The sequence below is a fragment of the Pseudomonas cichorii genome, assembly GCF_003700275.1.
Lineage (GTDB): Bacteria > Pseudomonadota > Gammaproteobacteria > Pseudomonadales > Pseudomonadaceae > Aquipseudomonas > Aquipseudomonas cichorii_B.
The window spans coordinates 1-57,671 of record NZ_RBRE01000014.1; the positions used below are offsets into that span (position 1 = coordinate 1).

The window sequence follows — 57,671 nt, forward strand, 5'->3', positions numbered from 1 at the left end:
GGGTCATTAGACCAGCTCATTCCAGGCGGCCAATAAACAGGGGGCATTCGCGGATAAATCCGTTCCTGGCCGGTGGGTTTGGTTGTGCTTGTTGGTGTTGAGTGTTACAGATTGTTTCTAGTCGCCTAATCTGGATGGGGAAACAATGACAACGACAAACACGACTGAAACGCCTTACACAGCGGAAGAGCGTGGCAAACGAATCTTTGCCATCGTAGGCGCCTCTTCGGGCAATCTTGTCGAATGGTTCGACTTCTATATCTACGCCTTCTGCGCCATTTACTTCGCTCCGGCGTTCTTTCCTTCCGATGATCCGACCGTCCAGTTGCTCAATACCGCCGGGGTGTTTGCGGCAGGGTTTCTGATGCGTCCGATCGGTGGCTGGCTGTTTGGACGAGTGGCCGACAAGCATGGCCGCAAGAACTCCATGCTGATCTCGGTGACCATGATGTGCGCCGGATCGCTGATCATTGCCTGCCTGCCGACCTATGCCTCGATTGGCGCATGGGCCCCGGCATTACTGCTGATGGCGCGGCTGCTGCAGGGATTGTCGGTAGGCGGCGAGTACGGCACTACAGCCACTTACATGAGTGAAGTCGCACTGCGCGGCAAGCGCGGTTTCTATGCATCCTTCCAGTATGTGACGCTGATTGGCGGGCAGTTGCTGGCGGTGCTGACCGTGGTGATCCTGCAGCAATTCCTCACTACTGAAGAACTGCGTGATTACGGCTGGCGCATTCCGTTCGTGATCGGTGCCGCAGCGGCAGTCATCGCCTTGCTGCTGCGTCGCACGCTCAATGAAACCACCACCGCCGAAAGTCGCCAGGACAAGGACGCCGGCAGCATCGCGGCGCTGTTCAAGCATCACAAGGCCGCGTTTATCACCGTGCTGGGTTACACCGCAGGCGGTTCGCTGATTTTCTATACGTTCACCACGTATATGCAGAAGTATCTGGTCAACACCGGCGGCATGCAGCCCAAGACCGCCAGTTACATCATGACCGGCGCGTTGTTTCTGTATATGTGCATGCAGCCGTTGTTCGGCATGCTGGCGGACAGGATCGGTCGACGTAACTCGATGCTCTGGTTCGGCGCACTGGGTGCAATCTGTACCGTGCCGATCCTGATGACTCTGAAAAGCAACACCAATCCGTTCTTTGCATTCGTGCTGATTACCCTGGCGCTGGCCATCGTCAGTTTCTATACCTCGATCAGCGGCCTGGTAAAAGCCGAAATGTTTCCGCCACAGGTGCGTGCGCTGGGGGTTGGTCTTGCCTATGCAGTGGCCAACGCGATATTTGGCGGTTCGGCCGAATACGTTGCCCTGAGCTTCAAGAGCAATGGCATGGAAAATACGTTCTACTGGTACGTGACGGTGATGATGGTGGTGGCTTTCCTGTTTAGCCTGCGCCTGCCGAAACAGCCGGCATATCTGCATCACGATCACTGATCGCTGTTTTGCGGGCACAAAAAAACCACCTGTCAAGGTGGTTTTTTTGTGGAGGTCAATCAGAACAATTGAACTGAAGGCTTCTCTTTGGCGATCGGTTGCGCGTCGCCGGTCTGCTCGTACCAGCCGCCGCCGAGGGCCTTGTACAGGTTGACCTCGCTGGTGAGCTGCGCCAGACGGTCAGTGATCAGCGTCTGTTGCGCGCTGAACAGGGTACGTTGTGCATCGAGGAAAGCCAGGTTGCTGTCGATGCCGATGCGGTAGCGACGTTCGGAAAGACGGTAGGAGTCCTGGTTGGCGGTGACGAAGTCACGCTGAGCCTGGAGCTGTTCGTCATACGTCTTGCGCGACGCGAGGCCGTCGGAGACTTCCTGGAATGCAGTCTGGATCGCCTTCTCGTAGTTGGCGACGTTGATTTCCTTCTGGATCTTGGCGTAGTCCAGGCTGGCACGCAGGCTGCCGGCGTTGAAGATCGGCAGGTTGATGCTCGGCTGGAACGACCAGGCACCCGAACCGCCCTTGAACAGACCGGACAGGTCCGGGCTGGCAGAGCCAGCGCTGGCCGTCAGGGTGATGCTCGGGAAGAACGCCGCACGTGCCGCACCAATGTTGGCGTTGGCAGCCATGAGGTTATGTTCGGCCTCCAGGATATCCGGACGACGTTGCAGCAAGTCGGACGGCAGGCCGACCGGCATTTCGGTCAGCAGGTCGGCAGACAGCGGCTGGCCCTCAGGAAGGTTTTCAGGCAGGGCAGAGCCCAGCAGCAGGGTCAGGTTGTTCTGATCCTGTGCGACCTGACGCTGGAACTGGGCCAGTCTGGCCCGGGCACTTTCGACCGAACTGCGCGACTGGCTCAGATCCAGTGCCGAAGCGACACCGACTTCATTGCTGCGCGAGGTCAGGCGATAGCTTTCCTCGAAGGTCTTGAGGGTGTCCTGAGTCAGCTTGAGCAGTTCCTTGTCGGCCTGCCAGGTCATATAAGCAGTGGCAACGTTGGCCACCAGACTGATCTGGGTGCTGCGACGCGCTTCTTCACTTGAGAAGTAGGTCTGCAATGCCTGCTCGCTGAGGCTGCGCACGCGACCGAACAGGTCCAGTTCATAGGAACTGATGCCGAGGTTGGCCGAGTAGGTGCTGGTGATGCCTGGCTCGCCGGTGGTCGACAGGCTGCCCGGTACGCGCTGGCGTGTGCCGCTGGCATTGGCCGATATTGCAGGGATCAGGTCCGCGCGCTGGATACGGTATTGCGCACGGAAAGCGTCGATGTTCAGTGCCGCGACCCGAAGGTCGCGGTTGTTGACCAGCGCAGCCTGGATCAGCTGTTGCAATGCCGGGTCGCGGAAGAACTGGCGCCAGCCTTGTTCGGCTGCTGCTCGTTCTGCGGTTTCTGCCGGCAGGTAGGCAGGCCCTTGCGGGTACTGCGCGGCCACCGGCGATTGCGGTTGCTTGTACTCAGGAATCAGAGAGCAGCCGCCGAGTATGAACGCGGTAACTGCCAGAGAAATCAGGGACTTGCTCATTGGCCAGCCTCATCGTGAGAGATAGGTTTCTGCTTGCTCTTGAAGAGCGCCGAGATCGATACGAAGAACAGTGGTACCCAGAAGATAGCCAGGACGACAGCGGTGATCATACCGCCAATTACGCCTGTACCGATCGAATGTTGGCTACCCGAACCTGCACCTGTGGAGATGGTCAGCGGGACCACACCGAGGATGAAGGCCATGGAAGTCATGATGATCGGGCGCAGACGCATCCGGCAGGCTTCGATTGCGGCATCGGCCAGACTCTTGCCCTGTTCGTGCAATTCCTTGGCAAATTCGACGATCAGAATGGCGTTTTTCGCAGCCAGACCTACAGTCACCAGCAATCCTACCTGGAAGAACACATCGTTGGACAGACCGCGCAGGCTGGTTGCCATCAATGCACCGATGACGCCCAGTGGCACGACCAGCATGACTGCGATCGGAATCGACCAGCTTTCATAAAGGGCCGCCAGACAGAGGAACACCACCAGCAGCGACAGTGCATACAGCGCAGGTGCCTGGGAGCCGGACAGACGTTCCTCATAGGACAGACCGGTCCAGGAGATGCCGATGCCAGCTGGCAGTTTCTTGGCCAGAGCTTCTACTTCGGCCATGGCCTCGCCAGTACTGTAGCCCGGTGCCGGAGTACCCAGAACTTCCTCTGCCGCCACGCCGTTGTAGCGCGACAGTTTCGGCGAGCCGAACACCCACTTGCCGGTGGCGAATGCCGAGAACGGCACCATCTCGCCAGCGCTGTTGCGGATGTACCACTTGTTCAGGTCTTCCGGGGTCATTCGTGCGCCTGAGTCACCCTGCAGGTACACCTTCTTGACTCGACCACGGTCGATGAAGTCGTTGACGTAGCTACCACCCAGGGCAATCGACAGCGTGCTGTTGATGTCCGAAAGGGTGATGCCCAGAGCACTGGCGCGCTCGTCGTCGATCAGCAACTGGTACTGCGGTTCATCATTCAGACCGTTCGGACGTACGCCTGCCAGAACCTTGCTCTGGGATGCCATGCCGAGGAACTGGTTACGCGCTTCCATCAGTTTTTCATGGCCTACGCCGCCCTGGTCTTGCAGGTAAACGTCAAAACCGGTGGCGTTACCCAGTTCCAGAACCGACGGCGGAACAACGGCGAACACCATTGCATCGCGGAAGCTGAAGAAGTGTGCCTGAGCACGCTTGGCCAGCTCGAATACGCTGTTTTCAGCCGAACGCTCGTCCCATGGCTTGAGCATCACGAAGGCGATGGCCGAACTCTGGCCACGACCTGCAAAGTTGAAGCCGTTGACCGAGAATACCGATTTGACCGCACCGCTTTCCTTGGTCAGCAGGTGGTCGCGCATCTTGTCGATGACCTGCTGGGTACGCTCCGACGAGGAACCGGCAGGTGTCTGGATCTGGGCGAAGATAACGCCCTGGTCTTCTTCGGGCAGGAATGCTGCGGGAATCCGGGTGAACATCCAGATCATGCCAACGCAGATCAGGACATAACCCAGATAAGCCGGGACTTTATGCTTGAGCATATTGCCCACGCCGCGCTCGTAGCTCTGCACACTGCGGTCAAAGTTGCGGTTGAACCAGCCGAAGAAGCCACGCTTGGGTTGGCCATGCTTCTCGTGGTCAATGGGTTTGAGCATCGTGGCGCACAGCGCCGGGGTAAAGATCAGGGCTACCACGACCGAGAGCGCCATCGCCGAAACGATGGTGATCGAGAACTGTTTGTAGATCACCCCGGTGGAACCACCGAAGAACGCCATGGGTAGCAGAACCGCCGACAGCACCAGCGCGATACCCACCAGTGCGCCCTGGATCTGTTCCATGGACTTGATGGTCGCCTCTCGGGGGGAGAGTTTCTCCTCTGCCATTACCCGTTCGACGTTTTCCACCACGACGATGGCATCGTCCACCAGCAAGCCGATGGCCAGGATCATGCCGAACATGGTCAGGGTGTTGATGGTGAAACCGAAGGCCGCGAGGATGCCGAATGTGCCCAGCAATACTACCGGTACAGTCAGCGTGGTGATGACAGTGGCACGGAAGTTCTGCAGGAACAGGTACATCACCAGGAACACCAGGACAATCGCTTCGCCCAGGGTATGCACAACCCCGGAAATCGATTCGCTGACCACTGGCGTGGTGTCATACGGGTAAACGACTTTCATGCCCGGCGGGAAGAACGGTTCGAGCGAGGAAACCGTCTCGCGGATCGCCTTGGCGGTGTCCAGGGCGTTGGCGCCGGTTGCCAGCTTGATTGCCAGACCGGAAGCCGGTTTGCCGTCGAATTGCGAGTCGACGCTGTAGTTTTCTGCACCGAGGCCTACGGTGGCGACATCCTTGATGCGAACCTGGGAACCGTCGCTGTTGACCTTCAGCAGGATATTGCCGAACTGCTCTGCGGTTTGCAGGCGGGTCTTGCCGATGATGGTCGCGTTCAGTTGCTGGCCGCCAATGGCTGGCAGCCCACCCAGTTGGCCGGAGGAAACCTGGACGTTCTGGGCCTGGATGGCGCTGCTGACATCGACCGGCGTCAACTGGAAGTTGTTCAGCTTGGCCGGATCGAGCCAGATACGCATGGCGTACTGGGCACCGAACACCTGGAAGTCACCTACGCCGGAGGTCCGGGATATAGGATCCTGCATGTTCGATACGATGTAGTTGGCCAGGTCTTCCTTGCCCATGCTGCCATCTTCTGAAACCAGACCGATCACCATCAGGAAGTTTTTCACTGCCTTGGTGACACGAATACCCTGTTGCTGCACTTCCTGCGGCAACAGTGGCGTGGCCAGGTTCAGCTTGTTCTGGACCTGAACCTGCGCGGTATCCGGGTTGGTACCCTGGTTGAAGGTTGCGGTGATGGTCATGCTGCCGTCGGAGTTACTTTCCGAACTGACATAACGCAGGTTGTCGATACCGTTGAGCTGTTGCTCGATGACCTGTACGACGGTGTCCTGCACGGTCTGTGCAGAAGCACCCGGGTAAGTCACCTGAATCGCGATGGCGGGCGGCGCGATGCTCGGGTACTGGTTGATAGGCAGTTTGAGAATCGCCAGAGAGCCGATCAGCATGATCACCAGGGAAATTACCCAGGCGAAGATCGGGCGATCAATAAAGAACTTCGACATGGGTTACTCCCCTTTGCTGCCTGCGGCTTTTTCAGTGGCCGGGGCAGGCGCCGGGTTTGCTCCTTTGACGTTGGTCGCCTCGGCGACTTTCACTTCCGCGCCCGGTTTGACGTACTGCAAGCCTTCAGTGATGACACGATCACCGGCGTTCAGGCCTTCTTCGATCAGCCATTCGTTACCCACGGTGCGGTTGGCGACCAGAGTGCGCAATTCGACCTTGTTGTCCTTGTTCACGATCAGGGCAGTCGGCGTGCCTTTCTGATCGCGGGTGATGCCTTGTTGTGGCGCGAGGATCGCCTGGGCACTGACGCCGGCCTGCAACTGGGCGTGGACGAACATGCCTGGCAGCAGGCGATGTTCAGGGTTCGGGAATACCGCACGCAGGGTCACGGAACCGGTGCCCTGATCGACCGAGACTTCCGAGAACTCCAGTTTGCCTTCCAGCGGATAGGCGCTGGAGTCTTCCAGGGTCAGCTTGACCTTGGCGGCGTTGTCGCCGGCTTTCTGCAGCTTGCCGCTGTCGAGGTCGGCACGCAGCTTGAGCATGTTGGCCGAAGACTGCACGACGTCGACATAGATCGGGTCGAGCTGCTGGATGGTTGCCATGGCTTCGGTCTGGGAACTGCTGACCAGCGCGCCTTCAGTGACCACGGAACGACCGATGCGGCCGGAAATCGGCGCCAGCACTTTGGTGTAGCGCAGGTTGATCTGGGCGGTCTGCAAGGTCGCCAGTGCTTCCTGGCTGGAGGCTACGGCGGTGTCGTATTCCTGGCGGCTCACGGCCTGCTCGTTGACCAGTTGCTTGTAGCGGTCAGCCAGAGACTTGGCCGACTGCAAGGTCGCCTGGGCACTGTTGGCGGTGGCTTCATAAAGCGCAGGGTCGATTTGATACAGCTGCTGGCCGGCTTTGACATCGCCGCCTTCAGTGAACAGGCGCTTGAGAATGATGCCGTTGACCTGTGGGCGAACTTCGGCAACCCGGAAGGCGGTGGTCCTGCCTGGCAGTTCGGTGGTCAGCGCATAAGGCTGGGCTTTGAGCGTGACGACGCCTACCTGAGGAATCTGGGCGGGCGGTGCCGCCTCTTCTTTTTTACTACAGCCACTGAGCAGTGTTGCCAGGGCGATGGCAGTGACCAGGACGGTAACAGCTGGCTTGAATTGCATGAAGATCCTCGGGGGCAGGAGCCTGTTTGCGCAAGGGAGTTGGAAGTGTAAAAAAATATTTCGGCTAGATAAGTAGCATGCTAAGGAATATACTTACATTCACGGTTGTTTGTAAACATCTTCTCACCCGGCGAGCAGCCTTATTTAGAGAAGGTTTTTGCAAGTTCGGGCCAAGGCCACACAAAAGCCGCCCGACCACGTTTTCAGGTCTTGATCGACAGGCCTGAAGCATTTTTTGAGGTTTATTGCCATGGTCCGTCGCACCAAAGAGGAAGCTCAGGTTACTCGCAGTCAGATTCTGCAGGCCGCCGAACAAGCGTTTTATGAGCGGGGCGTTGCCCGCACGACGCTTGCCGATATCGCGACGCTTGCCGGTGTGACGCGGGGTGCTATCTATTGGCACTTCACCAACAAGGCCGAGCTGGTGCAGGCCATGCTCGACAGCCTCAAGGAGCCGCTCGAGGACATGGCCCAGGCCAGCGAAAATGAAGAGGAAGCCGATCCGCTGGGCTGGATGAGAAAACTGCTGGTGCGTGTGTTTCATGATGTTGCACTTGATCCGAAAATACGGCGCATCAATGAAATCCTTTTACACAAATGCGAGTTCACGGATGAGATGTGTGATTTCCGGCGTCAGCGTCAAGCCAACGCTTATCTGTGTCATGAGCGAATCGGCCTGGCATTGAGCAACGCCGTGCGCCAGGGACAACTACCTGCCTCACTGGACATAACACGCGCCGCTGTCTGCCTTTTTTCCTACATCAACGGCGTCATGTATCAATGGCTGCTGGTACCTGACAGTTTCTCGCTACCGGATCAGGCTGAAAAGCTTGTCGACAGTTGCATGGACATGTTGCGGTTCAGTCCGGCACTGCGGGCCTGAGACGGCTCCGAAAAGGTGCTGGCTAATATAGTCCCGGGCGGCCTGCCATGAATAGGCTGTTTACCCACTGTTTACCTTTGCAATTACCCGTACAGCCTCTCTGGCCTGATGGAGGGGCTTCAGGATGACAATTGTCTTGTAGGAATCAGGTAGGACATTTCTTGATGCATGTAGCTGATTTCCCAAACTGATTTCCGCGTATTGCTCCGCTGTCAAACTCCCTTCAATCTTCGTCCCTTCACCAACAAACGGGAGGGAGGTTGCATGTTCTCAGGGAATCTTGCGCCCATATGCTCTGAAGTCAGCGTTAACTTCAGCAGTATTGAAATAACCCGATTTGGCTGTGAAAGGCAGGCGGCAGCTCCGGTCACGGCAGGTCCTTGCATGCCCGGCAGGGACGCCGCGCTGATCCGCAGGATCATCGGGAGGACAGGTGATGTCAGAAACTGTATCTGACCCTGTGAGGTTATTGGCCAGGCTTGCAGCTCAATCTGAACATCTGGCAGTGGATTGTTCCGAAGGTGTCCCGGTTGTCCGGCTGGGGCTGATTACCACGCTGTATTTCAAACAGGGCCATACCCAGGACGCCAAGCGTCGGGTCGAAGCCTGTTTTTCGCGTTTCTACGACACCTTCCGGCCGATGCTCAAATGGCAGCTTTACAACCGCATGCGGCGCCTGACGGCCTCGGGATTTGCCTCATGTCGGCGTCAGATCCTGCACAGCTCGCCGGATGCCCAGTTTGTCTGGTCGATTGCCAGCGCGACCCAGGCCGAAGTCGCCACTTACAGCCTGTTTGTGATGAACACCTCGCAAGGGCAGGCCGACAATGATCGTTCCTGTCTGAAAATGGTCCTGCCCTGGTCATACCTGGCCGAGCCCGATGGCTTGAAGAATTACGAGGCCTGGATCAGATACCTGTGCAGCGAGGTTCGCGCCGAGCACGGTTTTGGCGGTCTGGCCTGTGTGCTGCCGGGTGACGGGCATCATTATCTGCCGCTGGAATATCAGTTCGCTCAGGAATACACCGGGTTGATGGTCGATCCTGGCCCGCATATAGAAAGCCTGCGGCTGCTTGAGCACATCAAGGGTGTCAGCTGGTACACGGTGTTGGGCGAGTCGTTTGTGAAGCGGCTTGGCGGCAGTGATGTATTGCGGGGCAAGTTGAGTGTCTGCAGCGATATCGTTTTTCATACCTACAGCAATGGTTTGATGATTCGTGCCGGTGTTGTTCCACAACTGGGAAGCCGCGGAGAGGCGCCCGCAGTCTATGTGGCGGTCAACAAGATCATCAAGCCGATCCGCCTGCAGGACACCGGCTGCCTGCATCCCTATCTGGTGCCGGGAGTGGGCTTTACCAAGGAAACCACGGCGCAGTGGTACGCCCGTTTCGACGAAAAACCCGTTCCGCCGGTCAATGCCGGCGATGCCTGCCCCAGATCCGGCTATTGGTTCAGCAGTGCCAAGGTGGGTTCCCGGCGCTTTTTCAACCAGGGTGAAATCATGCCGGCATTTGCGCATATCAAGGCCGGACGAACCCAGTGGTTCTGGGCACAACAGGAAGACTGAGCGCTATTTCTGCTCCGCGCCGCGCAGCAAGTTGTTGGGCATCATCAGTGCCGTCGCCAGCCCCAGCAGCGAGACAGCCGCGCTGATCAGCAACAAGTGCCGGAAGGTCAATGCCAGTTCGGCCCGCAAGGCTTCAAGAGCCGGACCGCTGGCGCTGTTCAGACTGTCGATCAGGACATTGCCGGCACTGCCTTCGCCACCTATTGAGCCCGCCCCGAGCTGACCGACGCCAGTGCCTTGCAACATGGCCAGCAGCAGAGCCGACATCATCGCTACGCCCACAGCGCCGCCCAATGAGCGGAACAGGTTGGCGGTGCTGGTGGCTACCCCAATGTCCTTGATCGCGACGGCGTTTTGCGTACCGACCAGCGAGGTCGGGAACTGCATACCGCTGGAGATTCCGGTCAGGACCATGAACAGGCTGGTCAGCAGGACTGACTGTGCGGGACTGAACGCCATGCCCAGAATGGCGACGGGCATGAGCAGGGCGCCACAAAGTATCAGCGGTTGATAACGACCTGTCACGGCAGTCCTTCGGCCCGCGAAATAAGCGCCGATGGGGATCCCCATTGCCAGTGGCAGCAGGTGCAGGGCTGCGCTGTCGGCGCCGCCACCGGTGACGGTCTGGTAGCGCATCGGCATCAGGACGATCAGGGAAATGGCCTGGAAACTGGTAAAGAACACTGCGCTCCAGCACAGCACCGCGTTGCGATTGGCAAACAGGTGCATGGGCAGCAACGGTTCCTGAACCTTGCGTTCGTACCAGGCGAAAAGCGTCAGGGTGAACAGCGCAATTCCCAGGAGCAGCAGAACTCGCGGATTGCCCGGCCCGTGCCCCTGACCGATTTCAGTGATGCCCAGCAGCAGGCTGGTCAGGCCGATGATCATCAACACCGTGCCCAGATAATCGATGACCGGTTTACGTTGCGGCACCGGCAGGCCCTTCAGGGTGCGGCAAGCCACGACCCAGGCCACGATACCCAGAGGCAGATTGATCAGAAACACCCAGCGCCACGACAGGTACTCGGTCATCAGCCCGCCCAATACCGGACCTGCCACGCTGGCCACGGCATACATGCTGCTGAAATAACCCTGGTAACGACCCCGTTCACGAGGCGGAACGATGTCGGCAACGATGGCCTGGCTGACCGATACCATGCCGCCAGCCCCGATGCCTTGAAGTACTCGTGCCAGCACCAGTTGCTCCATGCTCTGGGCAAATCCGCACAGCAGCGAGGCAAAGGTGAACAGTCCGAGGCCAAACAGCATCAGCTTGCGCCGCCCATACAAGTCGCCCAGCTTGCCGTAGATAGGCACGGCTACGGTCAGCGCCACCATATAGGCAGCGATCACCCAGGCCAGCAGATCGACATCCTTGAATTGAGCGGAGATCGCGGGCATCGAGACAGCCACGATCGTCTGGTCCAGCGCACTGAGAAACACGGCCATCATCAGTGCGAATAAAATGCTGCGAATCGTCGGTGTGGTGTGCGCAAGACTGGTCAAGGTAAAACCTGAAGGCCGTATAAGGGCGCCCGAAAGGTGGCGGGGGAATGTGGACCAGTCTAGTCCGATAGCCTGCTAATCGATAGCTGACTTTGTATGGCCTGACGCGCTAGTGCTTGCCGGTCATCGCAACGCGCTGAGTGTTGCGCTGGTCGGTACGCAATGTCCAAAGGTGCAGATTGCGACTTTGGGCGCCTGGCGAGCCATTTCAATCCGATAGGCGCCTGCTGCGTACATGCCTAACACTGCGAGTACACCCACTACAGCCATGCATTTTCTTGTTTTTGCGCTCATGGTGCATTCCTCATTCCTGCCAGAGAAAGTGCCTGACTGGAGTGTAGGACAAGAATCAGGAATGAGAGCTATGCAGACTGTGTGAGGCCGGATTTATCCGCGATGACGGCATTCCAGGCACTACATCCTTTGCTGGATTTACCGGTCCTTCGCGAATGAGTTGGCTCCTGCTGGGGAGGGGAGCGGCTTGTGGGTTTAGAATGCTGTCTTTTGACTAACCCAACTTACAAGGTTCGCTATCCATGGCACGCAAGGAATTCAATGAATACGAGGCGGTTTCCGCGGTTGTTCCCGGTGAAGGCGGTTACAGCGCGGCGATTGCGGTCAAGGCGTTGAATGAGGTTGGCGCCCCGCGTTTTCATCGCGTATTGCCGGGGGAAAAGTTCAAGACCGCGCATGACGCCGATCTGGCCGCTACCAGAGAGCTGGAGCGGCTGACCGGCGTGGATGCCGAGGCTGAACTGGTCTGGGCCAACGAATGATCAGACGGTTGGCCGGTACATCTTGAACAGTGCTTCCGGCCCCAGTTGAAAGTAGTCGGCCGGGCCGCCACCGCGCAGGATCGGCTCGGCGGCTGCTGTGTCGTAGACACCATCCTTGAGCAGCCATTTGGCAATATGTACCGCCACTACTTCGCCCAGAATCAACCAGCTGGGCACCAGTTCCTGGTCGGCGCGCTGCAACTGCACGATCTGCGTGACCTTGCATTCAAACGATACCGGCGTCTCCAGTACCCGAGGCACGGCGACGATCTTCGAGGCCAGCGGCGTCAGGCCAGCCAGCTCGAACTCATTCACATCTGCCGGCACGGCCGCGCAACTCTGGTTCATGGCTTCGGCCAGAGGGCGAGTGGCCAGGTTCCAGACAAACTCGCCGGTCTGTTCGATGTTATTGAGGCTGTCTTTGCGTCCGACACTGCAAAAGCCAATGATCGGTGGAATGTAGTTGAAGGCGTTGAAGAAGCTGTAGGGCGCCAGATTCAGCTTGCCCTCGGCGTCCTGAGAGGAAATCCAGCCAATCGGGCGCGGACCTACGATAGCGTTGAACGGATCGTGGGGCAGGCCATGACCTTTGGCCGGCTCGTAGAAGTGAATATCGTCTGACATGCTTTATTCCTGATAACCACGGTTCTGGAGCGTCGATCATAGTGGATATCTGCCGGGTATTTGATAGCCCATGAACGACAAAGCCCGGCATCGCCGGGCTTGGGGGGCATTCAAGTCAATCAGACCCGACGGTTGGCACCGACACGATCAGCGCCATCAGCGGCCAGACGGTTTGCACCCACACGGTCGGCACCGTCGGACGTCAGGCGGTTGGCACCGACACGATCAGCGCCATCGGCGGCCAGACGGTTTGCACCCACACGGTCGGCACCATCGGAAGTCAGGCGGTTGGCACCGACGCGATCAGCACCATCTGCGGCTTGGCGATTCGGGCCGATATTGGTGTGGTTCGAGCCACCTTCCGCAACAATGGTGGCGCTCGATGGGCCGTTGGTATTGATGGCTGGCAGTGCGAAAGCAGTCGAAGCCAGGACAGAGAAGGCAATGCCGAAAATGAGTTTGTTGGTTTTCATGAGGGTGTCTCCAGTTTGGTTCGGGTGAGTTGTCATCCCGGTATGGAGGCAATGCTACGCGGCTGGGCATTATTAAGAAGTTAATCGGATTGCTACCCACCATCGCTGAAAATGATAGTAAGTCGTATTGCCCGGTTTTCGGGCCTCTCAGGGCAAAACGGCCAGTGTTGGTGCATTTTTTGAAAAGTCTTGAAATAAAGCCTCTTGACAAATTTATATATCAATAAAATTAAGGGCTTATCTGCGAAATACCCTGAAAAAGCGCACCAACTTGAAACAACTTGTCATATCCAACGCCCATGAAAAAGGGCAGCCCTGGATGCTGGCTGCCCTTGATCATTACTGCAACGCGAGATCAGTCGGTTTCGATCCGCGAATGTTTGCGGGTGTCTTTCATGAACACATAGACCAGCAGCGAGCAGGCGATACAGGCGGTGACATACCAGTAGTAACCGGTTTCCATGCCGATGCTCTTGAACCACAGGGCGATGTATTCAGCGGTACCGCCAAAGATCGAGACGGTCAGTGCATAGGGCAGGCCGACGCCCAGTGCCCGGATTTCGGTCGGGAACAGTTCGGCTTTGACCACGGCATTGATCGAGGTATAGCCGCTGACAATGATCAGCGCTGCCATGATCAGGAAGAACGCGCCCCACCAGGTCTGGATGGTGTGCAGGGTGGTCAGGATCGGCACGGTGCAGAGTGTGCCCAGGACACCGAATGCGATCAGGATCGGACGACGCCCGATCTTGTCCGACAGACCGCCCACGACAGGTTGCAGCAGCATGAACAGGAACAGCGTTGCGGCCGAAATCGTGGTCGAATCGCTGATGCTCATGCCCACCGTGTTCACCAGATATTTCTGCATGTAGGTGGTGTAGGTGTAGAAAGCCAGGGTGCCGCCCATGGTCAGGCCGACCACGGTCATCAGTTCCTTGGGATGGCGCATCAGGGTGCGCATCAGGCTTTCCTTGGGCTTGTCGTCTTTCTGCTTGCGGGTAAAGGACTCGGTTTCTTCCATGCCGCGACGCAGGAACAGCGCAACAACAGCACACAGCGCGCCGATGGCGAACGGGATACGCCAGCCCCAGCTATGCAGCTCTTCGGTGGTCAGGACCTGTTGCAACACGATCAGCACGGCCAGAGCAATGAGCTGGCCGGAAATCAAGGTGACGTACTGGAAGCTGGAGAAGAAGCCGCGACGCTCCTTGGTCGCCATTTCGCTGAGGTAGGTTGCCGAGGTGCCATATTCGCCACCCACCGACAGACCCTGCAGAAGACGGGCGAATACCAGCAGGATCGGTGCACCGACGCCGATGGTTTCATAGCCGGGAGTCAGGGCGATGATCAGCGAGCCGAAGCACATCAGCAGGACCGATGCCATCAGGGCCGCCTTGCGTCCCTTGTAGTCGGCATACAGGCCCATCAGCCAGCCACCGATCGGGCGCATCAGGAAGCCGACGGCGAAGATTGCAGCGGTGTTGAGCAATTGTGCGGTGCTGTCGCCCTTGGGGAAGAAGACTTTGGCGAAGTACAGCGAGAAAGCGGCGTAGACGTACCAGTCATACCACTCGACCATGTTGCCGACCGAGCCACTGAAAATCGACTTGAGCCGGCTGGAGGTGGTTTTTTCAGCGGCAGGTGCGCCAGCCGCCCCTTTCGACAGGGAGTTGGAAGTGTCCATGGTGTTCCTTAAGTCATTATTTTTAGAAGGCAGCTGCACGCAGCCTGACCTGAGCTATAGCAGGAGTTGTGCCAGACCCGAGAGGCCCGTTCCAGAGGGGGAGAGGGGATTTTATAAGCGGAAATCCGCTTATCCGGGCTGTGTGGATAAGCGGAAAGTTGCCGATTGAGGGCTCAGCGAGGGTGGCCAGGGCCGAAGATCAGTACGGCCAGTACAAACGCGAACATCATGCCGAGGATAATCATCACGCCTTTGCCGATGTTTTCCGCGCAGTAGCTCTTGATGCGTTGCCAGCCACCGGTCTTCGTGGCGCAATAACTCTGGAAGCGGGACATCCGGTAAGGCGAAAGGATGATCCAGGCCAGCAGAGCGATTGCGTAGATAATCAGCGCCTTCGCTCCGGCATTGGCAAAGGCGATGCCGGCGACGGTCGCCGGAATGCCATGGCGCAGCAGCAATGCCTGATGCCCCGGCCAGCTGAGCCAGTCAGGCAGCAGCCGTATACTCAGGTATTCATCGACAGACGCAAACGAGTTGGAAACCGGCCTCCAGAACGACATGAAGACGTGGACGACCAGAAGCAGCACGACCGGCAGGCTGAGTGCCGCGAAGATTGTGTTCGGCAGGTCGAATTTTCCGGCCTTGGACGTAGGCACAAGCCCTGCCATCAGGATGAACACTAATCCGAACAGATAGGTTCTCAGGTAAGGGTTGAAATGCACCTTGCCGTACAGTGCTCGCCAGCTCGTGAGGTCGGCGTCCGGGTATTGCTCCAGGACTTCGGGATAACGGTAGGTCAGATCCTCACACAGCCGCTCACAGCTTTGCCAGACTGCGGGATCACAGGTTTTTGCCGTACGTAGCTGGCTTTTCAGGTCTGGTGGCTGGAGCAGCAGCTTTGCAGCTTCGCCAGCATCGCTGTTCTCGGCAAGCAAGTCTCGCAGGCGCTTGGCAAACCCGTAACTTTCACAACGCTCGACAAGCCGCTGCCAGAGCGAGGGTGGATCGGTCGGGGCGTAGTGTTTCTGATCCCAGTCAAACAGGGTGCAGATGCGCTCGAACAACGCCAGCGTCCAGTCCCGGGTATTGAGCAGCAGGGTCATGGTCCAGCGCTGCAGGTGCTCGCGATGTTCCAGCTTTTCTAGCCACGGTTGCTGTTCCAGGGCTTTCAGTTCATCGAGGAACTGGCGTTCCTGCTGGCTCTCCAGCAGCGTTTGCAGGCGTGGCAGGGCTTCATCGAGCAGTGCCTGAATCAGGCGCTTTTCCTGATGGACGCCAAGCGTCACCTTCTGCCATGGCGTCAGCCATTGAAATTGCAGGGCCGCCGCTTTCAGCAGTTCCAGATTCTCGGTGGTATCGAGCAGGCAGCGCTGCACCAGCAATTGCTGGAACTGCGCATCGGCGCCCAGATCCTTGGCCAGTCGATGCTGCGATTGCAGGTTGTATGCGGTGGTCTGCTGGGCCCGCGTGTACCAGCTTTGCTCTACAGGCGGAGTCTCGGCCGCTACGACGGGTTCCGCGACCGGAGCCTCATGGACAACAACCTGCAACGGCATGAACGATTCATTCGCTGCATCGCCGTTGTCTGTTTCAAACGCGTATTCGTGCTCATCTTCCTCGCTGCGATTACGCGCCTGATCCAGGGCCTGCTCATAGGCGTTACGCAAACGTTGGAAGGCTTCCGGATCCTCGTCGGGCCGGTTCACTTTCAGCAGTTTTGCGTATTGACGCTTGATGCTGCGTTCATCGGCATTTCTGTCCAGTTCAAGGACGTTCCAGCAATTCATCCCTGTTACCTCTCGCCCCGCTCGAAACGATCGATCTCGTCTTCGAGGCTCTTGCGCATCTCGTTGATCTGGCGCTCGTCCTGGGTTTCCAGCACGCGCTGGAACTGGCTGGCCCAGTAGCCGATCATCTCGCGGGCGTCACCCAGATATTCCTGATACAGCCTTTCCAGGCGGGCACTGAGGTGTGTATTGACTTGCTGTTCGCGGGGATGAACCTTGAGCGCCGAGAGCACCTTGAGGCGTTCCTGGATTTCTTCGGGCGTCATCACCCCAGGATTGTTCTCGATCACCAGCTTGTGGCTCTGGCCAGTCATCGGGATCTGCACGTCGGCTTCCAGCAGACCGTTGTTGTCGTAGGTGAAGCGTACGTTCAGCTCGACTTCGCCAGCCTTCGCGGGCGGGATGGGAATGTCCAGTTCACCGAGTGCGATATTGTCTTTGACCAGACGACTTTCGCCTTGAAAGATCTTCACCAGTACATGCTTCTGATTGTCGCTCATGGTCTGTACGGTTCTGACACGGCTGACCGGAACCACACTGTTGCGCTCGATGATCGGCAGGTAATGACCGCCTTCGATGGAGTTGCCGAAACGGTTGGAGGTTTCGATACCCAGCGTATACGGGCACACATCGGTCAGGACAATCTCTTCCAGCGCAGCGTCTCTCTGCTTGAGCGCTGCCTGGATGGCTGCGCCCTGGGCGACCACTTCATCCGGATTGAGGGTGATCGACGGAAAGCGTCCGAACAGGCCCGCCGCAAGCTTGCGGATCAGCGGCATGCGGGTGGTGCCGCCGACCAGCAGGATTTCGTCGAGGTCGGCGACGCGGATCTTGGCGTCGCGCAGGGCGCGCTCGATGGGCGCCCGCAGGCGAGTGAGCAATGGCGCATACAACTCGCTCAGTTGCTCCTGGGTAATGCTCTTGCGCCATTCGCGATCGGCATGGCGCAACACAAAGTCGACACTGCTTTCCTGGCCCAGGGTCTTGCGAACCCGCTCGGCTTCGCGGCGCAAGGACGGACCGATCTGGGATTTGCCCGGGAAGTCTTGGTCATCGCGATGCAAGGCAATGAAATGCTCGACCAGAGAGTTGTCGAAGTCTTCACCGCCGAGAAAGTTATCCCCGGCGCTGGCCCGGACCTCCATCACCCCGTCGAACAGTTCGAGGATCGAGATATCGAAGGTGCCGCCACCCAGGTCGAAGACCAGAAACGAGGTTTCGCCTTCCTTCTGGTGCAGCCCGTAGGCCAGTGCCGCGGCAGTGGGTTCATTGATCAGCTTGTCGACTTTCAGGCCCGCCAGTTCGCCGGCCACGCGGGTGGCCTTGCGCTGGGCATCGCTGAAATAGGCCGGGACGCTGATGACCGCTTCGGTCACGGTTTCACCGAACTCGCGTTCGACATCGGCCTTGAGGCTTTTCAGGACCAGAGCCGAGAGCTCTTCCGGCCGGTAGCTGTTCGAGCCCAGGCTGACTTTTTGCGCACTGCCCATATGGCGCTTGAACAATGCCGCAGTCTTGGCTGGATGGGTTTGCAGGCGTTCGCGTGCGGCTTTGCCCACCAGAATCTGATCATCGTCGTCCAGCCCAACCACGCTGGGGGTCAGCATTTCGCCCAGGGCGTTGGCAACCAGCTGGGTTTTACCCTCGCGCCAGACGGCGACCAGACTGTTGGTCGTGCCCAAATCTATACCGACGATCATGTGCTGCTTTCTCCTTGCGTGATGGCTGTCCGGATTCTAAAGGGAGATGAAGTCAATTGGCCGCCTCTGTGACAACTTTCATCCCAGAAACATTTCACGCATCAGCCCGTGACGCTGCATTTTTTCGTTGAGAGTCCGGCGCGGCAGTTGCAGTTCGTTGAGCACGGCCTTGATATCGCCCTTGTGACGGCTCAGCGATGCGCGCAGGCATTGGGCCTCGAAGGCTTCCTGTTGTGACGCCAGGGATTGCCCCTGCTGTGGCGCTTCGGCGATATCCAGGCCCAGCGCCTGGCGTTCGGCGGCGTTGGCCAGTTCGCGGACATTGCCCGGCCAGTCATGGCTGAGCAACTGGCTCAATTGCAGGGCGCTGAGGTTCGGTGCCTGGCGGCCCATGCGCGCCGCGGCCGTGCGGGCAAAATGGTTGAAGAGCTGGACAATGTCTTCGCGGCGCTCGCGCAATGGCGGCAGATGCAACTGCGCGACATTCAGGCGATAAGCCAGGTCTTCGCGAAAGCGTCCCGCCCGTGCTTCTTCCAGCAGGTCCGGCTTGGTCGCGGCGACGATGCGCAGGTCCACGTCAATGCTGTGGTTCGAGCCCAGTCGTTCGAGACGCTTGTCCTGCAGCACGCGCAGCAGCTTGACCTGCTGGGCCATCGGCATGCTTTCTATCTCGTCGAGAAACAGCGTGCCGCCGTCGGCGTATTCCAGCCTGCCGATGCGTTTGCCCTGCGCGCCGGTAAAGGCACCGCTCTCATGGCCGAACAGTTCGGCTTCAAACAGATGCTCGGGGATCGCAGCGCAGTTAAGGGCCACAAAGGGCTTGCTGGCGCGCGGGCCGAAGTCGTGCAGGCAGCGGGCGACCAGTTCCTTGCCGCTGCCGGTTTCGCCACGAATGATCACGTTGACTGGCAGTTGCGACAGCTCCAGCACATTGCGCCGCAAGACCTGCAGGCTCGGCGACACCCCGAGCAACGTGGCGTCCAGTTGGGTGCGGGCGTCGGCCTGTTCGGTCAGGCGGCGGTTCTCCAGCACCAGTTGGCGCTTTTCCATGGCCCGGCTCAGGTTGGTGAGCAGGGTTTGCGGGCTGAAGGGTTTTTCCAGAAAGTCGTAGGCACCTTCGCGCATTGCCTCCACCGCCATCGGCACATCGCCGTGGCCGGTCAGCAGGATTACCGGCAAATCCTTGTCCAGGGCTTGCAGGCGGGCCAGCAGCTCAAGACCGCCCATGCCGGGCATGCGCACGTCGGTGAGGATCACGCCGGGAAAATGCTCGGGCAAGTGTTCCAGGCACTCCTCGGCGCGGCTGTAGACCTGCACCCGGAAGCCGGACAAGGTCAGCCAGGGCTCGATGGCCTGGCGGATCGGGGCTTCGTCGTCGACAACGATGACCGAGTTCAACATGCGCTTTCAGTCTCTATAAAATCATTGGGCAGGCTGAACCAGAACACCGCGCCGTTCTCGCGGTTTTCTGCGTTCAGGCGGCCATTGAGCTCATGGATGATCGCATAGGACACTGCCAGCCCGAGTCCCAGCCCGTCGCCCACCGGTTTGGTGGTGAAGAACGGATCGAAGATATTGCCCAGATGTTCCTGCGCGATACCGCCGCCGCTGTCGATGACACTCAGGCGCCAGTGCGCAGCCTCTGCATCGATGCGTACTTCCAGGCGCTTGAGCGGCTTGTTGCGCATGGCATCGAGAGCATTGCGCAGCAGGTTGATCAATACCTGTTCCAGGCGGATGGCATCGCCACGCACCCAGGCCGGGCGTGACAGGTGCAGGACACAACTGACCCGCTCCTCGCGAATCCGCGGGTCCAGCAACAGCAAGGCCTGATCGACCACGGTGGCCAGATCCAGACGCTCGCGCAAGCCGCTGGGGCTCTTGCGGGCGAAGGTCTTCAGGTGGCCGGTCAGTGCGCTCATGCGGGTCAGTTGCTGATCCAGTGGCGTGAGCGCCTTGCAGGCATCGTCGATACGACCCTGGTCGAGCAGCAGGCGCAAGGTTGCCAGTTGCATGCGTTGAGCGGTCAGCGGTTGATTGATTTCGTGGGCCAGTGCCGCCGACATCTGCCCCAGCGCCGCCAGCTTGGTCGATTGCACCAGACCTTCCTGGGCCGTACGCAAGTCGCGGGTGCGTTCCTGAACCTGCCGCTCCAGCTCGTCACGGCTGCGTTCGCGCAGTTTCGCCAGGCGCCAGCGCTGATACAGAAACAGGCCGAGGAACACCAGGGTCAGCCAGATCCCGGCGCCGGCCAGTGCGGCGTTGCGGATGTCGTCATTGACCATCTGTGGTTTGCGCAGCAGATGCAGGGTCCAGTTTTCGTCGGGCAGCGGCATCGACTGCCAAAGATAATCGGCGGTGCCATCGGGACCGTCGACCCGGCTCAAGTGGCTGTGCGGTCCGACCTGATCGAGGACCCGGCTGCGCAGCGGTGACAGCGGCTTCTTGTCGTACTGGCGAGTGCGCAGCAGCTCGGCGCGGCTCTCGACGGAAATCGGTTGCAGCTCGCGATAGCGCCATTCGCTGCGGCTGGCGATAAATACAATGCCGTTGTTATCGCTGACCAGCAGCAGGTCGTCGCCCTGGCTCCATTCCTGCTCGATAGTGGGGAACTCCAGCTTCACCACCATGGCGCCACTGAAGTTGCCTGCATCGTCCAGCACTGCGTTGGACAGGAAGTAACCCGGAATGCCGGTGGTTACGCCGACCGCATAGAAGCGTCCGATGCCCTGGGTACGGGTCTGTTGAAAGTAGGGGCGAAACCCGTAGTTGTGGCCGACATAGCTGTTGGGTTGCCGCCAGTTGCTGGCGCCCACGGCCAGTCCATTGCGGTCCATGAGTTCCAGGGACGAGGAGTGGGCGGCTTCGTTGATTTTTTCCAGCTTCATATTCAGTGAAAGCTGGGCGCTTGTGCTGAGCGGGGCGCTCACCGCAGCGCGAATTTCGGGATCGAGTGCCAGCACCGAGGGCAGGGCGCGATAGCGTTCGATCAGGGTGTGCAGGGTATTGGCGTACAGCGTCATCTGTCCGCTGGCACGTGTGGCTTCCTGCTCCAGGGCATGTTGTTGCGCCCGATGCATGGCCAGGCCGGCTGACAGGCCGGTACCCGTCAGAATCAGGATGATATAGAGGGAAATACGCAAGTTGCGATGCTTGAAGATCATATCGCGTGGGCTGCCTGAGGTTGCAAAACGGGCGTATTCGCAAGCGGTGCCGCCCACGAATACGCCGTTATCGGCATTTACAACAGATTGAAGCTCGCTTCTTTCACTGCCTCGGAATCAAGACCGATCATGACCTTGAATTCACCTGGCTCGGCAATGTGTTTCAGTGCCGAATCGTAGAACTTCAGGTCGTTCTCGCTGAGGTTGAAGCTCACGACTTTCTCTTCGCCGGGCTCAAGTGTGACCTTTTCAAAGTTCTTCAGCTCTTTCACCGGACGGCTGATCGAGGCTGCCACATCACGCAGGTACAACTGCACGATGGTGGTGCCGGCGACCTTGCCGGTGTTCTTGACCGTCACGCTGGCGGTCAGCTTGCCCTTGCGGGCCATCTTGCTGTCCGACAGCTTGACGTCGGAAACATCGAACTGGGTGTAGCTCAGGCCATAACCGAACGGGAACAGCGCGCCGTTAGGCTCCTCGAAGTAGTGCGACGTGTAGTTGCCAGGCTTGCCCGGCGTGTACGGACGGCCGGTGTTCAGGTGCGCGTAGTAGACCGGCAATTGGCCTACCGAACGCGGGAAGGACATGGCCAGTTTGCCCGACGGGTTGTAATCGCCAAACAGCACGTCAGCTACTGCGTTACCGCCTTCGGTGCCCGGGAACCAGGTTTCGAGCATGGCATCGGCCTGCTCCTGTTCCTCGACCAGTACCAGCGGACGACCGTTCATCAGCACCAGTACCAGCGGCTTGCCGGTGGCTTTCAGGGCCTTGATCAGATCGCGCTGCTTGCCCGGAATGTTCAGGCTGCTGCGGCTTGCCGATTCGTGGGACATGCCACGCGACTCACCGACCACGGCCACGATCACGTCGGACTGCTCGGCCACTTTCACCGCTTCGTCGATCATTTCCTGTGCCGGACGTGGATCGACTTCGACTTCATGCTCGATGAAGTTCAGGTAGTTGAGGACGTGTTCGTTATCGCTGACGTTCGCGCCACGGGCATAGACCAGCTTGGCCTTGTCGCCGACGGCGTTGGCCAGACCGTCATACACCGTCACTGCCTGATGCGGGCGACCGGCAGCCGACCAGCTGCCGAGCATGTCGAGCTGACTTTTCGCCAGGCCGCCAATCACGGCGATGGTCCCTTGCTTTTTCAGTGGCAGGGTTTCGTTCTGGTTTTTCAGCAATACCAGGGTCTTGCGTGCTACATCGCGCGCTTCGGCACGGTGCAGGCGGTCATCGGAATAGGTGTCGGCCGGATCATCCGCCGCAACCCCGATACGCCCGTAAGGTGCGGCGAACAGGCCCATGTCGTACTTGGCACCGAGAACTTCGCGCACGGCGTTGTCGATTTCCTGCATGGAAACCTCGCCGTCCTTCACCAGACCGGGCAATTGCTCGCCGTAGGCTACGTCGTTCATGCTCAGGTCGACGCCGGCCTTGATCGACAGCTTGGCCGCTTCGCGATAGTCCTTGGCGACGCCGTGCTCGATCAGTTCCTTGATCGCGCCATGGTCGCTGATGGTCACGCCCTTGAAGCCCCAGTCCTTGCGCAGCAGGTCTTGCATCAGCCACTTGTTGGAGGTGGACGGCACGCCGTTGATCGAGTTGAGGGCGACCATTACACCGCCGGCACCGGCATCGATAGCTGCGCGGTAAGGCGGCAGGTAATCCTGGTACATGCGCGTCATGCTCATGTCCACGGTGTTGTAGTCGCGACCGCCTTCCACCGCGCCATACAGGGCGAAGTGTTTGACGGCAGCCATGATGCTGTCGTTGGCGGCGACGTCCTTGCCCTGGAAGGACTTGACCATCACTTCGGAAATGCGCGACACCAGATAGGTGTCCTCGCCAAAGCCTTCGGAACTGCGGCCCCAGCGCGGGTCGCGGGAAATATCGACCATCGGCGCAAAGGTCATGTCCAGGCCATCGGCGCTGGCTTCCTTGGCCGAAACCCGGCCGGTCAGCGCAATGGCGTCCATGTCCCAGCTGGCGGCCATGCCCAGGCTGATCGGGAAGATCGTGCGATGGCCATGAATCACGTCATAGGCGAAGAACATCGGAATCTTCAGACGGCTCTGGGCTACAGCCGCTTCTTGCAAAGGACGGTTTTCCGAGCGTGTAATGGAGTTGAACGTTCCGCCGATTCTTCCTGCGGCAATCTCCTTGAGAATCTTTGGCTGTGGCATCTCGTTACTGATACTGATCAGGCGCAACTGACCGATCTTTTCATCGAGGGTCATCTGTTTCATCAGCTTGGAGATGAAGGCATTCTTGGCTTGCAGTGTGGCTTTGGCGGAGGGAGCGGTAGTGGAAGTGGCGTCGGCCATTACCGATTGACTGGCCAAACCGACCAGCAGACCTAATAAACACAGCTTATTCATGAATGATTTCTCAAGGCTTTTGCCGGTAACTCGCGTTTAATGCCGGGTAGCCAGATTTTGGGTTTTAGACCTTTGGCATTTATTGTATGAACAGCGCGAAGGGTAGACGCTGTTCGTTTCGTTGCGCGAGTTGTCTTGAATCCAGCCAGATTCGACCACTCGGGCGTTGGCGAGGGATTATGCCGGGGAACTTCTATTTTGGCTAAGGCGTGTCCACCCAATAGAACAAAAATCACCGGAGGTCGGGTTTGAAGTTTGTGTTACAGCATGTTTTGTATGCGCTGATGTTATGGGGCAGCGCGCTCAAGGTCCAGGCAGAGCAGCTGGCTCTGGTGTTTCCGCCAATGACCGGTAACGTGGTCGATTCGGCGCAAATGCTCGACAGCCAGGCTACGGTGCGTCTGGCGAAAATGCTTCAGGCTCATGAACAGGCGACCGGCGAGCGCGTGGTGCTGGTCACGGTGGTCGATCTGCAAGGTACAAGCCTTGAGGATTACGGCTCCCGACTGGGCAGCGCCTGGGGCCTGGGCAGCAAGGGCCGGGACAACAGCGCCTTGCTGGTGGTCGTGCGCGACAAGCGCAAGGTCCTGATCGAGGCGGGTTCCGCGCTGGAGGCTCGACTCACAGAGGCTCAGGCGTCGCTGATCATCGATATGCTGATCGCTCCGGAGTTCGAGCGCAGCCGTTTCGCAACGGGTATCGAGCGTGGCGCCCGGGCGATTCTCATGGCGCTGGGAGGGCATGTGCCGGACGAACCCGAGCCAGCCAGCGAGCCCGATGCCTTCGATGTACAGGCCAGCAACGATGTGGCCTGGCAGATTGCCGGCGGCTTGATTGTCGCGGTGCTGCTGATTGTGTTTGTCTGCCTCAGAAGAGCGGTTCTGGTCTGTGCCGGTTCAACAGGCAGCAAGGACAGGTTTGCAGGCGGCGGTGCTTCGGGCAACTGGTAACAGGACATCTGAACAATGGCTTTACTCGATAAAGACGAACAACGGCAGGTCGCGGAAGCGATCAATCGCCTTGAACAACGCACCGATGCCGAACTGGTTACGGTTCTGGCCGCCAGGGCTGACGATTACGCCTATATGCCGCTGGTCTGGGCCGGGCTGATCGGTTTGCTGCTGCCGGGCGTCGTCAATTATTTCATTGATGCGCTGGGCGCCAATGAGCTGCTGCTGGCCCAGATGAGCACTTTCATTCTGGTGGCCTTGCTGTGTCGCATTCCGGCGGTCACCAGCCATCTGGTGCCGGCCTCGGTGCGGCGTTGGCGGGCCGGGAATCTGGCGCGCCGCCTGTTTCTCGAACAGAACCTGCACAACGCGGCAGGCGGCACCGGCATTCTGGTGTTCGTCAGCGAGGCCGAGCGTTATGTCGAGATCCTTGTCGATCACGGCATTGCCACCCGACTGCACAGCGACACCTGGAAAGCGATGATCGATGTCTTTACCCAGCAGATTCGCGACGGGCAGACCTTGCAGGGTTTTCTGGGCTGTATCCATGCCTGCGGCGAATTGCTGGCCGATCACGTTCCGGTAACCCATGAGCGCAGCGAGTTGAGCAACCGGCTGGTAGTGCTGGGCTGATGGTTCAAGCGGTCGCTGGCCTGAAAGCGACCGCGATTGCGCAGATTTATTAACCCTCGGCGCGCAACCCGCCTAAAATAGCTGCCTTTCTGTCCTGCTCCAGCCGTCCGAGGCGTTTTTCGATGTCAGCTACTGCCACTTCCTCCAAACCCGTGCCGGATCATCGTGCGCAGTTTCTCGGTTTGCTGGACACCAGCCTTTCCCAGAATTCCCTCATCAAGCTGGTCCTGGCCAAATACGTGGGCGCCGAAGCCGAGTTGCAGCGTGTCATCATCAAGCCGCTGACCGTCAAGGATCAGCCATGCCTGTCGTTTGTGTATCGCTATAAAACCCGCGATATCACCAAGAATTATCCTTTGTCCGAAGCGGTAGAGGTGATTGCCGGGCTGCTGCCCGAATCCTTCAAGAATGCACACCTGTTGTCGTTGAGTGACGAAGTGCAACTGGAATTCGGCAAAAAGGGCAAGAGCACGCTGTTCAAGAGCAAGGCCCAGCAGGAGCGCGAGGCCCCGGCAGCCGGACATGATCGCGAGAAGAAACGCTATCTGGAACTCGGTCGGCCGTTTCTCACTGACCTGGGCGTGACCAATAAACAGCATGAACTGATCCCGGCCATGTCGCGCAAGTGGAAGCAGATCAACAAGTTCATCGAAGTGTTTTCCCATGCCCTGACCTCATCGCCGCTCCAGCTCGATCAGCCGGTCAAGGTGGCAGATTTCGGCTCCGGCAAGGGCTACCTGACGTTCGCGATCCACGATTACCTGTGCAACACCTTGCAGGCGCAAGGACAGGTGACCGGGGTTGAGCTGCGCGAAGACATGGTGAACCTGTGCAACGCGGCGGCTGCACGGCTCGAACACCCGGGTCTGGTATTCAAGCATGGCGATGTGCGCAGCGTGGCGCCCAGTGCCCTGGATGTGATGATTGCGCTGCATGCCTGCGATATCGCCACCGACTACGCGATTCATATGGGCATCCGCTCCGGTGCGTCGATCATCATGTGCTCGCCGTGCTGTCACAAACAGATTCGCCTGCAGATCCAGAGCCCGAGCCTGTTGAAACCGATGCTGCAATACGGCCTGCACATGGGCCAGCAGGCGGAAATGGTCACCGACAGCCTGCGCGCCTTGTTGCTTGAAGCCTGCGGCTACGAAACCAAGGTGTTCGAGTTCATTTCGCTGGAACACACCAACAAGAACAAGATGATCCTCGCGGTCAAGCGTGCCGAGCCGGTTGACCCGGCGCAGTTGCTGGCACGCATTCAGGAACTCAAGGCGTTCTACGGGATTACCGAGCACTGCCTGGAAACCTTGCTCCAGGCAGACGGTTTCCTTAGCTGAGGGACGTGGCCGGTTTTGGCGGCGCGATGACCGAGGTCTTGCGCCCCAGCATTACCGTGGCGATGACTGCCGCAGCGAAGATCCAGGTCATGGGCTCGATATGTTCACCGAAGAACAACGCCGACAAGGCGATGGTGAAGAATATCTGCAACAGTTGAACCTGGCTGACCCGCGAAATACCGCCCATCGCCAGCCCTGAATACCAGGCAAAGAAGCCGATGAACTGCGAGAAGAACGCCACGTAGGCAAAGGCCCACAAGGTCCCGCTGGATATCGGTCCCTGATGTTGCGCCGCAAAATACACAAAGGGGCCGATCAGTAGCGGGCTCGACAGCACCAGTGCCCAGCAGATCACCTGCCAGCCGCCCATCTCCCTGGCCAGTCGGCCACCTTCGGCATAACCCAGGCCGCCCACGGCCACGGCAGCCAGCATCCACAGATCGCCGGCCTGAATGCTGCCCGCGCCACTCATCAGCGAATACCCCAGCACCAGCGCACTGCCGAGTGCCGCGCAACCCCAGAACGCTCTGGAAGGACGCTCATGGGACAACCAGGCGGCATAGATCGCCACAAACAGCGGTTGTATACCGTTGACCAGCGCGCCGTGCGAGGCGGGCAGTGTCTGCATCGCCCAGGCCGACAGCACCGGGAAGCCGATGATGACGCCGAAGATCACCAGTGCCAGCCCTTTGAGCTGTTGCCGCGTCGGCCACTTTTCCCGCCGCCAGTACAGCAGCGCCGCCGCCGGAATCGCTGCCAGCAGTGCGCGGCCGATGCCATTGAGCAGTGGGTGAAGTTCCTGCACCACGATGCGGGTCATCGGCAGTGTCAGGCTGAAAATCAGCACGCCCAGCAGGCCCAGAGCCATGCCGGTATTTTCACGAGAAGACATGATACCTATCCAGTTTTTAATGTTTTTGTATACAGAATGGGCATCTAGCCACAGGTCGGCGTGATCGTACGTCTACAGTCAGGCACAGATTCGACCGTACAGTTGCGACCACCGGTAGCTGACAGTCCTGCTTCATTGAGCTGGATCAACGCTCCGCTCTGCGCGAAGGCCGAAGCTACAGGCAAACCCCGAGCTTCCAGACCGTCGTCCCGGCGGATAGCGGAGCCAGCCAGAGATGAGGATTCGCCATGAGCAGCACCTTTTTCATTCCCGCCGTGAACATCATTGGCTCCGGTTGTATTGATGAAGCCGTGCAAGCCATCCGCAAATACGGATTGCGCAAGGCCCTGATCGTCACCGATGCCGGGCTGGCCAAGGCGGGGGTCGCTGCGCAGGTCGCCGGGTTGCTGGTGGAGCAGGGCATCGATGCGGTGGTTTACGACGGCGCCAAGCCCAACCCGACCATCGGCAACGTTGAAAAGGGCCTCGCGCTGTTGCAGGAGCGGCAATGCGATTTCGTGATTTCCCTCGGTGGCGGCTCGCCCCATGACTGCGCCAAGGGCATTGCCCTGTGTGCCAGCAATGGCGGACATATCAGCGATTACGAAGGCGTGGATCGCTCGCAGAAACCGCAACTGCCGCTGATCGCGATCAACACCACCGCTGGCACCGCCAGTGAGATGACCCGCTTCTGCATCATTACCGATGAAGTGCGTCACGTGAAAATGGCGATCATCGACCGTAACGTCACTCCTATCCTTTCGGTCAACGACCCGCAAATGATGGTTGGCATGCCCAAGTCCCTGACCGCCGCCACTGGCATGGACGCTCTGACCCACGCCATCGAGGCCTACGTTTCGACAGCCGCGAACCCGATCACCGACGCCTGTGCGATCAAGGCCATGAACCTGATTGCGGGAAACCTGTACAAGGCGGTCGTCGATGGCACTGACATCGAGGCCCGGGAAAACATGGCCTATGCGCAGTTCCTGGCGGGCATGGCGTTCAACAATGCTTCGTTGGGTTATGTGCATGCCATGGCGCATCAGTTGGGCGGTTTCTATGACTTGCCGCATGGTGTCTGCAACGCGGTGTTGCTGCCGTATGTGCAGAGTTTCAACGCTGCAGTCAGCGCGGCACGCCTGACTGACGTGGCGCATGCCATGGGCGCTGATATTCGCGGCCTGTCGCCTGATGAGGGCGCCCGTGCGGCAGTTGCGGCGATCCGCAAACTGTCGGCGGCGGTGGAAATTCCGTCAGGGCTGGTGGCGTTGGGCGTTAAGGAGGAAGACATCCCGACCCTGGCCGCCAATGCCCTGAAAGACGCCTGCGGCCTGACCAACCCGCGCCCGGCGGATCAGGAGCAGATTGAAGGTATTTTCCGTCAGGCACTCTGAGGACATCACGATGAGCACCACCTCCAGCGACATTTGCAACGCCGCCGAGCAGCTTGAAGGTTTTGTGGGCTATCACCACAAGCAGCAGCATTTCATCGTGCGTTTCAGCGAAGACTCCTTTGGCATGGACGTCACCGAAGACAGCATCATCCCCACCTGCGAGTTCGTCTGGAATGCAGGCCGCGGCGCGCAGATGAGCCTCAGCCGCGAACGCCTGCAACTGCTGCTCGATCAGAATATCGACAGCCGCTTGAATATCACCGAACCGCTGCGGGTCTACATGCGTCGCCAGGATCTGCCGGAGATCAAGGTGGAGCGCTGGGTAAAGGTGTGAGCAAGCGTTTATTGGGAGAGGGCTTGCCTGCGATGATACGCGGCTGAGAAATCCGGTTTTCGCGGGTGAATCCGTTCTTGCAACAGATTGTCCGGACAGGTACGAAACATGCAGCGAAACACCGATATGCCAGAATAATGACGAGAAATCATGAAGCCTTTACCTTTTGTATCGGCACGCCTTACACCTAAAGCCCTCTCTGCAGGGCTTGTCGGTTTTATTGTTCTAGTCTGTATTTCGCTGATATTGGCGACAGTATGGCAAATCCAGCAATCGGCTTCCGAACGCCTGAGCAACGCCGAAATGGGCGTTTCAAATATCGTCAGTGCCACCGAGCAACAGGCTCAGGATACGTTGCGTCAGGCAGACAACAAACTCAGAGACCTGGTGGAGCGGGTTGAAAGCGATGGCATGGGCCGTCCCCAGCAACTGCGCCTGCATACGCTCATGTCCGCCGACATTGCGGTCATGACCGGTATTCAGGGGCTGTTCATCTATGACGAACAGGGAAACTGGGTCGCCAACTCTTTCTCGCAGGACATCAGCACAAAAAACAACAGCGACCGCGATTACTTCCTTTATCACCGCGATAACCCGGACGATGCCATTCATATCGGTTCGATCATTACCAGCCGAACCACCGGCGAGATGATCATTCCGGTCAGCCGACGTATTCAGCACCCGGACGGCCGCTTTGCCGGCGTTGCCCTGGCCACGATTCCGGTGGCGTATTTCCAGCGCTTTTTCGAGCGCATGGAAGTGGATGATAAAGGCGTCATTTTTCTCGCCCTGGACAATGGTGATCTGCTCGCTCGTCGCCCGACCATTGCAGCCTTGATGGTGACCAATATATCCAAAGGTGAAATCTTCAGCCGATACCTGCCGCACAGCGACAAGGGGATTGTGGTAATCACCTCGGTGGTGGACGGCATAAAAAGGATCTATGCCTATCGTCGCCTGCAAGGACTCCCCATCGTGACGGCAGCAGGTCTGTCATATGAGTCGGTCCTTTCCAGTTGGTGGGCCTATGTCTACCGCTCCTTCATTATGATCGGCTTTATCATTTCCACACTTGTGCTGATGGGCGTTGTGCTTTTCAGCCAGATTCAGAAGCTGCTGGCGGCTGAAAAACAACTCAATATTGCCCGCAACGAACTGGAAGTCCTCGCACAGACAGACAGCCTTACCGGTCTGGCCAACAGGCGCTGTTTTGATGTGGCCTTGAAGAAAGCAGAAACCCAATCCCGACGTAATGGCGAGCGTGCGGGTTTAATCCTGCTCGATATCGACTGGTTCAAACAATACAACGATACCTACGGCCATGTAGTGGGCGATGAATGCCTGAAAAAGGTCGCGCGCCTGATACAGGCCAACACCAATCGCTCATCGGATCTGGTCGCCCGCTACGGCGGCGAAGAGTTCGTGATCCTGCTGCCAGATACCGATCTGGCCGGAGCGTCGGGCGTGGCTGAAAGCATCCGCTCGGCCATATTTGCCGAAGCCATTGAACACTCGGGCAGCCCTTTTGGTGTCGTCAGTATCAGCATGGGAGTGGTGACCACAAACTTCTCTGCCGGAAAGAGCAGCGCCGAGAGTCTGGAGGATGCCGACCGGTTGTTGTACCGGGCGAAGGGCTCGGGGCGCAATCGTGTGGAGGCTGGCTGATTCGAGCCGGCCAGCCTACCAGCCCGGAGCAGCCTTGATATCCGCAATCATCAACCGGGAAATTTTTCGCAACTGCTTGTCGGTCATGGCCGAGAACCACATCTGCCAACCCAGGGAGTAAGAGTCATAGGTGCGTGAGCCGAGCGTCTGTCCGGTGCGTAGATCCAGGAAGTTGCTCACATGAATGACCACCATCACCCCATCGCGAGGTTGAGTCTGCGGTTTACCGCCCAGAAAGAAAGTGTCATAGCCTTCAGCCTTCGCATCGGTGGACAGCGCTTGCGACCACATCCCCTTGAGCAGATACCAGTCCGAACTGGCGACCACGCGCTTGCTGCCGACAAAAGTCACTACCAGATGAGGCTTGGCGGACTCCTGAATCCTCAGCTCCTGCGACCCGCCTTGCTTCACGCGAGCAGCACAACCGCCCAGCAACAGACAGGCGATGATAGTGATCAACAAAAGCCTTTTCATTGAATGTCCCTATTCACAGCAATGAGCTTTGAGCGTAGGACTGTTTGCCGGGTTTACAGATCTGTGGGACCGGATTTATCCGGGAAGACGGCATTCCAGGCACTGCATCTTTTGCTGGATTTACCGGTCTTTCGCGAATGAATTCGCACACCTGCCGCAGTGTTTTCTTCGTCCAAAACTTCACTGGACTAACTCATATCTGTGGGAGGGGCTTGCCCGCGACGTGGCAATACGATTTCTGCCAAATGCTTTTAATTTATGGACAAACCGAGCTGATTGCACAGACAGGTAGCACCGATGGGCTCAGCCCACTGCAAATCATCGGGCGATACAACAATGCTATCGATCACCTCATTGCCAGCAAGCGTGCAGGACTGGCGCAAGAACATGTTGCCAGTGCGCTTGTGAATTTTGGCTCAATGCCCTGGACCAGGAATGATCTGGAACTCAGCCATCGACTTCGCAGCATGCCGGGCATACGGTCAATGGACCCTTACTCAATGAGCGTTGAGGCCCACTTCTTTATGGAGTCCAATCGCTTTCTGAATGAACTCAAGTCCGGGATGCGCACCCTGGAAACCCGGCTTGTAGCCGAGCAGGCCCAGCGTCAGGCTGCCGAGGCCGCTCGTCTTCACGCCCAGCGCGTTGCGCAAGAGGCTGCGCGGATCAAGGCAGAAGAGGAGGCGCGTGAGCTGGCCAGGCGTCAGGCCGAGGAAGCCAGGCAGGGCGCTCTGGCGCTTGCACGTCGTCAGGTCGAAGAGGCAGCGCAAGCGTTGGTCACCCGTCAGACGGTGGGTGCTGCGGTCACCAATCACCCGCAGGCTGAGGCTGGCAGTGTTATCACCAAGCCAGTGGCGTGGGTTCCAGGACCCGACGCCAGCCAACAGATCAAGTTGGCGCTGAATAATCTTGGAGCAAGCATCGAGGCTGCGATCATGACCTTTCATGAGGCGATCCAGCCGCATGCGAATCTGTCCGACGATGTCCGCTTTGACCACGTCCTCAGGATCAGCCAGAGCGCAGCTTGACCCTCGGCCCGGAATCTGATGATTCCGGGTCGAGGATGTAGCTGTGCTTCAAGGTATCAAACGCTCCGCACGCAATTTGTCGAAGACATCGAAAAACGCCTGGTCACTGGCCTGGTAGGCGCTAAAACCCAGCATCCGACTTTTCGACATATCCGTGACCACTTCAATCGGGCGTCCAAGGTCCGCATCGGTGTGCCATGGAGACGTCAGGCGATTGATGTTCGTTTCTCGCAGGTCATGCTGGGCAACGATCTGGCTCCAGGTGCTTTGATCGTCAGCCATTTGTGTTTCAAGCGGCGAGGGCGCGGAGGGAAAGTCGGCCGCTTGCAGGCCGAAATAGTCGGCGATCCTGCCCCACATCCACTTCCAGCGAAATACATCGCCGTTGGTGATGTTGAACGCCTGGTTGGCTGCTGCCGGTGTTGTCGCGGCCCACAGCTGTTGCTGGGCGAGTTGCCGGGCGTCGGTCATGTCGGTCAGGCTGTCCCATTGCACTCGTGAGCCGGGAAACACGAACGGGCGACCTGTGTGTTTGCAGATGCTGGCGTAGACGGCGAGGGTCGTTGCCATGTTCATCGCATTGCCGACTGCAACGCCTGTCACTGTATGCGGGCGATGTACGCTCCAGGTGAAACCGTCCTTTTCGGCGGCGGCGAACACTTCATCCTCCTGGGCGTAATAGAAGTTTTCCACGTCCAGACGGCCTTGATCCTCACGGAACGGCGTCTGTGGAAGGCTGCCTTTGCCGTAGGCTTCAAAAGGGCCGAGATAATGCTTCAAGCCCGTCACCAAAGCCACGTGCTTCACGCTTCCAGCCGGGCGGATGGCATCCAGCACGTTGCGCACCATGGCGGCGTTGACTCGAATGTTCTCTGCTTCGGTCGCTTGCCGTGACCAGGTGGTGATGAATACATGAGTGGGTTTCAGATCTGCCAGCGCCGAGCGCAGCGATGCCGGGTCCTGTAAATCGGCAGCAACCGGAATCACGCCCTGAATGGATGACGGATTACGCGAAAGCGCCGCGACCTGCCAACCGTTTTCAATCAGCAGCCGGGTGGTTGCTGTGCCTACGATGCCGCTGGCACCGACGACCAATGCTGTCTGGGTCATAAGAGCTCTCCAGGAGTCCAGGAATGTAGGTGTCTGAAACCCGCCGTCCCGGAAAAGTTCAAGATCAGGCTCTCGGCGATTCGTCTGCAATCGGTCAATCGGCGGGAACTGTTATCCGCTTGTCGGGTTCTGCTGACTACCAATAACGCAACCGCTGTTGGGTCTTGAACGGCTAGAAGGAGGTCAAATCATGAGCGACGACAAGCAGCAACAACCGCAGGAAAAACCTGAGGACGATATTCCGGCTCATTCAACCGAGAAGGAAAGGGAGCGGCTGAAGGACTTCAATAAAGACGGTATTCCGCCGGGGGCGAGTTGAACGGCGATGCGTGCATTCTGACTTGGCAACGGGAGGTCATTGTTTTTCTGCTAATGATGACGAGCGTACCGTTAGTGTCGATGCACGGCATCGCTCCGGCTGAGTCAGGGTCGCAATCAGCGTCATGATTGGAACCGGCATCAAGGGTGGCCAGGTAGCGCCACCGATTGTCGTCTGTGCTCAACCCATGCTTCGTGTCGAAAGAGTTTCTAGGCATGTGTTTTTGAAAAGAGGTTCATGGCTTGCGTCCGCCGCCAATCAACAAGAGTGAAAACACAAGGAGGAAGATCACGAATATGGGTAGTGCGAAGCTCAAGGGTGCCGCAGCATAGTATTGGAGAAGCTCGGTAATCATGAGGCCAAGCTCCGCAGTTGGAGGACTGACCCCAAAGCCTAAAAAGCCCAGTGTCGCTAAAATCATGATGGCTGAAGCTGCACCAGACGCGGATAGGGTCCTGAGCATGGGCGACAATTCAGGCCATAAGTGTCGGCGTAATACGTAGAGCAGCCCGAAACCCTCCAGACGGCTGGCGGCCACGGTCGGCGAAGCCAGTACTGTGCGTGAAAGCGTGCGTGTCATGCGGAAGTATTCAGTCCATAACACCAATGCGACAGCGCCATACAAAGCCAGAAAAGACCCAGGCATGATCGCGACGATAAGCAGTATCAGCAGTAGTCGTGGCAGGGCGAGAAATATCTCGGCCAACAGACTCAGACATTTATCTATGACACCGCCTTTCCAGGCAGCAAGGATGCCCAGCAGTATTCCGGGGACTGCTGCCGTAATGACAATGACTAAAGCGAACCCTAGCGCCAGACGTACAGCGGCTGATAGCCGAGCGAGCATGTCGCGTCCAAGGTTGTCTGTGCCTAAGAGGTGTGCAGGCACGGGACCTGACAGGATCGCTGCGAAATCTTGCTCTGCGATACCCAAACTCCAAATAAAAGGCACCAACACGGCAAACACAACAAGTGATACGAGGATAAAGAATCCGGCGATGCGGGGCAGGGCATGCATCGTTGGAGTGCGGCTCGGGATAGCGACTTTGTGGCTCATGAGTTTCTCCGGCGAGAATCGATAGAATGGTTTGCCAGGTCAACAACGGTTTTAAGGATCACGAACATCAGCCCGATAGCCAAAGCGGTGCCCTGCACCATGAGTACGTCCCGCTGAACGATAGCGTGCACCAGTCCTTGGCCGATGCCGGGCCAGGAAAAAAGCGTCTCGACGACAATGACGCCCTCGATCAGAAACACAAGCTGTACGCCGAGGCTGGTCACTAATGGCTCTCCGATTTTGCGCAAGCCATGTTGCTTGAGTGCGTTGAAGGCACTAAGTCCTTCAAGTCGCTCTGAAGCGTATTGGGGCGATGAAGTGATTGCTGATGTGGCATCGCGAGCGATAACTGCAGACACTGCCGCCAAACTCAAAGCGAGGGTGATCGTTGGGAGGATTGAGTGAGCAAATGTGCCATTCCCGTTAGACGGGAGTACCGCCATTGCCACTGCGAAGATCAATATAAGGATGATGCCAAGAACAAACTGCGGAATTGCGCGTGTCGCTGTGCTTAAGAACAACAGGGCGCGATCCAGGAATCCACCCGTGCGCAAGCCCGCAATAACCCCCAGCGGCGGCCCGATGAGCAGGGAAAGTATCAAACCGCTGAGGGCCAATGGAATTGAGCTACTCAAGCCCTGAGCAGCCTTGTCCACTACGAATTCCCCCGAGACCAGCGATTTGCCGAGATCAAAGGTCAGCAGGTCGCCCATCCAGCCCAAAAAAAGCGACATCAGCGACTGATCAGGGGGCAAGTTGGCACCGCGCTGAAGGATTATTGACAAAAACGTCAGTGCTCCGACCAGTAATGCAACCCATACGGCTTGCAACAGCCTGGCGCTCAACAAGCGAATCATGCTGCGCACTCCTCAGCGATAGCAGGTAGCGGCTTGCGAGTGGCGTACACCCTGCTGATGTAATGGAAAATACTGTGCGGACGCGGCGGCTTTGGTTGCAGAACTGCCCCGGTGAACGGTTTTATAGTGATAGTTGCGACTGCCGACGACTCAGCGGGCGTTTCCGATAGAGCGGTCATCAGTGTGTTGTTTTTGATGAGCATTGGATGTCCATGTCGTGAGAATACGAAAGTCTGCTCGGGCAAACCGTGTTGATGGGGATTACAAGTCTGCGGCGTCCCGCAGTGATACGCCGTTCAGATTCGAGGCGTTCAACGCTTCAAACATTTCCCGGTCACAAATGGATTGGACTCCGAGTCGAGGCTGTCGGAAGACGTGGGCTTTACCCACCACCGATGGCCTGAAGATGAGGCTGGCGCCCCCCGAGATGCTGTAAAACCTGAGGTCTTCTCCGGTGCCATGATCACGTTCGTATTCGATCCTGACCCGTGAGGCCTCTTCATCAAGCGCGTCCAGATAGCGCACCACATTACACAGGTAGTATTGGGGGCCTGCAGAACCGTCGGCTCGCGTGAAGTCACACGCTGTAAACGCGAACGCCCCGGGATCTACCGATTCAAATACTCGCTTCAGGGCTTGCGAAACTATCCAGATACTGGCCAGGATTTCAAAATCCCTTGGTGATCCGCCCAGCTCAGGCAGGTGAACCAGTTGGGGTCTTTCAGGATATTGATTGGCGTCGCCATTGGGTGGCTCCATTGTGTATCTGCCGGGAAGAAGAAGGTTTTTCTTGTTGGCGATTTCCAGCCCGGGTCCTATGCCGTCACTCCAATGACTCGCACTGAGGACGAAATACCTGCCTTGCTGACAGGTATGTGAGGTAGTGGCGGGAGTTTCACGTCGTTCACTCATTGTGGCCTCAATGGTGGGTGCGCTGGCATGCACCCTTCACCTGAAAGTCTTCTGAGTGGATAATTAAATCAACGGCTGATATTTGAAATAGTACACCTGTACTATGTTTGCCTTGTGTGGCAAGTGCTAGGTTCAACCCATTTAACTGGTGAGTGTAATCGTCCGCTAAATGTTTGAATAGTTAAGGGCGCTTGATTTGCAACAGGCCTGAAGTCCATGCTGAATCCATGCTGCTGTCGGGCCCTGACGCGGCTTGCAATCCATTGATGTAAAAGAACTTCATCCCGAATGGGCCACGTGACTAGAGCGCATTCTGAGTGTGCTCCCTTCATATAGGTCATCTGTACTATTGATGTGATTGCGATTCAGGCATCAAATACACTGGCAAGCCCGGTAAAAGCATTTTTATTAAAAATGCAATATTACCAAGTTTAAAATTCGCTGGTTTCTGTGAATCGTGGAGTACTTATGAAGACTAACATAAAGAAAAAGCATTCGCCAAAAATTGGAGTGGCTCTAGCCATTGTAATGGGACTCGCATTCAGCGGTACTGCAAGTGCCTGGACATTTGAAAATGGCTGGAGCTGCCAGAATAAGTGGTATCAGATGGGGCTTATTGAACTGATTGCTTGTGGTGGTGGAGGCTAGGGTTAAACAAGTTTGAACGGGTCGTTCGCCGGCTCTGGACCGGATCAAGACCGGTGACGACCATGAGTTTAAGGATGCCCAGGACCGTGTACGCTGGTTTGCTGAGTCGGCCTGGGCATCATGAATACATGGGCGCTAGCTATGACACGAGTGTAGGACGTCCGCAACTCACAGATCACTATCAGCAAACCGTGTCGGTGAAGACTGCTTCGCTAATGCTCAAGACATCGTCGTGGATTATTGCCTGCTCTTCCAGCAACAATGCGGAACGGGTGTTCACCGCATTTTGTACCGGTAGTCAGTGGATTTCGCTGGACGTCACTGGACTGAAGAAGTGGAGCGGGTAGAGGGAATCGAACCCTCAACTAAAGCTTGGGAAGCTTTCGTTTTGCCACTAAACTATACCCGCTAAAAGCGGCTGACTTTGTACCAGATGCCTGTTGCTAATTAAAGCGCTAATTTCACCCAGCTGCGCTTTCAAGCTGTATTTCGCCCAGGGAAACCATCCGCCAAATGCCGCTTTCCGTGCGATGGCGAATGGTTCCTCGGCTCTGTCGAGCGCCGGGCTCAGAAGGCGAATGCATGGTGCTGAGTCTGGCTGTAGGCATGGCGAGCCGGTTCTGCGACGGGTTGCAGGAAACCCAACAGCGCCTTTTTCGAGTCGCGGCAGGCGGCCTTGTGTTCCATGTCCAGAAAGTGCCCGGCGGCTTCGATAGTGCTGAAGCTGCTGTGCTGCACGTATTTGGCAAACAGCACCGCGTCATCCGCTGCGGTGTATTCGTCCCAGGCTCCGTTCATGAACAATACGGGTACGTTGATGTTTTTCGCAGCGGTCAGGTAATTGCTCGGATCGATTTCCAGTACCTGGCTGATGTGATAGTGCATCTGGTCGTATTCGTGCAGGTCCAGGCTGCTGACGTGCCGATAGTTGAAACGCTTGAACAGCGACGGCAGGTGTTTGCCGATGGTGTTGTTGATCAGGTGGCCTACCTCATAACGATTGTGGTCACCCAGGTGTTTCACGCCGCGATGCAGATAGTCGCGCATGTGTTCGTTGAGGATCGGCGAGAACGAACTGATGACGGCACTCTCGATACGTTTTGGCCGATGCGACAGCGCAACCAGAGCGGCGGCTCCACCCCATGAAAACGACATGACATGTTCGGCGTTGAAGTGGTCGATCAGCTCCAGCAGGATCTGGCCTTCCATTTCCCGGGTCAGCGGTTTTTCATGCAGGTTGTGTGGCTTGGATTTGCCGGCATAGGGTTGATCGTAAAGCACCACGTTGAACTGTGGGTACAGGTTGCGTACGGTCTGGGCAAAGGAAGCGGTAGTGGCCAGCGAGCCGTTAACCATGACGATGGTTTTTTCCGCGGCATCTGCGCGGTAGAACTCCGTGTAAACCCGAAACTGTCCTTGTATATCAAGCACGGCGATTTCTGGCCTCATATGTATGTCTCCTGACTTACAGATATGCGTATGCGCAAGCGCAAATAAAAAAATGCACGGTTTGGTGACAGGTAGGCATTAGCCTTGAAGGCCCATGTCGATCCGAACGATCTGTTCGACAGGTATTGTTATTGGCGGGCAATTTGTCGTGAGCCCGGGGGCTCGGTACGGCAAAAGGTTTCTTAGAATGCGTTGCTGACTTATCGGTCACATGCGGACTGACGATTGGATTCAAGCAGGCGATCCGGGAACCCGCAAGTGCCGCTGGTATATTGATTCAGCTGTCCGCCGAATGGTCGTGACTTTTTCAGATCGAGTGTATTTGTGCGCTGCTCAGTGCCTGATAGCTGCCGGGCTCTAGCTCGGGGTCCAGCGTTAGAGGCCCCATGCTTTCTCGATGCAGAATCAGTACTTTATTGTCGAAATGACCGAACATCCGTTTTACCTGATGGTAACGGCCTTCGACGATGCCGAGCCTCGCGCAACGTGGTCCGAGCAGGGTCAGCGTGGCAGGTTGAGTAGTGATGTTCTCGTAGGCAAAGTAAAAACCTTCGGCGAATTTTGCGATGTACCGTTCGTCGATCAGTTGCTCTGTTTCGACGTAATACACTTTTGGCAGCTTGGTCTGCGGCTGGGTCAGGCGTCGTGACCACTGTCCGTCGTTGGTGATCAGCATCAGGCCGGTGGTATTGAAGTCCAGTCGGCCGGCAATGTGCAGTTCGTGCTTGTCGGGTTCATCGAGCAGATCGAGGACGGTCGGGTGCTGGGCATCGACCGTTGCGCTTACATAACCGCGAGGTTTGTGCAGCATGAAATAGCGCGCCGCTTTACCAGCCTGCAGCACCTCACTGTCGAACTCCACCCGGCTGAACTCACGCACTTCATGGTGAGGGTCACCAGTGACCTGGCCGTCGACCCTGACTCGCCCGCTGGCCAGCGCCAGGCGCACATGCTGGCGATTGAAGCGAGGCAGATTGCTGAGGAAACGATCAAGGCGCATGATGAGGAAAGGGCGATGGGCAAGGAGCGCGCATGGTACGCCTATCGCTCCGGTTTGGCCTGCACGCTGTTGGCGAGGCCGGCGCAGCGCGGGCACAGGCAGGCCTTGTTGCGGATTTCGGCGGGCAGGGCTTCCAGTAGCGCCGGGTCGATGCTTTGCGAAAAGCACCAGCACGCCTGATCGACGGTGCGTGGATCGGCCAGGGTGCAGTGGTTACTGAAGCCACACACCGGGCAGCGCTCGGGATTGGTGTCTGTCGCTGTACTGTTCATGCTGGGATCGGGTTCTCGATGCAGACCTGATTGCGGCCATTGAGTTTGGCACGATAGAGCGCGCTGTCGGCACGCGCGATCAGGCTTTGCAGGGTATCACCGCCTTGCAGTTCGGCCAGACCGACGCTGACGGTAACCTGCAATGGCAGGCCGGAAAAGATATACACATGCTGCTCGGCCAGTTCGCGGATTTTCTCGGCAATGCGTTGTGCACCCGGGGTGTCGCTGCCCTTGAGCAGAATGATGAACTCTTCGCCGCCCCAGCGGCAAATGATGTCTGACTGGCGCAGACAGCTTTTCAGGTCATTGGCGAAACCGGCCAGTACTTCATCGCCAGCCAGGTGGCCGTGACTGTCATTGAGACGCTTGAAGTGGTCCAGATCCAGCAACAACGCGGTCAAGGGGATGCCGTCGCGCTGGGTATCCCTGAGCGTGTTGGCCGCCAGCAGGTTGAAGCCTCGCCGGGTGGGCAGGCCGGTCAGGCTGTCGAGCGTGGCCTGGGTTTCCAGCTTGTGCTGGTAGCTGACAATGATGCGATGCAGGAGCAGGACAATCACCAGCGTCACGACCAGGCAGATGAACAGGTTCAGGTACAGCGACTGGCGAACATCGCTCAGGGCGTTTTCTTCCTGTTTGTCGACGAACAGATACCACTCCAGTTCGGGAATGAAACGTACATTGAGAAAATGCCCTTCGCCGTCGTTGCGGTACTCAAAGGTGCCGTTGTGAGGTTTGAGCAAGTGCTCCTGCAGGTCTTTCATGCTGGACAGGTCCTGCAGCCGTTGCCCGATCATCGAGCCTTGCGGCCCGCCATTGGCGCCGGTCAGGACCAGGCGGCCAAAGGTGTCGGCAAGATAGACATTGCGCTCATAGCGCTGCTGGTAGCGATCAATCAACTGAGTGACGGCATCCACGGTAAGGCCGACCCCGGCTATACCGATGAAGCGATTGTCGTAATCGAAGACTTTGTAATTGATGAAAAAGGTCAGGTTGTCCTTGTTGGCCATGTCGGGATCGAAGCTGATTTCATACGGCGCATCCATGTCCCGCACTCGGTAATACCAGGCATCGCGAGGTTCGAGGGCACTGACTTTTTTCAGAATGCCTTTGGCCTGGTAATAGATATGAGTTGTATCGGAGACGAAGAAGGAAGTGTAGGCACCGTACTGATTCATGACCTCCTTGAGATAACGGATCATTTGTTCGGGATTGCGTTCGCCCTCGACAACCCAGTCACGCATGAACGTATCGCGGGCCATCATTGAGGAGATGAGAATCGGGCGAACCAGATCTTTCTGGATTTCTGAATAGACAGTATCCGAGGTCAAAGGCAACTCAGTGTTGATAATCCCGCTGCGAATGGATTCGCGTGAGGTGTAATAGCTCAACAGTGAGGTGGCCAGAAAACCGCTTCCGAGCAAAAACACTAATGTCAGTAATAATGAACGATGGGATGTCATTGCAGAGTGAAGAGGCATGAAAGATCCGCTTTCTTGAATATCCATGAGGGCACGCATATTAAATGAGTCCGTGACTCATTAATAATCGGATATAGGAAGCAAGTCTCTGGCCACTTTCAATCAGAGCGTAGTAATGAATACCGGCCTCAGCAGCGGGGCGTGATAATCCGGGGCCCGGCGCAGCAATTCGTCTATGGCGGAGCATCGGCAATGCACCAAAAGAATCCGGTCGTAATGAATTCCCAGCTCCCATAATGTATTGAACAGTTCCTCCAGAGAAGGCGCGCTCATTGCAAAGCGGTTACGCACCGTCAATATATCCATGGGCGTGGGCGGGAGTGAGTGTCTGAACGGCGAGACATTTGAATTGCGCACAATATGCGCAATGTCCTGATAGGTTTCATCCGTGGTCGTTTGAAACTTCGACAGGGTGTAATTCTTCAATCTGCCCGGGAGAGCGGTCCCGGCCATGAGCTTGTCAGTCACGACCAGAGACGGCAGTGAAGACGGCGGCATTGCCAGGGTATTGCCCGAGGCATCCGATATGGCAAATGTGGCGACTTTACCGCTGACCACCCGATGCAACTTTGGGTCGGAAAGAATATAGCCATGGGGTGCATAGGTATGTACCTGGGTTCCGTTGGGGATTTTTACCGTGCCACTCCAGGGCGCGTAATGGCCATGTGTACTGATAACCAGGGTGTTTGCCTGGCCTCTGCTGGAGGTCCAGAGCAGAAACTTTCTGCCCAGTTTCCAGGCATGAATGGCCAGATTGCCGACAATGGGCTGTGCGGGCACGGTCCAGAGCTTGAGCAGGGTGTCGGTGTGAAAGAATTTCTCCAGGCGAGTATTTCGCGGGCTCATCGAGCTGCGCAGTGATGAGGTCAGATTCATCGGGCGGACGAGGGCGCTGGAGCCTGTACGTGCGACGCTTCTGGCGGGTGCTGAGATTTTACTGAGAGCGCCCATGAGTCTTGGCGTAAAAGGCGCCAGATTGAAAAGCCCGAGCGTCAGGGCCGACAGGATGGCCTGCCTCTTTTCCTCATGGCGACTGCCGGGCTGACTGGCCGCTGCAATATTCAGCGAGGCAATGCCGATCTCTGTGGCCAGCGAAGCAATCAGGGCCGGCGTCAACAGAAAGGACATGGGCGCCAGCAGGAGCTGCAGATGATTGAGCCGTCCCGTCCAGTAGCGCAGCGAAACCTGTGCAGAGGTCACGATTTGCTGGCGGGCGTCTTCCAGTGCGTTCTGTTTCAGGGTCTGGCGCATGAAGGTGAACGGTGAACCGGGCAATTGGCGCTCAAGCCATGAATGATTCAGCGCCTTGCGCACATCGGGGTTGTACAGCACATCTGTCCATGGTCGCAGTATCGAAGCCGGTGGCGTGGGTGCCTGTGTTCCTGCCCAGACCTTGAGCAGGTACTCCAGTCGCTCCTTGTGATGCTGCGCAATGTAGCCCAGCACAGCGTTACGCCATTGCTCGTCGGCGCTGGCGTGCCTGAGGTATTCCTTGAGTCCGTCGTTATTCCTGAACTCGATGAACGCCTTGGGCAGCCCTGCCTGATAAAGCACTCTGTGCGATGTCCGGGAGTCTTCGAGGACCAGCAGGCCTGCGCAGTAGAGTTGTTCCGTGCCGTCGATAAACGAGCTTTTGACCGTAAAGCCCAAGGTGAGCCATCGACTTTGCGCTGTCGTCAGCGCGTTGACGACAGCGTCGAATCCGCTGCGAAGCAGGCTGCCCTGTTTCAGGCAAATCACGGCCTGGGTCATGAGCGTGGTTTTTAGGGCCTGCTCTATGGTGTCGGCCTGCCGCTCCCAGAAATCGTCGATACGCCCTGTCATCAGCGCCAGAAAGTCGATGGTTTTTATCTGCGTCTCGATGGCCTCGGCTGTGACAGGAAGCTCCTGGTCCGGCGACCAGGTGCCTTTGCCGGTCGGGTCCTGATATACCACCGAGCGACCGCCGTGGTCCGTGTATCCAGTCGGGTATTCGACCCGATAATTGTTCACCAGCGCTTCACTGAGGCTGACGGGTTTTTCACTGGGTACATGAACATGGCTGGCAGGTTGATGAATATTGCCCAGCGGCGTCCGCGAGGTTCCGCTTCGATAGGCGATGAAGACGTGATCCGGGTTCAGTTTTACGCCATGCAGCTTATGGATGACGGTCCCCATGAGGTGAGCCGAGATTTTCAGCGGTGACGGAATACGCTTGAGGATGGGCGGCTGTGCCTGCCAGAAATCCACGGCGCCGGCGAGGGTCAGCGCGCGGGCAATCGGCTTGAGCGGATCGATGACATGAGCACCGTCCTGGGTGGCCGGCTGGTCGAGCGCGAGCGCCTTCTGGGCGTCTGTCAGGTGGCTGAACAGATCACCCTCGATGACCCGCGTTTCGATGACCAGCGCCGTGCTTTCAACGGAAATATGCTGGCTGAGCCAGAGCCGGTGCAGCGTTGAGGCATTGAGTTCATCCAGCAGCTTCTGCGCCATGTGAGTCGGGTTGTCGCTGATGTATTCGCAAATGGCTGCCTCGCAGCCCAGGACATGAATGAAACAATGTGAGGTATTGCGCGACCTGACCTGAAAGAGTCCGGGTACCGCTTGGCCGTTCAGGGAGAGCATGCGTATTTCAGAGTAATCGCCTCGTGAGGCCGACTCCAGCGACTGGCCAGTGACGGGGAAGTTCTTGAACCCCAGTGCATCGAGGGTCAGGTGATAGCCGTCATGACTGATCCTTTTACGGGCAAACTGGCGAGCCAGAATGTCGAGAAAGGACAATCTGGCCAGTACCCGGTAAGTCGCTTCATGGTTACGCCAGAAGGCATTGATTTCGTCGCTGTAGCCATCAGCCCAGGACGAGTCGGCAATGAGTCTGAACATCGTCCTGGATGTCAGTGACGGCGTGGTCGGCTCCACAGGCGTGTCCTGTATCGTGCACCTCAGCAGGTCCTCCAGGCGGCTGGTGTCGAAGCACTCCAGGGCCAGTTCGGTCAGCGAGAGCTGCGCGCTGTAACGCTCTCGTCCCTGCTCGTCGACCGAAGGGCAGGCTTCCGTCGTGAAGGTGATATGCAGGTGATCGGGGTCCAGTGGCTTGCCGGTCTTTTGCTGCAGCAGGCTTTTCAGGCGCAGGTGAACGTAGGTCCGTTGTGGCGGCGGGCAGTCCATGTCCAGTTGCAGGGTTTTCAACAGCAGGACCGAGTCGGCAATCAGCCTGAAGCCCGGGCTTTCCCTGAGTCTTTTCAGTCTGTGGATGGCTTGCGCGTCGGCTTCGACTGAGTGCGGGGGCGGATTGTCGGGCTCAGGCAAAGGCCTTTCGCGGGCCGAGTAATACAGCGGCGCAAGGGAAAACGCGCCAGCGCCATTGAGGCTGTCTTTTCTTTCCGAATCCGGCCCCGGCAACATGACCAGATCGGGATGTTCCAGGTCCGAAGCAATAGAGGGGTATTTCCAGCGATCATCCATGACAGTGACATAGTGAAGTGAGTGGCCGCTCACTATGTCACTGGCGATACGCTCAAATTGCCTATCTATTTATGGATTCATGCCTGTTGCAGATAGGCCCGCCAGCCGCCCAGGTGGCTGATATCGATGGCGCCTTCCAGTCCGTACGGTTCACAGATGAAACCGCTTTCCCAGCGGCCATCGGCCAGTTGTACCTTGCCCAGCCCCAGGGGTGCCGGAATGCCGGTCAGGAACGATCCCAGCTCGCGGCTCGGCAACTCCCAGACTTCCACCTCGATCGCCACGCCCTGTTGCGCAACGCGCAGCATGCCGGGACGAAACGGCGGACCGCCCGCCAGCGCGTACAACTGATAGTCGGGTGAGCTTTGGGTCACCTCCAGCAAGCGTGCACCGCGCTGCTTGAATTGCCAGTTCAAGGCCAGCCCATCCAGATGAGCGCCACATACCACCAGACGGCTCATGTCATTGCGCGCCACTGTCATCGGTTGTGGCGTCATCGGCTGCGGCTGATCCGGGGCGTGGTTGCCTATCAGGGGTAAAGCGGTCCTGCGCTGCAAGGCATCGGCGACGCTCAGCAAGTATTGGTCAGTGAACACTCTGCCAAACACGGTAACGCCCCAGGGCAAGCCGTTGTTCATGACAGCACTGGGAACGGCAACCGCCGCGTAATCCAGCAGGTTGACGAAGTTGGTGTAATAACCCAGTTCCGAGTTGCGCTGCACCGGTTCGGCTTCCAGCTCTGCCAGCGTCACCGGCCGTCCGATGCTGGGCGTGACCACGAAATCCAGGTTCTCCAGGGCCTGGTCGCAGATCGCCTTGAGTGCCTGTAGCCGGTATTGCGCTCTGAAGGTATCGACCCCTGTCACGGCGGGAGCCTTGGCCAATACGGCGCGAATGACCGGCAGTACGGCTTCGGGAGATTCCTGCATCAGTTGCCCGGCGACGCTGTACCGCTCGGCCACCCAGGGGCCTTCATACAGCAGGCGTGCCGCTTCGAGAAACGGCGACAGATCCAGGGGCACCGCCTCACCGCCCAGCGCGGTCAGATCAGCGACCGCCGCGTCGAACAACTGCGGGCCTTGAGTGCAGCCGAAGAACTCCAGATCTTCAGGGCGTGGCACGCCGAAACGAAACGGCCGGGGCGTGCCGAACGCCGAGGCATCGTTCCATAGCGGATTGCTGCGGCTGTATTCATCACGTGGATCTGGCCTGGCGATCAGCCCCAGCAACTGGCTGGCTTCCCGGGCCGTGGCGGTAAACGTGGTAACGCAATCCAGCGTTCGGCAGGCCGGTACAACACCGGCGGTGGAGATCAACCCCTTGCTGGCCTTCATGCCGACCAGATTGTTCAGCGCCGCGGGCACGCGCCCGGAGCCTGCGGTGTCGGTGCCCAGCGAGAAGCTGCTGAAACCCAGTGCCACGGCCAGTGAAGAACCGGAGCTCGACCCGCCGCTTGGGTAGTCCTTGAGTATGCTGTTGGGGCACGCGCCATAGGGCGAGCGACTGCCGTTCAGGCCGGTGGCGAACTGATCGAGATTGGTCTTGCCCATGGGCACGGCGCCCAGCGCGATCAATTGCTCGACAACGGTCGCCGAACGCTGCGGTACATAGGAATACGCCGGGCAGGCGGCGGTGGTGGGAATGTCGGCAAGGTCGATGTTGTCCTTGATCGCGAACGGAATGCCATACAACGGCAGGTCCTTGAGCTCGCGGCTTTCCAGCGCCACCAGATAAGGCTCCAGTTCAGCCGGGCCGAGCAGATGAATGAACAGGTGAAACTCGGGGTTCAGGGCGGCTGCTTTCTCGTGCAGGGCCAGGATCAGTTGCCGAGGCGTCAGGCTGCCGGACTGGTAAGCGGCACGCACGGTATCCAGTCGCAGGTCGTTGGGCAGTACTTTGTGGTTCATGGCGAAATTCCGTCTGAAAGTCTCAAGGCTCAAGCGTTCTGGTCTGTTTCCAGAACGACCACACGTTGTCCGGCGCGCACCGCCGAGCCGGGCTGGACCCGTACTTCGCGGACAATGCCGCTTACCGGTGCCAATAACGGGATTTCCATTTTCATGGACTCCAGAATCACCAGCGTATCGCCCGCTGCAACCTGCTCACCGGGCTGGACCTGGACTTGCCACAGGTTGCCGGCGATATGGCTATCGATGCCTTGCTGGCCCTCTTCAAGTTCTGGTTCATCGGTCAGCGGTGCTGCACTTTCATCACTCTCGAAGTTGGCTTGCCCGCTGGCGATCCAGCGTTCGCGCTCGGCCTGGAAGGCGGCTTGCTGTTGGCTGCGAAAGGCGGCGATGCCGTCGGCTTGCTGAGCCAGAAAGGCTTGATAGTCAGCCAGGTTCAAGGTGCTGTGTTCGATCTGCAGGGGGTAGCGGCCCAACGGGAAGTCACGGCGGATACGCAGCAGTTCATCGGCACTGACCGGGTAAAAGCGAATCTGGTCGAAGAAGCGCAGCAGCCATGGCTTGCCATCAAAGGCGGCGACTTCGCGATAGCGGTTCCACATCTGCAATGTGCGGCCCACGAACTGATAACCGCCAGGGCCTTCCATGCCGTAGACGCACATGTAGGCACCGCCGATGCCCACCGAGTTTTCCGCCGTCCAGGTGCGCGCCGGGTTGTATTTGGTGGTGACCAGGCGATGGCGCGGGTCCAGTGGCGTTGCAACCGGAGCGCCAAGGTAGACATCGCCCAGGCCCATGACCAGATAGCTGGCGTCGAACACGGTGCGTTGCACTTCGTCCAGATTGGGCAGGTCGTTGATGCGCCGGATGAACTCCAGATTGCTCGGACACCATGGCGCGTCCTTGCGTACCGTGGTCATGTATTTCTCGATGGCCAACTGGCAGGCCGGATCGTCCCAGGACAGCGGCAGATGCACGATACGCGACGGGACTTGCAGGTCCAGGGTGGCGCAGACCGCATCCCATTCACCGGCCACGATTTCGAGCAGTTGCCCAAGCGGCAGTTGCTCGGGCTGGTAATGCACCTGCAGGGAGCGAATGCCCGGCGTCAGATCGATCACGCCCGGCAGAGCCTTGCTTTCCAGCGCCTGCATCAAGGCATGGCCCCGGAAGCGCAGCACCAGATCCAGCTCGGGTGCGCCGATTTCCAGCAATACATGGGTATCGCCCGAAAGCCTGGCGACCAGTCGGTTGTCGTCCTGGCCAATGTCCAATACCACTGGCGTTTGCAGGAGCGGACTTATCCGCGAAGAGGCCGGTACATTCCCTCCATCATCTGTGGCTGAAACAACCTCTTCGTGAATGAATTCGTTCCTGCAGAATGAGCGGGCTTCTTCCAGGGTTACCGGGCTGAAGCGCACCTTGTCCCTGGCCTTGAGCTGCCCCAACTGCCACAGGTCGGCTTCGATGATGGTCACCGGGCAGACAAAACCGCCCAGGCTCGGGCCGTCCGGACCGAGGATCACCGGCATGTCGCCTGTGAAGTCCACCGCTCCGATGGCGTAGGGATTGTCATGGATATTGGAAGGGTGCAAACCCGCTTCGCCGCCATCGGCGCGAACCCACTCCGGTTTCGGGCCGATCAGGCGCACGCCGGTGCGACTGGAGTTGAAATGCACTTCCCACTCCGTGGCAAAAAAGGTGTCGATGTAGTTTTCAGTGAAGTATTCAGGCGCCCCATGCGGACCATAAATCACGCGGATCCGGCGCACATCGGTCAGCGTCGGGATCTGCCCGGCCGGCACTCGTTGCCCGGCGTTGTGATCGCTCAGTGCCGTGACGTGCAACACATCTCCGGCGCGTAACGCCCGTCCGCCATGGCCGCCAAACTGGCCGAGGGTAAAGGTGCTTTTGCTGCCCAGATAATCCGGTACGTCCAGACCGCCGCGCAGGCACAGGTAACTGCGAGCCCCGGCGCCTGCGATGGTGCCCAGTGCCAGAGTAGAACCGGCGGGCACCCGCAGGGCGGTATTCATGGCCTGCGATTCACCATCAAGAGTGATCGGTATCGAGGCTCCGGTGATGGCCAGCACTGCATCGGTGTTGAAACGCAACAGTGGCCCGCTCATGGTGATTTCCAGCGCCGCACAGCCTTCGGCATTGCCCAGCAGACGGTTGCCCTGGCGCAGGGCGCGGCTGTCCATCGGGCCAGAAGGCGGCACGCCGACCGCCCAATAGCCAAGACGGCCCGGATAATCCTGCACGGTGGTCTGGGTGCCGCCACTGAGCACTTCAAATGTGTCGGCGTGATAGATCAGCTTTTCAAGGCAGCGGGTCCATGGCTGGCCACTGGCGAAGGGGGCATCGACGATGATCTGCCGCAGGTAGTCGCGATTGGTTTCCACGCCATACAGGCGCGTGTCGTTCAAGGCGTTGGCCAGGCCAGCGCTGGCTTGTGTGCGATCTGCTGCCCAACTGATCAGCTTGGCAATCATCGGGTCGAAGAACGGCGGGATCTCGCAACCGGCTTCGACCCAGGTATCGATGCGCAGGTTCTTGCCGTCGGCGGCGGGAAAGTCCACCGCGGTCAGCAGGCCGGGGCAGGGCTGGAAGTCGCGTCCCGGATCCTCGGCATACAGTCGCGCCTGAATGGCATGGCCGCTCGGCTTCAGGGTGGCTTGCAACTGGCTGAGCGGTGGCAGATCTCCCGCTGCCAGTTGCACCATCCAGCTCACCAGATCGACGCCCCAGACCTGTTCGGTGACTCCGTGCTCGACCTGCAGACGGGTGTTCACTTCCAGAAAATAGAAGCGCTGGTCTTCGCTGTCGAAGACAAACTCAACGGTCCCGGCGCTGCGGTAGCTGACGGCCTTGGCCAGCTTGATGGCAGCGGCACAGAGTTCGTCAGCCATACCGTCCGGCAGGTTTGGCGCCGGGGTTTCTTCCAGTACTTTCTGGTTGCGTCGCTGCACCGAGCAGTCGCGTACGCCAAGCGCCAGTACTTCGCCGCGACCGTCGCCGAAGACCTGCACTTCAAGGTGGCGAGCGCGCTGGATGTACTTCTCGATGAACACGCCGGCATCGCTGAAATTGTTCTGGCCCAGGCGTTTCACCGCCTCGAAGGATTCGGCCAGCTCCGCGGCGCTACGGCACACGCGCATGCCGATTCCGCCACCGCCAGCCGTGCTTTTGAGCATCACCGGATAGCCAATGTGCTGTGCTGCGACTAGGGCCGAATCCAGGCTGTCGAGCAGTTCGGTGCCTTCCAGCATCGGCACGCCATGCAGTTTGGCCAATGCCCGCGCCGTATGCTTGAGGCCAAAGACTCGCAGTTGTTCCGGCGTCGGGCCGACAAAGGCAATGCCGGCGTCTTCACACGCCTGGGCGAACGCGGCGTTTTCCGAAAGGAAGCCGTAGCCGGGATGAATCGCTGTGGCACCGCTGCTTGCGGCAATGGCGAGGATCTTGTCGACCGCCAGATAAGTCCCGGCCGCGCCACCTTCACCCAGGCTGTGGGCTTCGTCGGCCTGCATCAGGTGCAGACTGGCGGCATCGGCTTCGGAGTAGACCGCTACGCCCTTGACCTTCAAGGTACGCAGGGTTCGCAGGATGCGGCAGGCAATGGCGCCACGGTTGGCGATCAGCAGTTTGTCGAACATGGCATAAACCCCGGAAACCGGATTGATGTGGTTTCGTGATGGGAAGCGGGCCGTCCCGCTATGGGTCGTTGCGCACAACGGTCGTCCGTTGTGGTGGGCTGTGGCTATCGCGATCCGGGGATCAGTCCCGAATCGATAACCTGGCCGGTGTCGGGTTGTAGCCGTTGCAGGGATTGTTCAGTTGCGGACAGTTGGAGATCAGCACGATCACGTCCATCTCGGCGCGCAGCTCGACGTATTTGCCGGGGGCGGAAATGCCGTCCTCGAACGTCAGGCCGCCTTCGGCCGTGACCGGGACGTTCATGAAGAAATTGATGTTCGGGCCAATGTCGCCTTTACCCAGCCGTCCGTCATGGGCGCAGGCGCGCAGATAGTTGTCGCGGCAACTGTGCATGTGCAGTTTGTCCAGCGCATAACGCACGGTATTGCTCTCCTGGGCGCAGGCACCGCCGAGGGTGTCATGGCGTCCGCAGGTGTCGTCGACGATGGTCAGCATCGGCTGGCCGAGGTTGGAATACAGCACGCTGCCGGTCGTCAGGTAGACGCTGTTCTGGCGACGTAGAGTGCGTTGCACGTCATAGCGCTCGCGAGGATTGGCCAGGCTGTAGAACAGCGTGTCGACGGCCTGATTGCCTTCCAGGTCGAGAATGCGCACGGTCTGTCCGGCCTTGACCTCGGCCAGGAACGGTTCGCCCGCCGCAATGGTGGCGTCGCAGCAGTGTTGGGTCGAATGCATGGCAAGGCCTCCTCAGGCGAACAGACGGTTGGTGTTGATAAAGCCGCGCTCGTTTTCCGGGCGCGATGTGCGGCAGTGCTCGGCCACGCTGGCGTCGGCTTTCATCCAGCTCAGCTTCACAGGCTGCGGGGCGTAGGTGGGGTTGGGGTCCATCGGATGCTGCAGGGCAGTGAGTACCACCAGCGTATCCATCGGCGCATAGAGTTCGATGTAGTCACCGGCTTGCGAGTTGTCCGCTGCAAAGTGCAGGGCTCCGGCTTCGTCCACATTGATGCGGCTGAACAGGTTCAGGGTCATCAGCAGGTCGGACAGGCCCAGGCCCCATTTGCCCAGTTCGACCAGCAGGTTATCGACGCCGTTGCGGAAGAACCCGTTGCGCAGTTCCTGATAGCGGCCCTGGCCATATTTTTCTGCGACTTCCCGGGCGTTGAGCACGCCGCCGATGCTGTCGCTCCAGCCGCAGGTATCGGCGGTGATCGCTGCCAGCACCCGGCCCATGTCCGAGTACAGGCAGTGACCGCTGGTGAGTTTGGCGGTGTGTTGGCATTTGAGGCTGTCGGGCAGGTTCAGGCGCTCGGTCTTTTCATGGGCATTGAGCAGTGTCAGGCTGACATTGGCATTACCGTTCAGGTCGGTCAGGCGCAGCAGTTCGCCACGCTTGAGGATGAATGAGCGATGGGCGCCACCGGGCAGCAGCTCTTCGGCGAACACGGGAAACAGGGTGGTCGAGTCAGTCATGAATCAGGCTCCTTTCAAGCCGGTTGCAACGAGTCGAGCGCCGCGCGTGCAGCCCGGCGGTCGCTGTTCAGGGGAATGTCGTAAGTGATGCGTGCGCCATAGGCACCGGGCGCGTGCGGGTCCTGGCGTACCTTGTCGAAAACCATCAGGCGGGTGCCGAGGTTGAAGCCTTCGGACAGGTCGTGGGTGACCATGAACACGGTCAGTCTGGTTTCCTGCCATAGCTCCAGCAGCAGGTTGTGCATGTCCTTGCGTATGCCGGGGTCCAGCGCGCCGAAAGGTTCGTCCAGCAACAGGACGCGGGGTTTCATGATCAACGCCTGGGCGATGGCCAACCGTTGCTGCATGCCACCGGACAGTTGGGTCGGGTACTTGTCCAGCGCGTGAGCCAGGCCGACCTTGTGCAGCAGGGCTGCGGCCTGTTCCCGTGCATCGCGTCTGGCCTGGCCGAACAGCCGTCCAAGCCAGGGCGAAACCGGCAGTTCCAGGCCCAGCGCCACGTTGTCCAGGACCGACAGGTGAGGGAATACCGAATAACGCTGGAATACCACGCCACGGCTGGGGTCCGGTTCGTTGGCCAGAACCTTGCCGTCCAGAGTGATAGCGCCACGGCTGGGGGTTTCCTGGCCCAGCAGCAGGCGCAAAAAGGTCGACTTGCCGCATCCCGAGGCACCAACCAGAGTGCAGAACTCACCTTCGGCAACGTCCAGGTTCAAGCCTTCGAGTACCACTTGATCGTCGTACTGCTGCCAGACATTGCGTACGCTAATGAAGCTCATCCTCGTGCTCCTTCATACCAGGGGAAGGCTCGGCGGGTCAGGGCCTTGAGGCCCCAGTCCATCAGCCAGGCGAGCAGGGTGATCCAGATCACGTACGGCAGGATCACGTCCATGGCCAGGTAGCGGCGTACCAGAAAGATCCGGTAGCCGAGCCCGTCAGTGGAAGCGATGGCTTCGGCCGCGATCAGGAACAGCCAGGCCGAGCCCAGTACCAGTCGTAGCGCGATCAGCAGGCGCGGCAGCAGTTGCGGCAGAATCACCCGCAGGATCAGCGTCCAGGTCGAAGCCCCGAGGGTCTGCGCCTTGATCAGCAGTTCGACCGGAATTTCCCGGGCGCGCTGTTCCAGATCGCGGGCCAGAATCGGTGTAATGCCGATGACGATCAGCATCACTTTCGACAGTTCGCCCAGACCGAAAACGATGAACAGAATCGGCAGGATTGCCAGCGGCGGCACCATCGACAGCACCGTCAGCAACGGCGACAGCGGCGCGCCGAAGATCGGCAGAATGCCCGACGCAATCCCCAGGCACAGGCCCAGCAAGGCGCTGATCCCCAGACCGATTGCCAGCCGTTGCAGGCTGGAACCGGTGTCCTGCCACAACAGGTAGCTGCCGGTGCGGGTGTCTTCGGTAAAGGCCATGCGCTTGACCGCATCGGCCATCTGCACCGCGCTGGGCAGCAGTTTGTCGTTGGGGTTCTCCATCAGCCGGGTTGCCGAGCCTGTGAGGTAGGCGAACAGCAACAGGGCGAATGGCAGGAGCACCAGAATCAGGCGACCGGCCCGATCCGGGTGACGATTTATCAAGCGCATGGCAATGACCTTTCTGGGGGCGGTTTACAGCTTGTTGTCGACGGCCATTTGCACGTAGCTGGGGTCGAAGTGCAGCTTGAGGTTGGCCTTGTCGCCTTCTGTCACGCCGTTGGCGAACGACATGCCCACGGCGCTTGAGTCCCTGGCGCCTTCACCCAGCAGCCCGTGCTCGAAGGAAAAATTGGCAACCTTGCGCATGGTGTCCGGCAGTTGTGCGCTGGTGGCGAAGTCCAGGGCTTCGTTGGGCGTGGCGAACAGCCGGGTGGTATCGAGTTGTGCCTGGAAACCCGCCAGATCGGTGCCTGACGCCTTGGCCATATGCTCCAGTGCTGCCTTGCTGGCCGCCGATTTGGCGTTCATCAGGGCTACCACTTCAAACCAGGCGCCGGTCAGGGCCTTGCCCAGGGCCGGGTTGTCTTTCAGGGTCTGGGTGTTGACCACCATCATGTCCATGATCTCGCCAGGGATCTTGCTCGAATCGAATACCTGGGTGACGCCGGGTTTGTTCTTGATATCCGAGAGCATCGGGTTCCAGGTGGTGACCGCCTTGACCTCGTCGGTATTGAAGGCCGCCGAGATATCGGCGTCGGAGGTGTTGACCACTTTCAGGTCTTTTTCGCTGAGGTCTGCACTTTCCAGCGCTCGGGCCAGCAGGTAGTGGGAAACCGACAGTTCGACCAGATTGACGTTCATGCCCTTGAGATCGGCAACCTTCTTGCCCTCGCCCTTGATCACGATGCCGTCGTTGCCATTGGAGAAGTCGCTGACGATGAGTGCGGTGCTTTCAACGCCACCGGCGGCGGGAATGGTCAGGGCATCCATGTTGGTCATGGTGCAGCCGTCGAACTGGCCAGCGGTGTATTGATTGATCGACTCGACGTAGTCGTTGAGCTGGGTCACATCGATCTTGATGCCGTACTTCTTCGCCCACTTGTCGACGATGCCTTGTGTACCGGCGTACTCCCACGGCATCCAGCCAGCGTAAATGGTCCAGCAGACGTTGAAGTGATCTTTGGGGGCGGCTTGCGCCGAGAGGCTCAATGCAGCGATGAGGCCTGCGGCGAGCAGACCGCACAGGCGGGACGTTGGCTTGTTCATGCTGAAAACCTCCAGTAGTGAAAGGGGCGGCCAGGAGTCAATCGACACCACTGGTGTCTTGTCTCCCGGGCTTTTATCCCGCCGTGTAACCTCTACTGGAGGTCGCCAACTCTCGGACCAGCCACTTGCCTGTCGGCAAGCCGGAACCCTAGTCGGCTATTGCAAATTGTGGTGCCGCGAAGCGGTATCGACTCCTGCACATTCATCATTAAGCGAGAGTTGTGCCAACTTGCAGCAGGCCTTGTTTTGCATGGGGTGTGCAAAAACAGGGGTGTCTTGCCGGGTGTTTATTGCCTTGTACTGGTGCGCAGTCGCACCGGGATGAGGCAATCGAGATTTGAAATGTTTTGTAGCATCTTTGTAATGAGCGGATACAGCCCCGCAAGCCTTGGTTATCAAGGCTTTTCAGGTTATTTGGCCATTATTGTGAAACGGGGGGCAGGGGACGAAATCCGCACTCGAAGGGCTTTTTGCTGTCTGAAATTACGTCCGCCAACTCCATTGGCAGATGCCGATCAGCGTCGCTGGTTGCGCCCAATCGCGGTCCAAGGAGGCCGCCATGTATCGAAGACCCTTGCTCATCGCTTTTCTGGCCCTGTTCATGACAGGTTGCTATGCAGGTCCTGGTTACTACGAATCCGAGGTGTACACACAACCGACGACGGTCGTCGCTGGAGGGTATGCTTATGACAACGGTTACCGCTCTTCCTATTATCAGGAGCGGCGCATTTATGTAGCGCCTCAGCCACGCTATTACTACAGCTCGCCACCGCGTTATTACACTCCACAACCCGGTCCGCGCTATTACTCGCCACCACCGCAGCCGCGCTATTACCAGCCCGGTCGGCCGCCTGGCCATGGCTGGCGGGACAACCGCTTCCGGGGCAACGATGGCTACCGGAACCATTATCGTAATGACAACCGCAATGATTACCGTGGCGGCGGCCGGTCATGGGATCGCGGCCGAGGTGATGGTCGTTATTGACCCCCTACAGCCTGTGTGGGAACTGGCTCATCCGTGAATGAATTCGTTCCTACACATCCACCAGATCCGCCAACGGATGGCGGCCTTCCCACGCTTTTGAAAAGTGCGCCTCGATGACTGCTTGCGGTATCGAGGCGACATCCTGCCAGTGCCAATGTGGCGTGTGATCCTTGTCGATCAGCCGCGCACGTACGCCTTCATTGAACTCCGGGTGGCGACAGCAATTGAGGCTCATGGCGTATTCCATCTGGAATACCTGCGCCAGTGACAAGTGTCTGGCACGCCTGATCTGTTCCCAGACCAGATGAGCGGTCAATGGACAGCCTTCCTGCATATTCCTGGCACAACGGGCCAGCAGCGCATCGTCGTGATGTTGCAGATGGCTTATCGCATTCCAGGCGGCGGGCAGATTGCCGACATCCAGCCATTGATCGATCTGTGGTCGGCGCGGCAACCACTGGGCGGCCGGTAAATGAGCGATGGCCTCTTGTTGCATCGCCTTGAGCAGGCTGTTGAGTTGCAGTTCGGTCTGTTCCTGCCAGTTCATTTGCAGCAGGTTTTCGATCAGTTCGTCTTGCTGCTCGTCGAGCATGAAACGGTCGGCGAGGTCCAGATCCAGCGCATCGCGGCCATTGATGTGCGCGCCGGTCAGCCCCAGAAACAGGCCCAGCTTGCCGGGCATGCGGGACAGAAACCAACTGGCGCCGACATCCGGATACAGGCCGATGCTGATTTCCGGCATCGCCAGGCGGCTGCTGGGGGTAACGATACGGATACCGGCACTTTGCAACAGACCCATGCCGCCACCCAACACATAGCCGTGCCCCCAACAGATCAACGGTTTGCGGTAGGTGTGCAGGCTGTAGTCCAGCCGGTATTCCGCCGCAAAAAAACTGGCGGCCAACGCTGGTACTGTACCGGGAGCCTCGCGGCAGGCTTCGGCCAGCGAGCGCACCTCGCCGCCGGCACAGAACGCTTTCGGCCCGTTGCCGCGCAGCAGCACGCAGACGATCTGCGGGTCGTCCGCCCAGGCTGCGAGTTGATCCTGAAGGGCTAGAATCATCGGCAGCGACAGGGCGTTGAGAGATTTTTCGGCATTCAGGCTGGCGATACCTATCCGGGCGCCATCCTGTGCATGAAGTTCTTCACATTGCAGATTCATCATGACCCTCTCGTAGGCACGGCAAAAACCTTTGGCCTGCCGTGCAGGCAGTTGCATGAAAGCAAGTGTAGGAAACTGCTGGTTTGCTGCAGGGCATTTGACATTGGCAGCCAGCTTTCCTAGTGTCGCGCAGTGTTTTTACCGGGTACGACCATGACAAGCGATGACCGCATCAAACTTGAGCCCAGCTGGAAGCAGGCGCTGCGTGAGGAGTTCGACAAACCTTACATGGCGCAACTGCGTGAGTTCCTGCGCCAGGAACATGCCGAAGGCAAGGAAATCTATCCGCCGGGCCCGCTGATCTTCAATGCGCTCAACTCTACACCCCTGGATCAGGTGAAAGTCGTGATTCTCGGCCAGGACCCGTATCACGGTCCCGGTCAGGCTCATGGCTTGTGTTTTTCGGTACAGCCCGGTGTGCCTGCGCCGCCTTCGCTGGTCAACATCTTCAAGGAATTGAAGCGCGACCTGAACATCGACATTCCCAACCATGGCTGCCTGCAGGCCTGGGCCGATCAGGGCGTATTGCTGCTTAACACCACGCTGACGGTGCAGCGCGCCAATGCCGCTTCCCATGCCGGTAAAGGCTGGCAGCATTTCACTGATCGAGTCATTGAGATCGTCAGCGAGCAGCAGCCGCATCTGGTGTTCCTGCTGTGGGGCGCGCATGCGCAAGGCAAACAGAAGCTGGTCGATGCCACCAGGCATCTGGTGCTGACCTCG

General features: G+C 58.5%; 47 protein-coding genes, 1 tRNA gene and 1 riboswitch (1 of these 49 running past the window's edge). Of the genes, 15 read left to right on the forward strand and 33 right to left on the reverse strand.

Going from position 1 to position 57,671, the window contains the following annotated elements; genetic code table 11:
• The first annotated feature begins 145 nt into the window (after positions 1 to 145).
• Positions 146 to 1,450, forward strand: a complete 1,305-nt coding sequence (locus ALQ04_RS03355; protein WP_122314444.1) for an MFS family transporter — start codon at positions 146 to 148, stop codon at positions 1,448 to 1,450.
• Between the two features lie 59 nt (positions 1,451 to 1,509).
• Here ALQ04_RS03355 and ALQ04_RS03360 read toward each other — a convergent pair whose 3' ends face one another.
• The 3 genes from ALQ04_RS03360 to ALQ04_RS03370 are packed head-to-tail and all read right to left on the reverse strand — an operon-like array spanning position 1,510 to position 7,265.
• Positions 1,510 to 2,970, reverse strand: coding sequence for an AdeC/AdeK/OprM family multidrug efflux complex outer membrane factor (locus tag ALQ04_RS03360; RefSeq protein WP_122314445.1), 1,461 nt, complete (start codon positions 2,968 to 2,970; stop codon positions 1,510 to 1,512).
• Positions 2,967 to 6,101 carry an efflux RND transporter permease subunit gene (locus ALQ04_RS03365; RefSeq protein WP_122314446.1) on the reverse strand — a complete coding sequence of 1,045 codons (3,135 nt, stop codon included), beginning with the start codon at positions 6,099 to 6,101 and terminating at the stop codon, positions 2,967 to 2,969. Before ALQ04_RS03365 ends, ALQ04_RS03360 begins: the two co-directional genes overlap by 4 nt.
• 3 nt (positions 6,102 to 6,104) lie before the next feature.
• Positions 6,105 to 7,265: an efflux RND transporter periplasmic adaptor subunit gene (locus tag ALQ04_RS03370; protein WP_122314447.1), complete on the reverse strand. Its 1,161-nt coding sequence runs from the start codon at positions 7,263 to 7,265 to the stop codon at positions 6,105 to 6,107.
• Between the two features lie 250 nt (positions 7,266 to 7,515).
• Between ALQ04_RS03370 and ALQ04_RS03375 the strand changes: the two genes are divergently transcribed.
• Complete coding sequence (locus ALQ04_RS03375; protein ID WP_122314448.1) at positions 7,516 to 8,148, forward strand: TetR family transcriptional regulator; 633 nt, start codon at positions 7,516 to 7,518, stop codon at positions 8,146 to 8,148.
• Between the two features lie 436 nt (positions 8,149 to 8,584).
• Positions 8,585 to 9,715, forward strand: coding sequence for a DUF3396 domain-containing protein (locus tag ALQ04_RS03380; protein WP_122314449.1), 1,131 nt, complete (start codon positions 8,585 to 8,587; stop codon positions 9,713 to 9,715).
• Positions 9,716 to 9,718: 3 nt separating this feature from the next.
• Here the strand turns inward: ALQ04_RS03380 and ALQ04_RS03385 are convergent, their stop codons facing one another.
• Positions 9,719 to 11,221: an MDR family MFS transporter gene (locus tag ALQ04_RS03385; protein WP_122314450.1), complete on the reverse strand. Its 1,503-nt coding sequence runs from the start codon at positions 11,219 to 11,221 to the stop codon at positions 9,719 to 9,721.
• Between the two features lie 536 nt (positions 11,222 to 11,757).
• Here ALQ04_RS03385 and ALQ04_RS03390 point away from each other — a divergent pair.
• Complete coding sequence (locus tag ALQ04_RS03390) at positions 11,758 to 11,997, forward strand: hypothetical protein (protein ID WP_122314451.1); 240 nt, start codon at positions 11,758 to 11,760, stop codon at positions 11,995 to 11,997.
• On the opposite strand, the gene ALQ04_RS03395 is transcribed toward ALQ04_RS03390, so the two are convergent.
• The 9 genes from ALQ04_RS03395 to bglX all read right to left on the reverse strand — a co-directional run bounded on the left by ALQ04_RS03395 (position 11,998) and on the right by bglX (position 23,813).
• Positions 11,998 to 12,621: a flavin reductase family protein gene (locus tag ALQ04_RS03395; protein ID WP_122314452.1), complete on the reverse strand. Its 624-nt coding sequence runs from the start codon at positions 12,619 to 12,621 to the stop codon at positions 11,998 to 12,000.
• Positions 12,622 to 12,740: 119 nt separating this feature from the next.
• Positions 12,741 to 13,094, reverse strand: a complete 354-nt coding sequence (locus tag ALQ04_RS03400) for a hypothetical protein (RefSeq protein WP_122314453.1) — start codon at positions 13,092 to 13,094, stop codon at positions 12,741 to 12,743.
• A gap of 355 nt (positions 13,095 to 13,449) precedes the next feature.
• Entirely contained in the window at positions 13,450 to 14,778 is a 1,329-nt protein-coding gene (locus ALQ04_RS03405) for an MFS transporter (RefSeq protein ID WP_122314454.1), read from the reverse strand.
• 173 nt (positions 14,779 to 14,951) lie between these two features.
• Complete coding sequence (locus ALQ04_RS03410) at positions 14,952 to 16,565, reverse strand: J domain-containing protein (RefSeq protein WP_122314455.1); 1,614 nt, start codon at positions 16,563 to 16,565, stop codon at positions 14,952 to 14,954.
• A gap of 5 nt (positions 16,566 to 16,570) precedes the next feature.
• A complete protein-coding gene (locus tag ALQ04_RS03415; protein ID WP_122314456.1) occupies positions 16,571 to 18,265 on the reverse strand; it encodes a molecular chaperone HscC in 1,695 nt (564 codons plus the stop codon).
• Positions 18,266 to 18,343: 78 nt separating this feature from the next.
• Entirely contained in the window at positions 18,344 to 19,666 is a 1,323-nt protein-coding gene (locus tag ALQ04_RS03420; RefSeq protein WP_122314457.1) for a sigma-54 dependent transcriptional regulator, read from the reverse strand.
• A complete protein-coding gene (locus tag ALQ04_RS03425) occupies positions 19,660 to 21,153 on the reverse strand; it encodes an ATP-binding protein (RefSeq protein WP_409077234.1) in 1,494 nt (497 codons plus the stop codon). Before ALQ04_RS03425 ends, ALQ04_RS03420 begins: the two co-directional genes overlap by 7 nt.
• Before the next feature lie 38 nt (positions 21,154 to 21,191).
• Positions 21,192 to 21,245, reverse strand: coding sequence for a zinc finger domain-containing protein (locus ALQ04_RS27585; protein ID WP_409077235.1), 54 nt, complete (start codon positions 21,243 to 21,245; stop codon positions 21,192 to 21,194).
• Positions 21,246 to 21,506: 261 nt separating this feature from the next.
• Positions 21,507 to 23,813 carry a beta-glucosidase BglX gene (gene bglX / locus ALQ04_RS03430; protein WP_122314459.1) on the reverse strand — a complete coding sequence of 769 codons (2,307 nt, stop codon included), beginning with the start codon at positions 23,811 to 23,813 and terminating at the stop codon, positions 21,507 to 21,509.
• Between the two features lie 284 nt (positions 23,814 to 24,097).
• Here bglX and ALQ04_RS03435 point away from each other — a divergent pair, with 284 nt between their 5' ends.
• The 3 genes from ALQ04_RS03435 to ALQ04_RS03445 all read left to right on the forward strand — a co-directional run bounded on the left by ALQ04_RS03435 (position 24,098) and on the right by ALQ04_RS03445 (position 26,736).
• A complete protein-coding gene (locus ALQ04_RS03435; protein ID WP_122314567.1) occupies positions 24,098 to 24,763 on the forward strand; it encodes a YgcG family protein in 666 nt (221 codons plus the stop codon).
• A 15-nt stretch (positions 24,764 to 24,778) separates the two neighbouring features.
• Positions 24,779 to 25,396, forward strand: coding sequence for a TPM domain-containing protein (locus tag ALQ04_RS03440; protein ID WP_122314460.1), 618 nt, complete (start codon positions 24,779 to 24,781; stop codon positions 25,394 to 25,396).
• Between the two features lie 122 nt (positions 25,397 to 25,518).
• The gene (locus ALQ04_RS03445; protein WP_122314461.1) at positions 25,519 to 26,736 is read left to right on the forward strand and encodes an SAM-dependent methyltransferase; all 1,218 of its coding nucleotides are present in this window, start codon (positions 25,519 to 25,521) and stop codon (positions 26,734 to 26,736) included.
• Here the strand turns inward: ALQ04_RS03445 and ALQ04_RS03450 are convergent.
• Entirely contained in the window at positions 26,729 to 27,628 is a 900-nt protein-coding gene (locus tag ALQ04_RS03450) for a DMT family transporter (protein WP_122314462.1), read from the reverse strand. The two genes, ALQ04_RS03445 and ALQ04_RS03450, sit on opposite strands and share 8 nt — an antisense overlap.
• A 248-nt stretch (positions 27,629 to 27,876) precedes the next feature.
• On the opposite strand from ALQ04_RS03450, the gene yiaY reads away from it, so the two are divergent.
• From yiaY to ALQ04_RS03465, 3 genes are all read left to right on the forward strand, one after another.
• Positions 27,877 to 29,025, forward strand: a complete 1,149-nt coding sequence (gene yiaY / locus ALQ04_RS03455) for an L-threonine dehydrogenase (RefSeq protein ID WP_122314463.1) — start codon at positions 27,877 to 27,879, stop codon at positions 29,023 to 29,025.
• Positions 29,026 to 29,035: 10 nt separating this feature from the next.
• Positions 29,036 to 29,359: a DUF2025 family protein gene (locus ALQ04_RS03460; RefSeq protein WP_122314464.1), complete on the forward strand. Its 324-nt coding sequence runs from the start codon at positions 29,036 to 29,038 to the stop codon at positions 29,357 to 29,359.
• A 150-nt stretch (positions 29,360 to 29,509) separates the two neighbouring features.
• Positions 29,510 to 31,024: a diguanylate cyclase gene (locus tag ALQ04_RS03465; RefSeq protein WP_122314465.1), complete on the forward strand. Its 1,515-nt coding sequence runs from the start codon at positions 29,510 to 29,512 to the stop codon at positions 31,022 to 31,024.
• A 15-nt stretch (positions 31,025 to 31,039) separates the two neighbouring features.
• On the opposite strand, the gene ALQ04_RS03470 is transcribed toward ALQ04_RS03465, so the two are convergent.
• Entirely contained in the window at positions 31,040 to 31,486 is a 447-nt protein-coding gene (locus ALQ04_RS03470; RefSeq protein ID WP_122314466.1) for a hypothetical protein, read from the reverse strand.
• A gap of 512 nt (positions 31,487 to 31,998) precedes the next feature.
• Between ALQ04_RS03470 and ALQ04_RS03475 the strand changes: the two genes are divergently transcribed.
• The gene (locus tag ALQ04_RS03475) at positions 31,999 to 32,526 is read left to right on the forward strand and encodes a hypothetical protein (protein WP_147466558.1); all 528 of its coding nucleotides are present in this window, start codon (positions 31,999 to 32,001) and stop codon (positions 32,524 to 32,526) included.
• A 48-nt stretch (positions 32,527 to 32,574) separates the two neighbouring features.
• Here the strand turns inward: ALQ04_RS03475 and ALQ04_RS03480 are convergent, their stop codons facing one another.
• Positions 32,575 to 33,636: an SDR family oxidoreductase gene (locus tag ALQ04_RS03480; RefSeq protein WP_122314468.1), complete on the reverse strand. Its 1,062-nt coding sequence runs from the start codon at positions 33,634 to 33,636 to the stop codon at positions 32,575 to 32,577.
• 190 nt (positions 33,637 to 33,826) lie between these two features.
• Here ALQ04_RS03480 and ALQ04_RS27130 point away from each other — a divergent pair, with 190 nt between their 5' ends.
• A complete protein-coding gene (locus tag ALQ04_RS27130; RefSeq protein WP_259644891.1) occupies positions 33,827 to 33,955 on the forward strand; it encodes a hypothetical protein in 129 nt (42 codons plus the stop codon).
• A gap of 235 nt (positions 33,956 to 34,190) precedes the next feature.
• Here ALQ04_RS27130 and ALQ04_RS03485 read toward each other — a convergent pair whose 3' ends face one another.
• From ALQ04_RS03485 to ALQ04_RS03500, 3 genes are all read right to left on the reverse strand, one after another.
• Entirely contained in the window at positions 34,191 to 35,012 is an 822-nt protein-coding gene (locus ALQ04_RS03485) for an ABC transporter permease (protein WP_122314469.1), read from the reverse strand.
• Complete coding sequence (locus ALQ04_RS03490; RefSeq protein WP_122314470.1) at positions 35,009 to 35,869, reverse strand: ABC transporter permease; 861 nt, start codon at positions 35,867 to 35,869, stop codon at positions 35,009 to 35,011. The genes ALQ04_RS03485 and ALQ04_RS03490 overlap by 4 nt, the downstream gene beginning before the upstream one ends.
• Positions 35,870 to 36,130: 261 nt before the next feature.
• Complete coding sequence (locus ALQ04_RS03500; RefSeq protein WP_122314472.1) at positions 36,131 to 36,781, reverse strand: imm11 family protein; 651 nt, start codon at positions 36,779 to 36,781, stop codon at positions 36,131 to 36,133.
• Between the two features lie 468 nt (positions 36,782 to 37,249).
• Between ALQ04_RS03500 and ALQ04_RS03505 the strand changes: the two genes are divergently transcribed.
• On the forward strand, positions 37,250 to 37,429 hold the full coding sequence (locus ALQ04_RS03505; protein ID WP_117183870.1) for a hypothetical protein: 180 nt from the start codon (positions 37,250 to 37,252) through the stop codon (positions 37,427 to 37,429).
• Positions 37,430 to 37,764: 335 nt separating this feature from the next.
• Here the strand turns inward: ALQ04_RS03505 and ALQ04_RS03515 are convergent.
• The 13 genes from ALQ04_RS03515 to ALQ04_RS03575 form a co-directional block, all read right to left on the reverse strand.
• Positions 37,765 to 37,838, reverse strand: a tRNA-Gly gene (locus ALQ04_RS03515).
• Between the two features lie 158 nt (positions 37,839 to 37,996).
• Positions 37,997 to 38,878 (reverse strand): alpha/beta fold hydrolase, encoded by an 882-nt coding sequence (locus tag ALQ04_RS03520; RefSeq protein ID WP_122314474.1) that lies wholly within the window; start codon positions 38,876 to 38,878, stop codon positions 37,997 to 37,999.
• 307 nt (positions 38,879 to 39,185) lie between these two features.
• Complete coding sequence (locus tag ALQ04_RS03525; RefSeq protein ID WP_122314475.1) at positions 39,186 to 39,878, reverse strand: pseudouridine synthase; 693 nt, start codon at positions 39,876 to 39,878, stop codon at positions 39,186 to 39,188.
• Positions 39,879 to 39,919: 41 nt separating this feature from the next.
• Positions 39,920 to 40,150, reverse strand: coding sequence for a cysteine-rich CWC family protein (locus tag ALQ04_RS03530; protein ID WP_122314476.1), 231 nt, complete (start codon positions 40,148 to 40,150; stop codon positions 39,920 to 39,922).
• On the reverse strand, positions 40,147 to 41,628 hold the full coding sequence (locus tag ALQ04_RS03535; protein WP_122314568.1) for a diguanylate cyclase domain-containing protein: 1,482 nt from the start codon (positions 41,626 to 41,628) through the stop codon (positions 40,147 to 40,149). Before ALQ04_RS03535 ends, ALQ04_RS03530 begins: the two co-directional genes overlap by 4 nt.
• Before the next feature lie 102 nt (positions 41,629 to 41,730).
• On the reverse strand, positions 41,731 to 45,072 hold the full coding sequence (locus ALQ04_RS03540; protein WP_122314477.1) for a dermonecrotic toxin domain-containing protein: 3,342 nt from the start codon (positions 45,070 to 45,072) through the stop codon (positions 41,731 to 41,733).
• A 77-nt stretch (positions 45,073 to 45,149) separates the two neighbouring features.
• Positions 45,150 to 46,979, reverse strand: coding sequence for an allophanate hydrolase (gene atzF, locus ALQ04_RS03545; protein ID WP_122314478.1), 1,830 nt, complete (start codon positions 46,977 to 46,979; stop codon positions 45,150 to 45,152).
• 29 nt (positions 46,980 to 47,008) lie between these two features.
• On the reverse strand, positions 47,009 to 50,638 hold the full coding sequence (uca, locus tag ALQ04_RS03550) for an urea carboxylase (RefSeq protein ID WP_122314479.1): 3,630 nt from the start codon (positions 50,636 to 50,638) through the stop codon (positions 47,009 to 47,011).
• A 121-nt stretch (positions 50,639 to 50,759) separates the two neighbouring features.
• Positions 50,760 to 51,374 (reverse strand): urea amidolyase associated protein UAAP2, encoded by a 615-nt coding sequence (locus tag ALQ04_RS03555; RefSeq protein WP_122314480.1) that lies wholly within the window; start codon positions 51,372 to 51,374, stop codon positions 50,760 to 50,762.
• A 12-nt stretch (positions 51,375 to 51,386) separates the two neighbouring features.
• Positions 51,387 to 52,112 (reverse strand): urea amidolyase associated protein UAAP1, encoded by a 726-nt coding sequence (locus tag ALQ04_RS03560; RefSeq protein WP_122314481.1) that lies wholly within the window; start codon positions 52,110 to 52,112, stop codon positions 51,387 to 51,389.
• 14 nt (positions 52,113 to 52,126) lie between these two features.
• Positions 52,127 to 52,891 carry an ABC transporter ATP-binding protein gene (locus ALQ04_RS03565; protein WP_122314482.1) on the reverse strand — a complete coding sequence of 255 codons (765 nt, stop codon included), beginning with the start codon at positions 52,889 to 52,891 and terminating at the stop codon, positions 52,127 to 52,129.
• Positions 52,888 to 53,703, reverse strand: coding sequence for an ABC transporter permease (locus tag ALQ04_RS03570; RefSeq protein ID WP_122314483.1), 816 nt, complete (start codon positions 53,701 to 53,703; stop codon positions 52,888 to 52,890). Before ALQ04_RS03570 ends, ALQ04_RS03565 begins: the two co-directional genes overlap by 4 nt.
• Before the next feature lie 24 nt (positions 53,704 to 53,727).
• Entirely contained in the window at positions 53,728 to 54,801 is a 1,074-nt protein-coding gene (locus ALQ04_RS03575; protein WP_122314484.1) for a putative urea ABC transporter substrate-binding protein, read from the reverse strand.
• A gap of 60 nt (positions 54,802 to 54,861) precedes the next feature.
• Positions 54,862 to 54,964: riboswitch (guanidine-I (ykkC/yxkD leader) on the reverse strand.
• A 480-nt stretch (positions 54,965 to 55,444) separates the two neighbouring features.
• Here ALQ04_RS03575 and ALQ04_RS03585 point away from each other — a divergent pair.
• The gene (locus tag ALQ04_RS03585; RefSeq protein ID WP_183142105.1) at positions 55,445 to 55,786 is read left to right on the forward strand and encodes a hypothetical protein; all 342 of its coding nucleotides are present in this window, start codon (positions 55,445 to 55,447) and stop codon (positions 55,784 to 55,786) included.
• Between the two features lie 49 nt (positions 55,787 to 55,835).
• Here the strand turns inward: ALQ04_RS03585 and ALQ04_RS03590 are convergent, their stop codons facing one another.
• Positions 55,836 to 56,948, reverse strand: coding sequence for an enoyl-CoA hydratase/isomerase family protein (locus tag ALQ04_RS03590; protein ID WP_122314569.1), 1,113 nt, complete (start codon positions 56,946 to 56,948; stop codon positions 55,836 to 55,838).
• 153 nt (positions 56,949 to 57,101) lie between these two features.
• Here ALQ04_RS03590 and ung point away from each other — a divergent pair, with 153 nt between their 5' ends.
• Positions 57,102 to 57,671 carry the 5' portion of a uracil-DNA glycosylase gene (ung, locus tag ALQ04_RS03595; RefSeq protein ID WP_122314486.1) on the forward strand. Its footprint extends 123 nt past the window's final position, so the window shows 570 of its 693 coding nt (coding positions 1-570); it begins with the start codon at positions 57,102 to 57,104; the stop codon falls past the right edge of the window.

Coding starts and splice junctions, on each gene's coding strand:
- ALQ04_RS03355 (WP_122314444.1), top strand. CDS start 146: ATGACAACGACAAACACGACTGAAACGCCTTACACAGCGGAAGAGCGT.
- ALQ04_RS03360 (WP_122314445.1), bottom strand. CDS start 2,970: ATGAGCAAGTCCCTGATTTCTCTGGCAGTTACCGCGTTCATACTCGGC.
- ALQ04_RS03365 (WP_122314446.1), bottom strand. CDS start 6,101: ATGTCGAAGTTCTTTATTGATCGCCCGATCTTCGCCTGGGTAATTTCC.
- ALQ04_RS03370 (WP_122314447.1), bottom strand. CDS start 7,265: ATGCAATTCAAGCCAGCTGTTACCGTCCTGGTCACTGCCATCGCCCTG.
- ALQ04_RS03375 (WP_122314448.1), top strand. CDS start 7,516: ATGGTCCGTCGCACCAAAGAGGAAGCTCAGGTTACTCGCAGTCAGATT.
- ALQ04_RS03380 (WP_122314449.1), top strand. CDS start 8,585: ATGTCAGAAACTGTATCTGACCCTGTGAGGTTATTGGCCAGGCTTGCA.
- ALQ04_RS03390 (WP_122314451.1), top strand. CDS start 11,758: ATGGCACGCAAGGAATTCAATGAATACGAGGCGGTTTCCGCGGTTGTT.
- ALQ04_RS03395 (WP_122314452.1), bottom strand. CDS start 12,621: ATGTCAGACGATATTCACTTCTACGAGCCGGCCAAAGGTCATGGCCTG.
- ALQ04_RS03400 (WP_122314453.1), bottom strand. CDS start 13,094: ATGAAAACCAACAAACTCATTTTCGGCATTGCCTTCTCTGTCCTGGCT.
- ALQ04_RS03405 (WP_122314454.1), bottom strand. CDS start 14,778: ATGGACACTTCCAACTCCCTGTCGAAAGGGGCGGCTGGCGCACCTGCC.
- ALQ04_RS03410 (WP_122314455.1), bottom strand. CDS start 16,565: ATGAATTGCTGGAACGTCCTTGAACTGGACAGAAATGCCGATGAACGC.
- ALQ04_RS03415 (WP_122314456.1), bottom strand. CDS start 18,265: ATGATCGTCGGTATAGATTTGGGCACGACCAACAGTCTGGTCGCCGTC.
- ALQ04_RS03420 (WP_122314457.1), bottom strand. CDS start 19,666: ATGTTGAACTCGGTCATCGTTGTCGACGACGAAGCCCCGATCCGCCAG.
- ALQ04_RS03425 (WP_409077234.1), bottom strand. CDS start 21,153: ATGAAGCTGGAAAAAATCAACGAAGCCGCCCACTCCTCGTCCCTGGAA.
- bglX (WP_122314459.1), bottom strand. CDS start 23,813: ATGAATAAGCTGTGTTTATTAGGTCTGCTGGTCGGTTTGGCCAGTCAA.
- ALQ04_RS03435 (WP_122314567.1), top strand. CDS start 24,098: ATGTTATGGGGCAGCGCGCTCAAGGTCCAGGCAGAGCAGCTGGCTCTG.
- ALQ04_RS03440 (WP_122314460.1), top strand. CDS start 24,779: ATGGCTTTACTCGATAAAGACGAACAACGGCAGGTCGCGGAAGCGATC.
- ALQ04_RS03445 (WP_122314461.1), top strand. CDS start 25,519: ATGTCAGCTACTGCCACTTCCTCCAAACCCGTGCCGGATCATCGTGCG.
- ALQ04_RS03450 (WP_122314462.1), bottom strand. CDS start 27,628: ATGTCTTCTCGTGAAAATACCGGCATGGCTCTGGGCCTGCTGGGCGTG.
- yiaY (WP_122314463.1), top strand. CDS start 27,877: ATGAGCAGCACCTTTTTCATTCCCGCCGTGAACATCATTGGCTCCGGT.
- ALQ04_RS03460 (WP_122314464.1), top strand. CDS start 29,036: ATGAGCACCACCTCCAGCGACATTTGCAACGCCGCCGAGCAGCTTGAA.
- ALQ04_RS03465 (WP_122314465.1), top strand. CDS start 29,510: ATGAAGCCTTTACCTTTTGTATCGGCACGCCTTACACCTAAAGCCCTC.
- ALQ04_RS03475 (WP_147466558.1), top strand. CDS start 31,999: ATGAGCGTTGAGGCCCACTTCTTTATGGAGTCCAATCGCTTTCTGAAT.
- ALQ04_RS03480 (WP_122314468.1), bottom strand. CDS start 33,636: ATGACCCAGACAGCATTGGTCGTCGGTGCCAGCGGCATCGTAGGCACA.
- ALQ04_RS27130 (WP_259644891.1), top strand. CDS start 33,827: ATGAGCGACGACAAGCAGCAACAACCGCAGGAAAAACCTGAGGACGAT.
- ALQ04_RS03485 (WP_122314469.1), bottom strand. CDS start 35,012: ATGAGCCACAAAGTCGCTATCCCGAGCCGCACTCCAACGATGCATGCC.
- ALQ04_RS03490 (WP_122314470.1), bottom strand. CDS start 35,869: ATGATTCGCTTGTTGAGCGCCAGGCTGTTGCAAGCCGTATGGGTTGCA.
- ALQ04_RS03500 (WP_122314472.1), bottom strand. CDS start 36,781: ATGAGTGAACGACGTGAAACTCCCGCCACTACCTCACATACCTGTCAG.
- ALQ04_RS03505 (WP_117183870.1), top strand. CDS start 37,250: ATGAAGACTAACATAAAGAAAAAGCATTCGCCAAAAATTGGAGTGGCT.
- ALQ04_RS03520 (WP_122314474.1), bottom strand. CDS start 38,878: ATGAGGCCAGAAATCGCCGTGCTTGATATACAAGGACAGTTTCGGGTT.
- ALQ04_RS03525 (WP_122314475.1), bottom strand. CDS start 39,878: ATGCGCCTTGATCGTTTCCTCAGCAATCTGCCTCGCTTCAATCGCCAG.
- ALQ04_RS03530 (WP_122314476.1), bottom strand. CDS start 40,150: ATGAACAGTACAGCGACAGACACCAATCCCGAGCGCTGCCCGGTGTGT.
- ALQ04_RS03535 (WP_122314568.1), bottom strand. CDS start 41,628: ATGCCTCTTCACTCTGCAATGACATCCCATCGTTCATTATTACTGACA.
- ALQ04_RS03540 (WP_122314477.1), bottom strand. CDS start 45,072: ATGGATGATCGCTGGAAATACCCCTCTATTGCTTCGGACCTGGAACAT.
- atzF (WP_122314478.1), bottom strand. CDS start 46,979: ATGAACCACAAAGTACTGCCCAACGACCTGCGACTGGATACCGTGCGT.
- uca (WP_122314479.1), bottom strand. CDS start 50,638: ATGTTCGACAAACTGCTGATCGCCAACCGTGGCGCCATTGCCTGCCGC.
- ALQ04_RS03555 (WP_122314480.1), bottom strand. CDS start 51,374: ATGCATTCGACCCAACACTGCTGCGACGCCACCATTGCGGCGGGCGAA.
- ALQ04_RS03560 (WP_122314481.1), bottom strand. CDS start 52,112: ATGACTGACTCGACCACCCTGTTTCCCGTGTTCGCCGAAGAGCTGCTG.
- ALQ04_RS03565 (WP_122314482.1), bottom strand. CDS start 52,891: ATGAGCTTCATTAGCGTACGCAATGTCTGGCAGCAGTACGACGATCAA.
- ALQ04_RS03570 (WP_122314483.1), bottom strand. CDS start 53,703: ATGCGCTTGATAAATCGTCACCCGGATCGGGCCGGTCGCCTGATTCTG.
- ALQ04_RS03575 (WP_122314484.1), bottom strand. CDS start 54,801: ATGAACAAGCCAACGTCCCGCCTGTGCGGTCTGCTCGCCGCAGGCCTC.
- ALQ04_RS03590 (WP_122314569.1), bottom strand. CDS start 56,948: ATGAATCTGCAATGTGAAGAACTTCATGCACAGGATGGCGCCCGGATA.